This is a genomic window from Haloleucobacter ellipsoideus, assembly GCF_052491725.1.
The window spans coordinates 1-55,711 of record NZ_JBQWAR010000010.1 but is presented as its reverse complement, the minus strand read 5'-3'; the positions used below and the strand labels follow the sequence as shown (position 1 = coordinate 55,711).

Sequence of the window (55,711 nt, the reverse complement as noted above, 5' to 3'; positions counted from 1 at the left end):
CATTCAGCTTGCTGAAAAGCTGATTACAGATGACAAGGTGAACTTCCTCTTCTCCCCCTTCGGTTCCGGTGCCACCAAGGCAACAAGTGCCGTTGCCGAAAAGTATGGCGTGCCGATGATCGCCTCTTCGGCTTCTTCGGTTGAAGTCTTTGACCAGGGTTACAAGAATCTCTTCGGCGTTTACACTGATAACAGCACCTTCAGCGAGCCTATCGCGGAACTGGTCAAGACCAGCCTGCCTGATGCAAAGCGTGTCGCCATTCTGGCGCGCAATGACCTTTACCCGCTTTCACTCGCCAACGAGTTTGAAAAGAGCGCCAAAAAGCGCGGGCTGGATGTCGTTTTCTTCGAGAAATACGCCATCGGCACGCTGGACCATGCCTCAGCCCTCACCCAGCTTCGCGCAGCCAGGCCGGACTGGGTGGTCGTGACCGGCTACATCAATGACCTCATCACCATCCGCAAGCAGGCGGCTGACCTGAAGGTGGGCGGGGATGTCTTCACCCTCATCAATGGCCCGGCCTATCAGGAATGGATCAGCGCCGTTGGCCCGCTGGCCGAGAATGTGACGACGGCAAGCTGGTTCCACCCGGTCGTGAAGTATGAAAGCGATGATGTTTTCGGCTCTTCCGGCAAGTTCGTGGAGCTGTTCAAGGAGAAATACGGCTCCGCGCCAGACTTCACGCAGGCTTCCGGCGCGGCTGTCGGCGTCGTGTTGCAGCAGGCCATTGAGCGCGCCGGCTCGACCGACCATGACAAGGTTCGCGCCGAACTCCAGAAGGGTGGATTCAAGACCTTCTTCGGCCCGATTTCCTTCGCCGAGAGTGGCATTGCCGACTCCTATGTGCCGCCTGTCCTGCAAATCCAGGATGGCAAGGTGGAGGTGGTTCTGCCTGCCGATATCGCCACCAGCGAATTCCGCACCGGCCTCAAGAACTGAGACCTGAACATCCATGCGGCCACGCCTTTCCGCGCGGCCGCATGAGGGAAAGCGTTCCATGTTGTGGTTGCAGGTTCTTGTGAACGGGCTGGCCGTTGGCGGGCTTTATGCCTGTATCGCGGTGGGTTTCTCGATTGTGTGGGGTGTGCTGAACATCATCAATATCCTGCACGGCTCGCTCATCGTGCTGGGCGGTTATCTGGCCTTCTTCGCGCACCAGTATTGGGGCATCAGCCCGTTTCTGTTCGCGCCGTTCGCCGGGGCGGTTCTGTTCGTTCTGGGCGTGGGGTTGCAGGCGCTCGTCATCAACCATGTGATGACGCGCCCCTTCCTCATCACCCTGCTTCTCACTTTCGGGCTGAACCTGTTCCTCGACAATTCCATGCTGGCCCTGTTCAGCGCGGATTATCGCAAGGTCCTTCTGGACCCACCGCTGGGGGTGTTCGAGCTTGGCTCCATCGTGGTGCCGGCAGACCGCATCTATGCCACGCTGATCGGCCTGACGCTTGTGGGCCTGCTTTCGCTTCTGCTGCGTTTCACCCAGCTTGGGCGCGCCATCATCGCCGTGCGCATGGACAGGGATGCCGCCGCCCTGCTGGGCATCAATGTGCGCTGGACCTATGCGCTGGCTTTCGGTCTCGGGGTCTTCATGGCGGGCAGCGCGGGTGCATTGCTCAGCGCCATTTTCCCCATTTCGCCCGTGGCCTCCGCCGGCTATCTCAGCAAGGCGTTCGTCATCTGCGTGCTCGGCGGGCTTGGCAGCATACCCGGAGCGGTGATTGGCGGCTTTGCCCTTGGCGTGATCGAGAGCTTCGGCGCGCTGTTTCTGGGGCCGGAACATGCGCTGACTCTGGCCTTCATCCTGCTGGTTCTGCTTCTGGCGGTGCGTCCTTCCGGCCTTCTGGGCAAGCGGGGGTTTGCCTGATGTGGCGCCTTGCCCTGCCTTTTGTCGTTCTTGCCCTCGCCCTTGCGGCGCTGAGCCAGACGGATGCCTATGTCATCCGCCTCGCCACCATTTTCGGCATGTATGCGACGCTTGCCCTGTCGTGGAACATTATCGGGGGCTTTGCGGGTTATCCCTCCTTCGCGACAGCCGCCTTCTTCGGCCTTGGGGCCTATGTCACCGCCGTGGCCCAGAACAATGGCGCGCCCCTCCTGCTCGCCGTGGTGCTGGCGGGCGGGGGCGCGGCCCTGTTCGCCGGCCTTCTGGGCTCGGCCATCCTGCATTTGCGGGGGCGTTATTTCGCCATCGCCAGCCTCGTCATCGCCGAAGTGCTGCGCGAGGTGACGAACTCATGGACGGATGTGACCGGCGGTGGCATGGGCATCAATCTGCCGCTGGTGGGTGGCAGCGTCATGGGGCAGGCGCAGTTCTATCTTGCCGCCATGCTGGGGCTGGCCGCCATCGCCATGAGCGCGACCTTGTGGCTGGACCGTTCGCGTCTCGGCATGGCCTTGCGCTGCATCGCCCAGAATGAGGATGCCGCGCAGATCATCGGCATCGACACCCGCCGGGCCAAGACGCTGGGCTTCATCCTGTCTAGCCTGTTCATCGGTTGCGCGGGCGGCATCTATGCCTCATGGGTCACCTATATCGACCCTACCGATGTCTATGATGGCGCGATGTCGGTGAAGCCGATCCTGATGGTGTTGCTGGGCGGGGTCGGCACGGTCTTCGGGCCCATATTCGGCGCCTTCACCTATCTGGCGCTGGAAGAGCTGCTGTGGCGCAACATACTGGAGTTCCACGCCGGCATACTCGGCCTGATGGTGGTGCTTCTGGTGCTGTTCCTGCCCGGTGGCCTGAGTGAGGCCCGCGGTTTCGGACTTGCACGCCTCATGGCATGGAGAAAGCGCGCATCATGACCCCGCTTCTCGAACTTTCGGGCGTCACCAAGCGGTTTCGCGGTCTGGTCGCGCTGTCCGATATCAGCCTCACCCTGAGGCCCGGTGAAATCGTGGGCCTCATCGGCCCCAATGGCGCGGGCAAGACCACGCTGGTGAATGTCATCACCGGCGTGCACAAGGCAGATGCGGGAGAGGTCCGGTTCGCGGGCCAAACCATTACCCGCGAGCGGCCGGACCGGATCGCCCGCCTTGGCATTGCCCGCACCTTTCAGGTCGTCCAGCCCTTTCCGGCCATGACGGTGCTTGAGAATGTGACAGCAGCGGCGCTGTTCGCGGGCGGAGCCGGCTCCATTGCACAGGCGCGCGATGCCGCGGCGGAGCATCTCGATTTCTGCGGGCTGACCAGTCAGGCCCACAAGCCTGCCGCTGCCCTCACCCTTGCCGGGCGCAAGCGGCTGGAGCTGGCCAAGAGCCTTGCGCTCCAGCCCAAGCTGCTGATGCTGGATGAGGTGAATGCAGGCCTCAATCCGGCCGAGATCGATGCGGCGCTGGAACTGATCGCCGCCATTGCCGCACGCGGCATCACGATTTTCCTGATCGAGCATCTGATGAAGGTTGTCACCCGCACCGCCCAGCGGCTCATCGTGCTGCACCATGGCGCGCTGATCGCGGATGGGCCCGTGGCACAGGTGATGGCGGACGAGATGGTCATCGAGGCCTATCTCGGCCGGCGATATGCCGAGCGCATGGCGGGAGCAGGCATATGAGCACCATTCTTCTGGATGTCGAAGCGCTTCAGGTGGCCTATGGCGACATTCAGGTTGTCTGGTCAGCCGATCTTCAGGTGCGTGAAGGCACGACGACCGCCCTTATCGGCTCGAATGGTGCGGGGAAGAGCACATTGCTGCGGGCGCTCTCCGGCCTGCTTCACCCCATTGGCGGGCATATCCGCATGAGCGGGCGCGATCTGACGGGGGCATCGCCCCAGAATTTCGTGGAGCAGGGCATCGCCCATGTGCCGGAAGGGCGTCGCCTGTTCACCGGTCTTTCCGTACACGACAATCTGATGCTCGGCGCATACCGGCGCAAGGATGGCAAACAGGCCATCCGGGCCGATATCGAGAAGATGTATGCGCTGTTTCCGCGTCTGGCGGAGCGGCGCAATCAGGATGCGACCACCATGTCCGGTGGCGAGCAGCAGATGTGCGCCATTGCCCGCGGGCTCATGGCCTCTCCCCGCCTGCTGCTGATCGATGAGCTTTCCCTCGGCCTTGCTCCGGCGGTGGTGGACCAGCTGGTCCTCACCCTCCAGCAGGTTCGCGCGGCGGGCACAAGCCTGCTGGTGGTTGAGCAGGATGTGGGGATCGCGCTGGAAATGGCCGATCATGTCTACATCATGGATCAGGGCCGCACCGTGCGTCATGGCCCTGCCGAAACCATCGCCGCCGACCCTTCAATTCTTTCCGCCTATATCGGAACATGATGCCATGACTGCCCATATCCCAGACTCCAATCGCCCGCAGATCGAATATTATTTCAGCTTTATTTCCCTGTGGTCCTATATCGGCAGCCTGGTGTTTCAGGAGATCGTGGCCCGGCATGATGCGCAGGTGATCTACAAGCCGGTGAACCTTCTGAAGGTCTTTGCGGCTGGTGGCGGCAAGCCGGTGCGGGAGCGGCCGCTGCAAAGGCAATCCTACAGGCTGGTGGAGATGGAGCGCTGGAGGGATATTCGCAATATCCCGCTGGTTTTCCATCCGAAATTCTATCCGGCCGATCCCGCGCTGGGGCATCGCATGCTGCTGGCCGCGCTGGATGATGGCGCGGATGTGGGCCGGTTCGTGCATGCCGGCCTCAAGGCCGTGTGGGCGGATGAGCTCGATATTGCCGACCCGGATACATTGGTGCGGCTGGCGCATGAGAGCGGCCTTGACGGACAGGCGCTTCTGGCCCGCGCGGATGATCCGGCCCTGCATGGGCGCGAGGCCGATCTGACGGCAGAAGCCATTGAGCGGCAGCTCTTTGGTGCGCCCTTCTATTTCTATCGCGGCGAACCGTTCTGGGGGCAGGACCGTCTGGAGATGCTGGACGATGTGCTGACCTCCGGACGCGAACCCATTCTTCCTCAAAAGCTCAGCTGAGCGGCGTCATGCAGACCCCCAGTTTGATCCCGGTGGTCTTCGAAGGTGGGGGTCTTCAGAAGGTCATGTGCTTCCGTGATAACTTCTGTTGAATCTTGAATCCCCGGGCGATCCACCGATGTCAGGCTGCCTCACCCCGGAAACAGCCAGACATTACGCCCTTTTATAGTCATTGATTGAGCATGGGCCGGAGCATGAGAGGCCATCTATAATTGCGAATATAATGAGAAATATTGTATATCGAGCAATATATCTCAAGTTGTATGGCCAACCACTCTCCCGCCTCCGCGCCCCTCATGCGCACCGTGATGTACAGTGTGGCGACGTGCTACTTTTGTCACATGTGCCGATTTCTCGCGCGGCGCTTCCCTGACGTCGTTTGTCGATCGTAGCGCGCTGGCCCGCATTGTGGCATCGCTTTGTAAAGGGCGGAGTGCGGAGCGGGGCGAGCATGGCGAACAGCGTGAAAGCAGGCGCATTGCGCCACCAGTCATTGCCCCGGCAGAGCCGGCGGCTGAAGGCCGGCGTTTCCGGTCTGGCCCTGGCCTGCGCGGCGCTCTGGATGCCGCAGCCGGCACTGGCGCTGGTCTTCAACAATGATGTGGCGCCCAACACGCAGGCTGCCGCAAATATCTATGACAGCGCCAATGTCCACGACAATGTCGTCAGTGTCCTGACCCAGACCGACACGGGCGGGGGATTGTGCACCGGCACCCTCATCAATTCGCGCACCATTCTCACCGCCTCCCATTGCATGTGGGATGCGCGCACGGAAACCCTGTCGAGCGTCAAGGATATTCGCCTTGGCTTTGCACCCGACAGCATGACGGGACATACGCCCAACGATCAGTCCGCCTCCGGCATGCTGGTCAATCCGGATTATATGGATGCACGGTTCGGCAATGATATCGCCCTGATTTCCCTCAGCCGTCCGGTTACCTCCATCACGCCGGTGCAGGTGGTGGGAGATGATGCGGCTGACCCGGCCAAGGGGGCGCTGGCCACGATTGTGGGCTATGGGCAATATGGCACCGGGCTGGATGCCGGCATGTATTCCGATCCGGATGACCCGGCGCTCGACGCGCCGAGCGATGGCCGCCGCCGTTACGGGCAGACCGTGGTGGGCGCCTATGAGCTCTGGCCGTTCGACCGCACCGGCGAGATGTCGATGATCACCGCCCAGTTCCGCAACCCGGCCGATCCGAATGCCCCGGACCTGTATGGCCTCTCGGCCGATGGGGTTCCGGTGCCTGCCGGGCAGGCCGGCAATGGCGGTGGTGACAGCGGCGGGCCGCTGTTTCTGGTGATGGAGGATGGCAGTCTCGTCCAGTATGGCATTCTCGGCCTTCTCCAGCCCGCGCCCGATGGCACGCTGCGCTATGGCGTTGTCAGCGGCTGGGAGTTCATCCAGAACTATTCGAAATGGCTGGCGCAGAACAATCCGCTGCGCACCACCAGCGCGCTGGCCGGCACCTTCAACTGGAGCAACCCTTCCGCCTGGCGCGATGACAAGGGCTTCAGCGAGGTGCCGGACAATGTGAACGGCGCCTTCACCGGACCGCGCGGCATGCTCGGGCGCTATTATGATGTCTCGCTCACCAGGGCTTCCACCATCCATGTGGACATGTCGCCGACGATCGACAGCCTCACTCTGGCCCATGGCCGGGCGCTGCTGGACATCGCTCCCGGGAGCCGCCTGACCACCGTTCTCGATACGCGCATACTGGCAGGTGGAATCATCACCCGTGGCGTGCTGGCGACCGGAACCCTCACCCTTCTGGGCGGCTATCTTGGCGGGTCGGGCGCGGTGGAGGCCAGTGAAGGCGTGGTGCACAGCGCAGGGCTCATCGCCCCCGGCACTGCCGGAGCGCTTGGCACCCTTTCCATCAGCGGCGATTATCAGGCCGGGAATGCCGCCGAGCTTTCCGTGCGGCTGGGGGGCCGGGCGGCGGACCAGCTTGCGGTTGATGGCGCGGCGCAGATCAATGGCACCTTGCGCTACGGGCTGTTTGCCCCGGCCCATTTCGGGACCTATGTGGTGGCCACGGCCCAGAATGGCCTTTCCGGCAGCTTCACCACCCTCGCAGGGCCGTCATCCGCCTTCGCCGCTGTCGAGGCGCTGTATGAGGCTGATAGCGTTGCACTTTCCGTGACGCGCGCGCGCAGCTTCGTCTCTGCCGGACGCACCGGAAACCAGATCGCGGTGGGCCTTGCACTGGACAGCATGCCCGAGGCCAGCGCGCTGGTTGCGGCCGCAGCCTGGCTTCCCGATATGGCAGCGGCCGGGCGCAGCTTCGAGCAGATGTCCGGGCAGGCCTATGCCTCGCTCGAAACGGTGATGCTGGAAGACAGCCGCTTCACGCGGGAGGCGGCCATGGGGCGCCTGCGCTCCGCTTCTGGCGGGGCTGGCGGTTCCGCCATCGTTGTGAAGCCGGTGGAGGAGCCGGGCGGCGCCAGGCTGCTGCCCGGCATGGGCACGGATGTCTGGATGCAGGGCTTCGGTGCTTTCGGCCATCAGGATGCCGCCGGTGGCCATGCGGGCGTGAAGCGTGACATTGGCGGCTTCTATGCCGGGGCGGATCGCGAACTGTTCTCGGACTGGCGCATCGGCATTCTGGGAGGATACAGCCGCACGACGGCATCATTGCGGGATCTGGGCGCCTCCTTTTCCAGCGACAATTACACCGTGGGCCTTTATGGCGGACGTGAGTGGGGCGCGCTCTCCCTGCGCGTGGGGCTGAGCCAGACATGGCATGATATTTCCGCCTCCCGCACGCCCGGCCTGCCGATGGTGGCCGGGGCGCTGGAATCCGGCTTCAATGCCGGAACCGGGCAGGTTTTCGGCGAGCTGGGCTACCGGATGGAGCTGGGCGGGCTGAAGCTGGAGCCCTTCGCCAATCTCGCCTATGTGTCCTTCAGTGGCGATGACCTTCAGGAGAAGGGAAATATCGCCGCGCTGCACCTGTCCAGCCTCAGCGGCAATGCCACATTCGGCACGCTCGGCATGCGTTTCAGCGCGCCGGTTTTCGTGCAGGGCGAGACACGCATTTCGGCCCGCGCCTCGGCGGGGTGGCAGCATGCCTGGGGCGGGGACCAGCCCGCCGTGCTCGCAGCCTTCGCCGGCAGCATGGCCTTTGCCAGCACTGGCCTGCCGCTGGTGCGGGATTCCGCCCTTCTGGAAGCGGGGCTTGATACGGATGTCAGCGAGAATGTGCGTCTGGGCGTGTTCTATTCAGGCCAGCTTGGCGGTGGAATTTCGGATAACGGGTTTCAGGCCGCCCTCAGCATCCGCTTCTAGGGCAGGCCTTTCCGGGGGCGCTCCGGCGTCCTGACCCGAACGCCCCGGCCGGGTATCCGGGCGGCGTTCCCTGCACCGGAAGGCTTGTCCGGGCGGGGCGGCGCCGGCCATGGCCATCAATCCTTTTCTCATCATCCAAGACAGGCAGGAGCTATATCCATGGTTGAACGACGCTATCGCATCGCTGTCATTCCCGGAGACGGGATTGGCAAGGAAGTGATGCCCGAAGGCATGCGCGTTCTGGAAAAGGCAGCGTCTCTTTACGGTTTCACCATCGCGGCGGAATGGCATGAATTTGCATGCTGCGACTGGTATGCGCGCCATGGCGAGATGATGCCGCAGGACTGGAAGGCGCGTATCGGCACCTCCGATGCCATCTTCTTCGGGGCGGTGGGCTGGCCGGATACGGTGCCGGACCATGTTTCGCTCTGGGGCTCGCTGCTCCAGTTCCGCCGGGAGTTCGACCAGTATGTGAATCTGCGCCCCGTGCGGCTGATGCCGGGCGTGCCCTCGCCACTGGCTGGCCGCAAGCCGGGCGATATCGATTTCTGGGTGGTGCGCGAGAATACGGAGGGTGAATATACCTCCATCGGCGGGCGCATGTATCCCGGCACCCCCCGCGAGATCGTGGTGCAGGAAACCGTGATGTCGCGCCATGGCGTGGACAGGGTTCTCAAATATGCCTTCGAGCTGGCGATGAAGCGCCCGGCCCGCCACCTCACCTCGGCCACCAAGTCCAATGGTGTGGCGATCACCATGCCATACTGGGACGAGCGGGTGGAGGAGATGCGCGCGTCCTATCCCGAAATCCGCACCGACAAGTATCATATCGATATTCTGACCGCGCAGTTCGTGCTCAATCCGGACCGGTTTGACGTGGTGGTCGCATCCAACCTGTTCGGCGACATTCTCTCGGATCTCGGGCCGGCCTGCACCGGCACCATCGGCATTGCCCCTTCCGGCAATATCAACCCGGACCGCACCTTCCCCTCGCTGTTCGAGCCGGTGCACGGTTCCGCCCCGGATATTGCCGGCAAGGGCATCGCCAATCCCGTCGGGCAGATCTGGTCGGCGGCGATGATGCTCGACCATCTGGGAGAGGAAAAGGCCGCGGCCGCCATCATGCGGGCCATTGAGCGCACATTGGCCGACCCCTCCACCCGCACGGCGGATGTGGGCGGCACCGCCAATACCGCGCGCTGCGGGCAGGCGGTGGCGGACGCGCTGGAGTGAGCAGGGCCTGAAGCGGGGGCGGCGCGGCATACCGCGTTTGCCCTCCGGCCCGGCCCGCGCCATGGGGCACGTCCGGATACAGACCCGCCGCCGGAGATGCTCCGGCGGCGGGTCGGATGATGGTTGGTGCCGGGCATCCGCGCCGGCAGTGCCGCGTGCCTCAGGGCTGGGCGGCGATGATGATGATTTCCACCTTGTAGTCGGGTGTCGCCAGCCGCACCTCACCCGTGGCGCGGGTGGGCGCCTGGCCCGGCCCGATCCATTCTTCCCATACCCGGTTCATGGCGGCGAAATCGGCCATGTCGGCCAGCCAGACCGTGGCCTGCAGAAGGCGGGTGCGGTCCGTGCCGGCCTCTGCCAGAAGAGCGTCGATGGCGGCCAGAACAGCGCGCGTCTGTGTTTCCACATCCTCGCCCGGTGCGCCGATCTGCCCGGCGAGATAGACGGTGCCGTTATGGATGACGGCCTGGCTCATGCGCGGACCGGGATTGATGCGTGTGATGCTCATTGACGGGGTTCCTCTGGCAAAGAATGGGGTTCAGGACGTGTAACGTGAAATATCCAGTCCCGCAGGGTCGAGGGGTGGCGTATCGCCACTGACGAGACTGGCGATGAGACGCCCCGAACCGCAGGCCATGGTCCAGCCCAGTGTACCATGGCCGGTATTGAGGAAGAGATTGGAGTGCGATGTTCCACCGATAACTGGCGTGCTGTCGGGGGTCATCGGCCGCAGGCCGCACCAGAAGCTGGCCTGGCCCAGATCTCCCGAACGGGGGAAGAGGGAGTTGACCGAATGCTCCAGCGTGGCCCGCCGGCGGGGCGGCAGGTCCAGATTGAAGCCGGAAATCTCCGCCATCCCGCCCACGCGGATGCGTGAACCCAGACGGGTGATGGCCACCTTGTAGCTTTCGTCCAGCAGGGTGGAGACAGGCGCACGCGCTTCATCGGTGATCGGGATGGTGATGGAATATCCCTTCACGGGGTAAACCGGCAGGTGCAGGCCGAGGGGGCGCAGCAGATGGGGGGAGTAGCTGCCCAGCGCCACCACATAGGCATCAGCCTTCACATCCCCCTGATCCGTTTCCACATGGCTCACCTTGCAGCCATCGGCCACGATGCGCCTGATACTGCGCCCGGTGAGGAAAGTGACGCCCCTGGCGCGGGCCAGATCCGCCAGCGCATTGGTGAACTTGAAGCAATCCCCGGTTTCATCATTGGGCAGGCGCAGGCCGCCCACAAAGCTGGCGGAACTGTTGGCAAGGCCGGGTTCGGCGGTGATGCAGCCGGTGCGGTCCAGCACCTCGAAAGGCACGCCATCGGCCTTCAGAACCTCAATGTCCCCGGCAATGCCATCCATCTGCTTCTGTTCGCGGAAAAGCTGGAGCGTGCCGCGGCTGCGCCCGTCATAGGCAATGCCGGTGCGGTTGCGCAGGGCGATCAGCTCATCGCGGCTGAATTCGGCGAGGCGGACCATGCGGCCCTTGTTGAGCCGATAGGCCGATGGCGTGCAGTTGGCGAGCATGGCGACCAGCCACCGCACCATGGCCGGATCCAGCCGTGGGCGCACGATCAGCGGGGCATGTTCGGAGAACAGCCAGCGCAGCGCCTTCATCGGAATACCGGGCGCGGCCCATGGCGAGGCATAGCCGGGCGAGATCTGGCCCGCATTGGCGAAGCTGGTTTCCAGCGCGGGACCGGGCTGGCGCTCGATGACGACAACCTCATGTCCGGCTTCCATCAGATACCAGGCAGATGTGACGCCAATCACGCCACTGCCGAGAACAGCGATTTTCATGCCGACAGACTCCTGGATGCCATGCCGCCCTTGCACACATCATAATCCACCGCGGACCAATGGCCGAGCCGAATGGGACAGCCGCGACACGGCAGGCGCACCATGGGCCTATCCTATGTGAGAAATGGCGGAAAATTCGGATGATCTGTCGAACATCGTGCTGCTATGATGCGCAAATTCGAATGATCTTCGAAAGAAGTGCAGTATATGACCACGACACTGGATGCGATCGACACGGCCATTCTGCAAGAGCTTCGGCAGAATGCGCGCGCCTCCAATGCTGCCATTGCCGCGTCTGTCGGCCTGTCCCCCTCGGCCTGCCACCGGCGGATCAAGCTGCTTGAAACCGTTGGCGTCATCCGGGGCTATACGGTGCTCACCAGCAGCGTGGGGCGGGGGGATGATCCGGTCAATGTGCTGGTGCAGGTGACGCTGGAGCGACAGACAGAGGAATATCTCGCCCGTTTCGAGGCCGCCGTGCGCAAGCGCCCGGAGGTTCGCGAATGCTTTCTCATGACCGGCGCGGTCGATTACTGGCTGCGTGTGGAAGTGGAAAGCGCAGCCGCCTATGAGGCGCTCCACGGGGAGATTCTCTCCCGCCTGCCGGGGGTGACGCGCATTCATTCCAGCCTCGCCATGCGGGATGCGCTCAATCCCCGCCGGTCGAAGAACCGCCGCCAGTTCTCAGTCTCCGCGCCCTGAATGCGGCTGGCGGGTGCGCAGGCGCCCGCCCCATCGCGCCTGATGCGCCAGCAGGCCGGGCCGCCCCGCAAGGGCTGGCATCCGGACAGCGCACGATGTCGCACGCCTTGTGGGCAGCCGTTTCATGGCCGTTCACGGGTGTTTTCCATGCCCCTCCCGGCCATCCCCTATCGACCTAAGACGCACGCGGAACGTGAAGAATCTCCTTGACGGGCTTTATGTTTTCTTTTTCTATAGATTTAATGGATTTTAGGTCACCCAGGGGGACAGCGTGAATCTCGTTCCAATCCGCATCGAAGCGGTGCGCAGCGCACCGGAAGTGGACATTGCTGCCCGTGACACCGGCCTCTGGCAGACCCTGCGTCGTGAAGCGGAAGCCGCCGTTCTGGAGGAGCCGCTCCTCTCGGCCGCGCTTCAGGCCACCATTCTGGACCAGCATGATCTTGCAACGGCCTTTTCCTATCGCCTTGGCCAGCGCCTCGGCGGTGGTGACCTGAGTGCGCTGGCGGTGCGTGACCTGAGCCTGAGCGCCTTTGCGGCGGACCCCACACTGGCCGGGGCGCTGGTGCGTGACCTGGAGGCGATCCGGGACCGGGACCCCACCTGCAGGCGCTATCTGGACCCGTTCCTCTATTACAAGGGGTTGCAGGCGCTGGAGGCCTATCGTGTCGCCCACTGGCTGTGGGAGCAGGGGCGCGTCACCCTCGCCCTCAATCTCCAGAGTCGGATTTCCGAGGTGTTTCAGGCGGATATCCATCCCGCCGCGCGCATCGGGGCAGGTGTGTTCATCGATCATGCCACGGGTGTGGTGATTGGTGAGACATCCGTGGTGGCGGATGATGTCTCCATCCTCCAGAACGTCACGCTCGGCGGCAATGGCAAGGAGCGCGGGGACCGCCATCCCAAGATCGGCCGTGGGGTGCTTCTTTCCGTGGGTGCCAAGGTGCTTGGCAATGTCACCATTGGCGAGGGCACGCGTGTGGCCGCCGCCGCGGTGGTGCTGAATGACGTGCCACCCCATTCCACCGTTGCCGGCGTACCCGCCAAGATCATCCGTCAATCCGCCAACCAGCAGCCGGCCTTCACCATGGATCAGCTGTTCGGCGACGGAATCTGACCTCCAACCCTTTCATTTTCATCTGTTTTTCCAGCTTCACCGCCCGGCCTGTCGCCGGGCGGACAAGAGGAGTGTGTGCGCATGAGTGACCTGAGATTGAGCGTGAGCGCGGCTGCGGCCAGAAATCTTGCAACCGCGACCGTCACCGTTGTCCAGAATGCGGAGAATACGCCGCGCTGGCTGCATCGGCTGCTGCCATGGGTTGATGTTGCGGGCGGGGTCTATCGTGTCAACCGGCGCTCCGTCGTGGTGCCGCGTCCGGGCCTGCTGAACATCCAGGCGGACGGCACCATCGAGCCCTCCAGCCTGCGCCACATTCCCGTGCTCGCCGACCTTGACGACAAGACCCTTGCCGCCATCGCCGGCGCCTTCACCTCCCACCGTCATGCGCCCGGTGAGGTTGCCGCCGAGCAGGACAAGGATGCCCATCACTTCCATGTGGTGGCTGAGGGCACGGTGGAGCTGACCATTGGCGGCCCGTTCGGCGGCCCGCTGCGCCAGCGTCTGGCCACCACCGGCGACTATATCGGCGTCGAGGCGCTGGAGAACAAGAGCGTCCACTCCCCGGCCATCAAGGCGCTGTCCGAAGCCACCCTGCTCACCCTTGATGTCAACAGGCTGGCCCATATCGAAGGGCTCGCAGAAAAGCTGACCGCCAATGTCCAGGCCCTGGGCAAGGCCGACCAGCGCACCAATGCCTTCGGTGAGCGGATCATCAAGCTTCTGTCCGGCCATGCCGGAGAGCCGCTGCTGCCCACCACCTATGTGGATTATGCCGAGCATCCGCGCGAATATCATCTCTCCACCATCCAGACCGTGCTGCACACGCACACCCGCATCACCGATCTCTATTCCAACGAGATCGACCAGCTGCGCGAGCAGATCCGCCTCACCGTGCAGGCGGTGAAGGAGCGCGAGGAATGGGAGCTGCTCAACAATGCCGAGTTCGGCCTGCTGCATGAGGTGGCGCCGGGCTTCAGCATTCCCACCCGCTCCGGCGCGCCCACCCCGGATGATCTCGATGACCTGATCGCGCTGGTGTGGAAGCGCCCGGCCTTCTTTGTCGCCCATCCGCGCGCCATTGCCGCCTTTGGCCGCGAGGCCACCCGTCGCGGTGTGCCGCCGGTGGTGGTGCATCTGTATGGCTCGCCCTTCCTCACCTGGCGCGGCATTCCGCTGGTGCCGAGTGACAAGGTGCCGGTGGAGGTCGATCCGCAGACCGGTGTCGCCACCACCTCCATCCTGCTGCTGCGCGTGGGTGAGGCGGAGCAGGGTGCCGTCGGCCTTCAGAAGGTGGGTGTGACGGGTGAGGTGGAGCCGGGCCTGTCGGTGCGCTATTCGGGCACCAACGAGCACTCCATCGCCTCGCATCTGGTCACCCGCTATTTCTCCGCCGCGGTGCTGGTGGAAGATGCCATTGGACGCCTCGATAACGTGCTGATCGGCCGTTACCATGACTACGCCTGATCCGCGCGCCTCCAGCGCGTCCCTCCCGCCAGAGATCACGGGCCTGCCCGGTGATCCTTTCCAGACACAGCTCATTGGCCGTCTGGCCAATGAGATCTGGAATGAATTCAGCCGGGGCGCAAGCGCCCCGCTACCCGGCGCGTCCATTCCCCCGGGCGGCTGGTCCGGGGCGGGGGTTCCCGCACTGCCCGCGCTTTCGACCTTCTGGCCGGATGCGGACCCGGCGGCCCTTGCCGAAACCGCCATTCCTACCGAGCTGTTTGCGCCGGTCCCGTTCAATGCCGCGGCCTTCGTGCCGGCCGCGGCTGCCCCCGGGGCCAGCCATCTCGTCCTGCCTTCCGTGGACACCGGCACGGATTTTCTGCCGGGACGGGAGACGCGGCGGGTGGAAACCTCCCAGGATGTGCCGTCGAGTGTCACCCTCGGCCATGCCGATCCCCATCAGGTGAGCGGTACCCTGCCGCCTGTTCATCCGGTTCTCGATCCGCTGGAGCAGACAGGGCCGGTGCCCGCGAGCAGCGGCGGTGTGGACAGCGGGGGGCTCGATCTGGGGCGTCATCTGCGCACGGTGGGGGTGGACAGCCCCTCCTTCGGGCGGGTGGATGCTCCGGTATCCTCACCCCCGGCGGCCGGCGGAGCCGATGACTGGTCGCGCATCCGGGTGGTGGACCAGCCCTATGGTGCGGACCCTTATGCGGGGGCGGACTTCTACTTCCTCACCCCCGGCACGTCCCGCGCCTTGCCGGGGCGACCGGCCACCCCCGTGGCGCGCGGACGCAGCGTGCCGGCGACGGTGAAGGCTCCGGCCCATGACACGGTGCTGGCCGGGTTCGATGTGGAACGGGTGCGGCGTGATTTTCCCGCGCTCCACCAGCAGGTGCACGGTCATCCGCTGGTGTGGCTGGACAATGCCGCCACCACCCACAAGCCCCAGAGCGTGATTGACGCGACCAGCGACTATTATGCAAAGGACAATTCCAACATCCACCGCGCCGCCCATACGCTCGCGGAGCGCTCCACCGACCTGTTCGAGGGGGCGCGGGAGAAGCTGCGCCGCTTCATCGGTGCGGCTGAAACCCGCGAGATCGTGTTCGTGCGTGGCACCACGGAAGCGATCAATCTGGTGGCGCAGAGCTTCGGCCGGGCGCATATCGGTGCGGGTGACGAAATCATCGTCTCCCATATCGAGCATCATGCGAACATCGTGCCCTGGCAGCTTCTGGCCCAGCAGACGGGCGCGGTGCTGCGCGTGGCGCCGGTGAACGACCGGGGCGAGCTGATCCTCGAACAGTTCGCCGCATTGCTCAATGGCCGCACGAAGCTGGTCTCCATCACCCATGTGGCCAATGCGCTGGGCACGATCAATCCCATCGAGGAGATCATCGCCCTGGCCCATGGGCAGAGTGTGCCGGTGCTGGTGGATGCCGCGCAGTCCTCGCCCCACATTCCCCTGAATGTGCAGGCGCTGGATGCGGACTTCCTCGTTCTGTCCGGCCACAAGGTGTTCGGGCCCACGGGTATCGGCATCCTCTATGGCAAGGCGGCGCTGCTGGAGAACCTGCCGCCCTGGCAGGGGGGCGGCCACATGATCAAGGATGTCACCTTCTCGAAAACCATCTTCAACGGCATTCCGGAAAAGTTCGAGGCGGGTACGCCGGACATTGCCGGCGCCGTGGGGCTGGGCGCGGCGGTGGACTATCTGGAAAGCGTTGGCCTGCCGGCGATCGCGGCCTATGAGCATGAGCTTCTGGCCTATGCCACGGATGCGATCTCCACCGTTCGCGGCCTGCGGATCATCGGCACCGCGCGCAACAAGGCCAGCGTGCTGTCCTTCGTGCTCCGGGACAGGGATACGGAACAGGTGGCCCTGTTCCTCGACAAGCGCGGCATCGCCACCCGCTCCGGCCATCATTGCGCCCAGCCGGCCCTGCGCCGTTTCGGCGTGGAGACCACGGTGCGTGCCTCGCTCGCGCTCTACAACACCCGCGAGGATGTGGATGCGCTGGTCGAGGCGCTCCATGCCCTGCCGCGCAACTGAAGGTACGCCATGGCAACCCTCATCACCATTGAAACCCTGCGCGAGAGGATCGCGCAGGGTCCACTCACGCTTCTGGACGTGCGCACACCGGCCGAATTTGCCGAGGTGCATATTCCCGAGGCCCGGAGTGCACCGCTCGACAGCCTGAACCCGGATGCGCTGGAGCGGGCCGGGCAGGTGCGCCGCACGGAGCCGCTCTATCTCATCTGCCGCACCCAGAACCGCTCGAAGCTTGCCGCCACGGCTTTTGAAAAGAGCGGTTATACGGATGTCATCGTGGTGGAGGGTGGCACGTCCGGCTGGGACAGCGCCGGTTATCCCGTGGTGCGCGGCACGGTGAAGGTGATCGCGCTGGAACGGCAGGTGCGCATTGCCGCCGGCTCACTGGTTCTGCTGGGCGTGCTGCTGGCCTGGCTGGTGAACCCGCTGTTCATCCTGCTTTCCGCCTTTGTGGGGGCCGGGCTGGTGTTTGCCGGCATTACGGATACCTGCGGGCTGGGCCTGCTTCTGGCCCGCGCGCCCTGGAACCGGCGCACATGAGGGCGCGTGTCCTGTCTTCTGCGCCGGCATGTCTGTCGCGGTGTGGATGAAGGCCGTGCCCGTGCCGCCCGGCTCTCCGGGCGGTGCCCTGGGACAGGTGCGGGCGGCTGACAGGGCTGCCGTGAGCGTGTGAAGCACCCCTGCGTCTTTCGCCCGGCCCTCCGGCTGGCGGAAGCGGAGGGTTCTGTCGTTCTGAATGCGCAAGTATTCGCCGGAAAATGAGGCGATATTCGACTTCATATTAAGTTGACATAATTTATAGATTAAATTCACTATCAACCATCCGAAGCAGCGCCGTCCTGGCCTGCTGATCCGTTTCTTTCCCGCAGGATGGTGCCCATGACCTTTTCATTTCGACGTCTGGCGGTGATCGCCGCCCTTGCTGTACCCGCGGCCCTTGGAGCTTTCCTGCCGGCAGAAGCCCGGGCGGACAAGCTGGAGGAGATCCGCAAGGCAGGGGTCATCAATATCGCGGTGTTCGATTCCAACCCGCCCTTCAGCACCGTGGACCCGAAAACCAAGAAGCTTGTGGGCTATGATATTGATTTTGCAAATATCATTGCCGAAAAGCTGGGGGTGAAGCCGCGTCTCATCGCGACCAATCCGGCCAATCGCATTCCCCTGCTGCAATCGGGCAAGGCGGATCTCATCGTCGCCGACATCACCATCACGCCGGAGCGGGCCAAGGTGGTCGATTTCTCCACGCCCTATTTCGTCACGGGCCAGAAATTCGTGGCCCCGGAAGGTGCGCCCGATGAGCTGGATGCCTATGCCACAGCCCGGATCGGGGCGGTGAAGGGCACGACGGGTGAGCAGACCATCAAGGCGCGCTACCCCAAGGCGAAGGTGCTCTCCTACGATGACATCCCCTCCGCCTTCACCGCGCTGCGGCAGGGCAATGTGCAGGCCATCACGCAGGACAGCACCATTCTGGCCGGCCTGCTGGCCGGTGCGCCGGATGGCTCGAAATACAAGATCCTGCCGGAGCTGCTGAGCCGCGAGGATATCGGCGTGGGCGTGCCGCGCAATGCGCCCGAGCTGCTGGAGGCGGTGAACACCATTCTGGTGGAGCTGGAAGCCGATGGCACCGCCGAGAAGATTTATGACCAGTGGTTCGGCAAGGGTTCCAAAACCCCGGAAGAGCGGAACTTCACGATCGTGAAGCCGTGATGCGCACTGCCCCTTCCCTGCGGGGAGGGGGCTTTTGCCGTTTCGCTAATCAGGGGATTTCACATGAGCGAACCTAAAGGCATCCTGCCGGTGCCGGCCATCGAGTTTCGCGGGGTTTACAAGCGCTGGGGCGAGACAGAGGTCATTCGCGGCATCAGCTTCGCCATCGAGAAGGGGCAGGTGGTGGTGGTGTGCGGCCCGTCCGGCTCCGGAAAATCCACGCTGGCGCGTCTCATCAACCGGCTGGATACGCTCTCCGATGGCGAAATCCTCATCAATGGTGCACCCACCAGCGGCTTCACCGGGCGCAGATTGCAGAAGCTGCGCGAGGGGATCGGCTTCGTCTTCCAGCACTTCAACCTGTATGGCCATCTCACCGCGCGCGAGAACATCACGCTTGCGCCGCGCAAGCTGCTCGGCCTCTCCTCGGCCGAAGCCAATGCCCGGGCCGATGCCCTGCTGGAGCGGGTGGGGCTGGGCGGCAAGGCCGATCTCAAGCCCGCCCAGCTTTCCGGCGGCCAGCAGCAGCGCGTGGCCATTGCCCGTGCCCTGGCGATGCAGCCGGAAATCATCCTGTTTGATGAACCCACCTCTGCGCTGGACCCGGAAATGATCGGCGAAGTTCTGGCGGTGATGCAGGAGATTGCCCGCAGCGGCACCACCATGGTGGTGGTGACCCATGAAATGGGCTTTGCCCGGGAAATTGCCGACAGGGTGCTGTTTCTCGATGGCGGGCGCGTGCTGGCGGATACTGCGCCAGAGGATTTCTTCGACAACCAGAAACATCCGCGAATCCAGCGCTTTCTCGCGCAACTGCTCTCACCGGCCCAGAGCCGGGAAGTGGAGGAAGCCGATGCCTGAAGCCAGCGTTTTTGATTGGGCGGCCATTTTCAGCGGTGCACCGCTGCAATGGCTCATCACCGGCATTGTCACCACCATTGCGGTGAGCATTGCCGCCGGCATAGGGGCAAGCCTTCTGGCGGTTGTGCTGGTGGGGCTGCGGGTTTCGCATGTCCGTCCCGCACAGGCGCTGGCGGTGAGCGTCATTGCCGTGTTCCGCAACTCGCCGCTGCTGGTGCAGCTCTTCTTCTGGTATTTTGCCGCCTACAGTTTTCTGCCGCAAGGCTTCCGCAACTGGGTGGTGGAGACCGATCTGGGCAGCGAGTGGCTTGCGGGGCTGGATCTCATCTCCCCGGAATTCATCTGCGCCGCCTGGGGCCTGTCGATTTTCGGCGCGGTCTTTCTGGCCGAGGAGTTGCGCGCCGGACTGGCCGCCATTCCGCGTGGCCAGCGCGAGGCCGCCGAGGCGCAGGGCTTTTCCGCTCCGCAGGTTCTGGCGCATGTGCTGCTGCCGCAGGCTGTCGCCAATGCCTGGCAGCCGGTGGTGGGGCAGTATCTCAACATCATGAAGCTCTCCTCTCTGGCGACTGCCATCGGCCTTTCGGAGATCACCTATGAGGTGCGGCAGATCGAGAGCTACAACGCCCATGCCTTCGAGGCCTTTGCCGTGGGCACGGCGCTGTATCTCATTCTGGGGCTGGTCATCGGCTTCGTGCTGACCCGTCTTGGCCCTTCCCCGATCGGGGCGGAACAGCGCCCCATCACCGCGCGGGACGATGCCGATGAGGCCATTGATCCGCGTCTTGCCCTCATTGCGCGGGAGGCTGGCCGTGGCTGATCCTGTCGAGTTCCTTGGTCTGAACATCTCGGTGATTGTCGACAACCTGCCCTATCTGCTCTGGGGCCGGACAGGCGACGGGGAGATTGGCGGATTGCTGCTCACCCTCATCATGGCGGTGCTGGCGGGCGTTCTCTCGCTGGCCCTGGGCATTGGCGGGGCGGTGCTGGCCTGGCTCTTTCCCGGCCCCATCCGCCGCATCCTGTTTCTGTGGTCGGATTTCATCCGCGGCATTCCGCTGATCTTCGTGATCTTTTGGCTCTATTTCATCGTGCCCATCTTTCTGGGCGGAAACATGCCGGATTCGATTTCCGTGGTGCTGGCGCTGGCATGGTTCACCTCGGCGGCGGTGCTCTACACCACCTTTGCCGGGCTGGCCGCCCTGCCGAAGGGGCAGAGCGAGGCGGGGATCGCTTTCGGCTTCTCACCGTTGCGGGTGCTGCTTCTGGTGCTGCTGCCGCAGGCCCTGCCCAATCTGGTGCCATCCTTTGTGGGGGTGTTCGTCTCCCTCATCAAGGACACATCCCTCGCCTTCATCGTGAATGTGCCGGAGTTCACCACTCTGGCCAATCAGGTGAACAACCGCACCCAGATCTATCCGGCGGAAATCTTCCTCTTCACCGGCGCGGTCTATTTCGTGCTGTGCACGGCCTTTTCCGTGGTGGCGGACTGGATCGGGCGGCGCAACAGCCGTGCCGTCCCAGCAGCCGCCTGAGGCTTTTCCGCCATCGCGCCCGCCTCATCACGGGATGAGGCGGGCGCGATGATGGGTCCTGTCACGCGCGCCAGCGTGCGCCGACATGGTTGGCGGGCAGATGGGCCGAGCCTTCGGGGAAGAGCTTCTCCCGCAATGTGCCCTCGCGATAGGCGGTCTTGAAGGCCCCGCGGGACTGCAATTCGGGGATCAGAAGATCGACGATGGCCTCAAGGGATTCCGGCATGACCGTGCGCACGAGATTGAAGCCGTCAATATCGGTTTCACTGGCCCAGGCCAGCATCTCATCCGCCACCTCGACCGGAGAGCCGATGAAGATCGGCCCGCGCGCGCCGGCGGGGGTGAAGTCGAACAGCTCGCGCACACGGGGCAGGGCGCGGGCATGGAGGGTCAGGTTTTCCAGCGTGGAGCGAATGGCGTTGCTGCGCTGGAACTCCAGCACATCATCCGGCCCCAGTCCGGACAGATCCACCCCTGTCCAGCCGGAGACGAGGGCCAGCTGGCCGGCATGGTCGATATAGCGCCGATACTCCTCCTTCAGCTCCCGCGCCTCGGCGGAGCTGGGAGCGACAATCACCGTTGCGCCCTGCAGGACAATGATGTCCCGCGGGCCACGTCCGGCTTCCACGGCCGCTTCCCGCGCGCCCCGCACGGCGCGGGCGGTGATCGCCGTGGTCTGTCCGTTCAGGAAGGTGGCTTCCGCATGCCGCCCGGCAAAAGCCTTCCCCTGTGCGGAGGCGCCCGCCTGGAACAGGACGGGTGTGCGCTGGGCTGAGGGTTCGGCGAGGGCCGCGCCATCCACCTGATAATAGGGGCCATCATGCCGGATACGCCGGATCCTTGCGGGATCGGCAAATATTCCGGCGGCCTTGTCGCGTCGGGCGGCATCATCGGCCCAGCTGCCTTCCCACAGCTTGTAGACGGCGGTCATGAAATCCTCGGCGGCCTCATAGCGCGCGTCATGTGCCCGCGCGAGCGGCTGGCCCATGCCCCGTGCGCCACTGTCGAGATAGCCGGTGACGATATTCCAGCCGAGGCGCCCATTGGTGAGGTGGTCGAGCGTGGTGTAGCGGCGGGCAAACTGGAAGGGATGCTCATAGGTGAGATTGGTGGTGACCCCGAAGCCGATATGCCGGGTGACATGCGCCATGGCCGAAACCGGAATGACCGGATCGGCATTCGGCGCCTGCGCTCCGGCGACAAGAGCCGCATCCCCGGAACCGCCATAGACATCATACAGGCCAAAGACATCGGCGATGAAAATGGCGTCGATCAGCCCGCGTTCGGCGGTTCTGGCCATGTCGGTCCAGTAGTCCAGCGTGTTGTAGCGATGCTGGTTGTCCCGCGGGTGTCGCCACAGCCCGGCCCAGTTGTGGGAGGGGGCGGCCATCTGGAAGGTGTTCAGTCTCAACTCGCGCGGGAAGGACATTTGCGCTCCTGAAAAAACCTTGGGTTGCAATGGGTTCACATAAACACCTGACAAATGCGTGATATGTGAAATTCTTCATCGAATATATGGGATATTTAATTGACTAAATCAATTGACTTAAGATAACTGGTTCTCATTCCCATTCGGATGCCTCTGCCCCGGCATTCTGTTCGGCTTTCGTCTGCCCCTGTCCGGAGAGCATTCGGCGGTGATGGAGCGTGACAGCGGGGCTTTCATTTCAGGAGACTGTCATGTCCTTCCCGTTCCTTGGTCGCCGGACCTTCCTTGCCGCATCCCTGCTGGGGCTGGGCGCCGGCCTTCTCGGCCTTGCCCCCCATGGCGCGCCGCGTGCGCTGGCCGCCGAAGAAGGCCCCATCCGCATTGGCCTGCTGGCGCCGCTCACCGGCACCGGCGGTCCCTATGGCAAGGAGGAGGAGGTCGCCGCCCGTGCGGCGGTGGATCACATCAATGCCGCCGGTGGCGTTCTCGGGCGCAAGCTGGAGCTGTTCGTGGCCGATGATGAGAGCACCCCCACCGCCGGGGTGGCTGCCGCCCGCAAGCTGATCGACGTGAACAAGGTGAGCGCCATTGCCGGGGTATGGAGCAGCGCCGTGGCGCTGGCCGTGCGTCCGCTGGCGATCGAGAAGGGCGTGGCGCTGCTGCCCAATGGCTCGGCCGATGAGCTGACCGCAGGGGATACGAAGGGCCTTGTCTGGCGTTTCCAGACCAATGGCAAGGAGTGGGGGCGCGCCTTCGCCAATGCGGCGCTGAAGGATGGCGCGAAGACAGCCTCCATCCTGGTGCTGCAAACGCCCTTCACCCTGAGCACGGTGAAGCCCTTCGAGGAAGCCTTCAAGGCTGGCGGCGGCAAGATTCTGGATGTCGTCTATTTCAACCCGAACCAGCCTTCCTATCGCGCGGAAGTGGAGAAGATCTTCTCGAAGGAGCCGGATGCGGTTTTCGTGCCCAGCTATATTCCCGAATTCAGCGCCATCGCCAAGGAAGTCTATCGTTCGGGCTTTGACAGCAAGCTCTACACCTTCAGCCATGCCGCCGACAGCGATGGCAAGTTCGTGAAGAATGTGGGCAAGCAGGTTGCCGAGGGCATCAACCATGTGCAGGCCGTGCCGGTGGCCAATAATGGCACCTATCAGCTCTATCTGAAGCTGACGGACCAGAAGCCGGGCACACTTGTCGCCTTTGGCGCCAATGTCTTCGATGAGATCAATGTGCTCGCTCTGGCCATCGAGAAGGCGGGCAGCGACAAGGCCGTGGACTTCACCAAGGAGTTCCCCTCCATCGTCAACACCGATGCCCCGGCCGTGACCGATCCGGTCGAGGGGCTGAAGCTGATCCGTGAAGGCAAGCCCTTCCGGTATGCGGGTGCGACCTCCGACTTCCGCTTCGCCCCGAACGGGGACCAGACCGATCTCGATTATGGCCATTTCCGCGTGCTGGACGGCACCAGCAAGCTGGTTGGCTCCACGAAATGATCCCCGGTTCGGAAACGATGCTGGAGGCGCGGGACATCCGCCTCAGCTTTGGTGATTTCGTTGCCCTTGACGGCGTGAGCCTGTCATTCCGCCGGGGTGGCGTCACCGGTATTGTCGGCCCCAACGGGGCCGGCAAGTCCACCTTGTTCAACGTGCTGGGCGGGCAGGTGAGGCCGCAAGGCGGGGCGGTCATCTATGCCGGGCAGGATGTGAGCCATCTGCCCGCGCACCGCCGCGCCCGTCGCGGCCTCACCCGCACCTTCCAGATCTCGCGCGAGCTCGGGGCGCTGACGGTTCTGGAAAACCTGATGCTGGCCTTTCCGCGCCAGCCGGGGGAGGCGGTTCTGCCGATCTTCTTCCGCAAGACGGCGGTGCGGCAGGCGGAAGAGGAGGCGATCGAGCATGCCCGCGCTTTGCTGGAGCGGGTCAATCTGTGGCGGCTGGCGGATGCCCCGGCCAAGACCCTTTCTGGCGGGCAGAAGAAGCTGCTGGAACTGTGCCGCGCTTTGATGCTGGAGCCCGGATTCGTGCTGCTGGATGAGCCCGCCGCCGGCGTGAACCCGGTTCTGGTGGGCGAGATCGCCGATTTCATCCGCACCCTTCAGGGCGAGGGGATGAGCTTCGGCATTGTGGAACACAATATGGATATGATCGCGGCCCTGTGCGACCCCATTCATGTGCTGGCGGAAGGCCGGGTGCTGACAAGCGGGACATTTGCCGAGATTTCCGCAAATGCGCAGGTCACCGATGCCTATCTGGGAGGCGTCGCGTGAGTGGTCTGGTGCTTGAGGATATCGTCTCCGGATATCAGGGCCGCCCCGTGCTGCACGGGGTCAGCCTTTCGGTGCCGGCCCATGGCAGCCTCACGGTGGTGGGGCCGAACGGGTCTGGCAAATCCACGCTGATGAAGACGGTGGTGGGCCTCGTCCGCCCGCAGGAGGGACGTGTGCTGCTGGAGGGCGCGGATGTCACGCGCCTCGATGCCCCGGCCCGCGCGCGCATGGGTCTTGGCCATGTGCCGCAGGAGGCAAATGTCTTCCGGGCGCTGAGTGTCGAGGAAAACCTGAAGGTGGCCTTCGAGTTCATTCCCGCCCGCTCGGGGGCTGGCTATGCCAGCCGGCTGGAGGCGGTGCTGGAGCTGTTCCCCGAGATCCGGCCGAAGCTGAAGGTTGCGGCCGGCCATCTTTCCGGCGGACAGCGGCAGATGGTGGCCATGGCCGCCGCCCTGATGCCGGAACCCTCCGTGCTGGCGCTGGATGAACCCTCCGCCGGTCTTTCTCCCAAGAATGCGGAACTGCTCTTCGTCGCCATCCGGCGGATCGTCGAGGCCGGGGTGACATTGCTGATGATCGAACAGAATACCCGGCTGGGACTCACTGTCGCCGCCCGCGGGCTGGTTCTCGTTTCAGGGCAGGTGAGGGCGGAAGGGCCCGCGCCCGAGCTTCTGGCCGATGGCCTGATGCAAAGCCTGTATCTGGGAGGACATTGATGGGACAGCTTGTCTTCAATGGCCTTGTCACGGGCCTGCTCATCGCCCTGCCGGCCCTGTCCCTGGCGCTGGTGTTCAGTGTGCTGCGCTTTGCCAATTATGCCATCGGCGCGATGCTGACGGTGGGCGCCTATCTGGTCTATGGCTTCAATGTCGGCCTCGGCCTGCCATTGCCCCTCGCCGTGCTGGCCGGCTCCGCCATTGGCGCGGTGCTGGCGCTGCTGGTCAACCGGCTGGTGTATGAACCCCTGCAGGGACGCAGCGGCGTGACCTTTCTGGTGGCCTCCATCGGTGTGGGCATCGCGCTTGAGAATGCCGTGCGTTTCTTTGCCGGCTCCACCACCCGCGGTTTCGATGTGGAGGTGGCGCGCCCGCTGCGTCTGCTGGGGCTGCGGATCAATCATGAGCAGATCCTGACCATTGCCATCGTGGTGGTCGCGCTCCTGTTCATCTGGGTGCTGTTCCGCTTCACCAGGCTGGGCCGGGCCATGCGGGCGGTGGCGGACAATCCCGACCTTGCCGCCGTGCGCGGCATTCCGCGCGCACATGTGGTGAACGCGGTGTGGGTCATCTCCTCGGTTCTGGCCACCCTTGCCGGCGTGCTGGTGGGGCTGGATGGCAATGTGGAGCCGCAAATGGGGTGGAACTATATCCTGCCTGTCTTCACCGCAGCCATTCTGGGCGGAATCGGAAACCCGATGGCGGCTGTGGCCGGGGCGGTGGTGCTGGGCATTACCGAGGAGCTGGCGACCCTTGTTCTGGCACCGCACTACCGCACCATCGTGGCGTTTGGCGTGATGGCGCTGCTGCTGCTCGTGCGCCCCACGGGGCTGTTCAGCGCACCGGGAGTGGCCCGATGATCTCCTATCTTGTCGCCACCCTTGTTCTGGTGGCCATCGCCACGATCGCGGCCCTGGCGCTGAACCTGCAATGGGGGCTGGGCGGGCTGGTGAATTTCGGCCTGTTCGGTTTCTACATGCTGGGCGCCTATGTCTGCGGCCTGCTGGTGGTGCAGGGGGTGCCGCCTCTGGCCGCCATGGCGGTGGCCATGCTGGCGACAGCTGTTGTCAGCGCTGCTGTCAGCCTCATCTCGGTGCGGCTGAGCGAGGATTATCTGGCCATTGTCACGCTGGGCTTTGCCGAATGCGTGCGGCTGTTCATCTCCTATGAGGAATGGCTCACCCGCGGCACGCTGGGTGTGCCCGGCATTGACCGGCCCTTTGCCGGCTGGATACCGGCGGAATGGTCCGATGCGGTCTTTCTGGCCTTTTCCTTCGCCTGCCTGCTGTTGTCCTTCCTGTTCCTGCGGAAGGTGACGCGCGCGCCCTTCGGGCGACTGGTGCGGGCAACGCGCGATGACGCCACCGTGGCCGAGGCGCTGGGCAAGAGCGTGCTGGCGGTGCGGGCGAAGGTGTTCGCCATTGGCGGGGCGCTTCTGGGTGTCGCCGGCAGCCTGCATGCCTTCTATTACAGCTATATCGACCCCACCCAGTTCACCACGGCGCTCAATGCCTATGCCTTCATGGCGGTGATCATCGCCGGGCGGGGCAGCCATATCGGTGTGCTCATCGCCGGCTTCTCGGTCATCCTTCTGCTGGAGGGCAGCCGCTTCCTGGTGGATGTCATCCCCTTCCTCGACGGGGCGCAGCTTGCCGCCCTGCGTCTGTTCATCGTGGGGGTGGGGCTGATCGCCTTCCTCATCTACAAACCGGACGGGCTGGTGCGTGAGTATCGGCTGCGTTCCGAAGCATCCTGACAGGAGAACCCCATGTCTCGCATCACCCGCAAGGGCCGCGCCGACCTGCCCGAAAACCTGCACCCGCTGTGGGACCGGATTGAAACCTATGGCGATTTCGCTGATCAGGCCGGTGTGATGGCCCATAGGCTGCCGATCTTCGAGCATAGCTGGCGCCAGCTCACTCAGCTCTCGGATGAGGCAGTTCTGCCAAAGCGCTATCTCGAACTGGCGATCGTCACGGTTTCGCTGCTGAACCAGTGCGAATATTGCGTCGCCCACCACACGCCGAAGCTCGCCGTGGAGGGCATTTCCGCCGAGGGCGCCCAGCGCCTGCTGGAGTACAAGGACCATCCCGAGCTGGATGAGGTGGACCGGCTGGTGGTGGAATATGCCATCACCGTCACCAATAACTGGAGCCGGACGCGTGACGAGATCTTTGCCCGGCTGAAGGCGCATTTCACCCAGGCGCAGATTGTGGAACTGACATGGCGCATCGCCCTGTGCGGCGCTTTCAACCGCTTCAATGATGTTCTGCAGGTGGAATATGCCGAGCCGGAGCAGCCCGGCGCCTAGGGCGGGTGGTATGCCTGCCGGGATGAAAGCGGAAGAATGCGCGGCGGATGCCTATCCGCCGCGCATTCTGTTTCAGGGCTCAGATGCCGCCGCTCCGGTCAGGTCCGATGCAGGCGTATCGCGGGTGGTGGCGCATGTCTCGCGCACAATGGCGCGCAGCCACCGGTGCGCGGGATCGGCATCGAAACGCGGATGCCAGGCCTGCGAGATGGCGAGAGGCGCGGTCTGGACCGGAAGGTCGAAACCGGCCATGCCGGCGCGGGCTGGCAGAGTGAGCCGGGCGGGGACCGCGGCCACATGGTCCGATGTGCGGGCAATGGCCAGCGCGTCCGCGAAATTGGCGACGGCGACAGTCACCATGCGGGTCAGGCCGAGTGCTGCCAGAGCCGTGTCGATGGGGCCGGAAAACCGTCCGCGCCGTGAAACCGAAATATGCGGAAAGGCGGCAAAGCGTTCCGGCGTCACCGCTCCAGCCAGTGGATGGCCGGCCCGCACCACACCGATGAAACGGTCCTGAAACAGTGTCTGCTGGCGGATCTCGGGGCCCATGGCGTCGATGACGCCGATATCGATATCGATGCGACCCTCGCGCAGGGCCTCGACATCCTCCTTGTCCTGATGGGCGAAACGCAGCCGCACATGGGGGGCCTCGCGCGCAACCCGCGCCGCCAGCATGGCCCCGAAGCTGACAACGAAACTGTCGCTGGTGCGGATGGAGAAGCTGCGTTCCAGCCGTGACAGGTCAAACTGGTCCTCGCCGCGGACCAGCGCCTCGGCCTCGGCCACAAGATTGCGCAGCCGCTCGCGCAGGGCCTGGGCGCGTGGGGTCGGCACCAGCCCGCGCCCGGCGCGCACCAGCACCGGGTCTCCCAGCAGGTGCCGGATGCGGGCAAGCTGCCGGCTCATGGCCGGTGAGGACAGGTTGAGCCGTTGCGCCGCCCCCGCGACACTGCCTTCCGACAAAAGCGCGTCGAGCGTCACCAGCAGGTTCATGTCCGGTGGGAGGGCATGGCGTGGGGAAACATGGCGTGCGGATCTGTCTTTTGCGGGCATGGGGCGGTTCATTCAGGTGCATGCGATGCAATCATATAATAGCGATATTGCACTGTATGCAATCTGGTCGCCCCTGTATCGAAAAGTCCAATCCCAATGATCCCGAACGGGACAGTTTTGATCGGACTTTTCATGGATTCCTCTCCTGCTTCACGTTCCGGAACAAGGGCGCCGGCGGATGTGCCGGCCCGGATTCCGGCCCGGGCGCCACATCACGCGCCCATCCATTCCGGCATGGTGCTGGCCGGCCTGTCGCTCGCCATCCTGCTGTCGCAGCTCGGCACCAACAATATCAATGTCGCACTGCCGACACTGGTGCAGGATCTCGGTGTCGCGTTCGGCGCGGTGCAGTGGGTCGTGGTCAGCTATCTGCTTGTTGTCACGGCGCTCATCGTGGGTGTCGGCCGCTTTGGTGACCAGCTTGGCAAGAAAAGGCTCTATCTGTGGGGCCTTGCCATTTTCATGGCCGCCTCGGTGCTCTGCGCCCTTTCCTCCAGCCTGCCGATGCTGATCGCCGGCCGGGCCGGGCAGGGGCTTGGCGGGGCTATCGTGATGGCGCTTTCCTTCGCCTTTGTTGGCGAGGTGTTTCCGAAGGAGCGCACGGGCTTTGCCATGGGTGTGCTCTCCACCATGGTTTCCTTTGGCATCGCTCTGGGTCCGTCGCTCGGGGCGCTGGCGCTGGCGGCCTTTGGCTGGCAGGCCATATTCTGGGTGAACCTGCCCTTCGGCCTGCTGGCTTTCCTGCTGATCAGCCGATATCTGCCCGATGCCGTGGATACCCCGCGGCACATGATGGCGGCCACGCGTTTCGACTGGCCAGGCACCATCCTGCTGGCGCTGACCCTTGCCGCCTATGCGCTGGCCATGACCCTTTCCGGCCGGCAGGGTTTCATGGCGCCGCTGGTGCTTCAGCTCGGCCTCGCCGCCCTTGTCGCCCTGGTGCTGTTTCTTGCGGTCCAGGTGAAGGCCCGCGCGCCATTGCTGAAACTCTCCATGTTTGGCAATGCGCTGCTCTCCACCAGCATGGTCATGAGCGTTCTGGTCTATGCCATCATGATGGCGACGCTGGTGCTGAGCCCCTTCTATCTGTCAGGGGCGCTGGGGCTGGATACGCGCATGATTGGCCTTGTGATGACTGTCGGCCCGCTCTCCGCCGCCATGATGGGCGTGCCGGCGGGCCTGCTGGCCGACCGTATCGGCGCGCGGCGGGTGATGGTCATCGGTCTTGCCCTTGTCTGTCTCGGCACATTCATGCTGTCCTGGGTCGCGGGCGGGGGCGGGGTTGAGTACTATCTTCTCTCCATGCTGTTCATCAGCATCGGCCTTGCCCTGTTCCAGACACCGAACAATACCGCTGTCATCTCCGATGCGCGCCCGGAGCAGCGCGGCCTTGTCTCCGGCCTTCTGGCGCTGGCCCGCAATCTGGGCCTGATCACCGGCGCATCGCTCATGGGCGCGCTTTTCGCCCATGCGGTGGGGGATGCGACGACCGCCACGCCGCAAATGGTGGCGCAGGGCATGGGCTTCACCTTCCGCATCTGCGGAATCCTGTCGGTGGTCGCCCTGCTGCTCGCCCTCGCCATGGAGCGGGCGGGACGCCGCAAGGCTTGAGGGCCGGCTCACTCCCGCCCGGTGCGGAGGAGGGCGGCGGGCTTTTCAGGCCGGAACCTTCCCCCTCTCCGTGCCGCAGCCACAAGCACCAGCGGCACGAGGAGGGCCAGAAGGCCGGCAATCGTGACCGCAGTTGAAAACCCGTCGGCAAAGGCACGGGCCAGCAGCATCCCGAAATCGCCGTTCGCCATGGAAAGGCCCGGCGGCTTTTCATGCAGCCGCACGGCCATGCCGGCCAGCTTCCCGGCCTCCACCATGTTTGCGCCTGCAAGGGCTGCTGTGGCGGAGGCAATGGCGCGGGCGCTCATCACCGTGCCCAGAAGCGCGATGGCGATGGTCATGCCGGATTGCCGCAGCGCGTTCATTGTCGCCGAAGCCGAGCCGGTGCGTTCTCGCGGCGCCGATTCCATCGCCGCGGCACTTGTGGAGGGGATGGACAGGCCGAGCCCGATGCCAAGCAGGGCGAACAGGGGAGAGATGGCCAGATAGGATGTGGTGGGTGAAAACACCGACATGGCCAGCATGGAGATGGCAATCAGCAGATAGCCGGCCAGCATCATGCGCCATGTTCCATACCGGCCCGAAAGCCAGCCGAACAGGGAGGAGACAACCGCCATGGCCATGAAGACCGGCCCCATGCGCCAGCCCGCCTGCGTGGCCGACCAGCCCTGCGCCTGCTGCAGAAACAGCGAGAACAGGAACAGGCTGGAATAGCCGGAAAAACCCAGTGCGAAGGAGGCGAAATTGGCGGATGCGAATGCGCTGTCGCGGAACAGGTCTGCCGGCAGCACCGGGCGCGCCGTCCGCATCTCCACCCCGATGAATGCCAGGAGCGCGAGGGCTGCCGTGCCCAGCGCAAGGAGCACCCCTCCTGCGGTCCACCCGGACTGTCCCGCCGCGATCAGCCCATAGGTCAGCGCGCCAAGGAAAATGATGCTGAGGATCTGCCCTGCCGGATCAAAGGCCGCCTGTTCGGGATCGGAACTTTCCGTGATGCCGAACAGGCCGAGACCGGTGGTGAGCAGGCCGATGGGCACATTGATGAGGAAAATGCTCTGCCAGCCGATATTGTCCACCAGCAGGCCTCCCAGCACCGGGCCCAGAATGAGAGATACGGCGCTGAAGGATGACCAGCCGCCAATCACATGCGCCCGCCTTGCCGGGTCCGGATAGGCCTGGGTGAGAATGGACAGCGAGCCGGGAATGACGAGCGCGCCTGCCGCGCCCTGAAGCGAGGCCCCCATGATGAGCATGGCGAGCGAGGTGGCGCAGGCGCAGATCGCTGATCCGCTGGTGAACAGAACGATCCCCAGCAGCCAGGCCCGCTTGCGGCCATAACGGTCCCCCAGCGGGCCGGCCGACAGCATGAAGGCGGAGAGAAACAGGGCATAGGACCCCACGATCCATTGCAGGCCGGCCATATCTGTCTGCAAGGCGGCCTGTATCGCGGGCAGGGCGACCGAGACAATGCTGATGGCGAGGGTTGCCATGAAGGTGCCGAGATAGACGGCGGCAACGGCACACTGTTTCCGGGGTAGGGGCATGGCAGGACGCTTATTCATTGCTCTGCATCAGGAATATATATCGACCGACGGTCGGTCAATATAATTGGCATATGCAAGTCATTCCAGATATGGCATCTGTCAGCGGGTGATCGGAATCTGGATGCGGAAGATGGTGTCAGCAGGCAAGCGCACGGGACAGGGCCGGCGGGCAGCTCAGGCCCCAAAGCGCCGGGTTCTGCCGGCGGAGGTGCGGACTGACGATCTCATGTCCGCCGCCGCGGCGCTTTTCATCGCCCATGGCATCGATGCCACCACGGTTGATGACATTGCCGCCCGGGCCGGTGTCGGCAAGGGCACCTTCTACCACTATTTCGGCACCAAGACGGATGTGATCCTCGCATTGCGCGAGCGCTTCATCCGGGATTTCATCGTGCAGGTGGGGGCAGCCATCGATGCCTGCCCCGAAGATGCGCATCCGGCCCGCCTCGCCGCCTGGCTGAAGGCATCAGTGGAAACCTATGTCGGGAATCATGAGCTGCATGATGTGGTGTTTCATGATTTCGCCCATGGCCAGAGACAAAGCCAGGAGAAGGATGCTGTCATCGCCCAGATCCGGGCGGTGCTGGATGCGGGGATGCAGGCCGGGGCATGGCAGGTGCCGGATATGCGCGCGGTGGCACTGATCCTGTTTGATGGCATGCATGGCGTTGTCGATGATGCCATTGCCGCCGGCCGGCCGGGGACGGAGGAAATCGTTGCGGTGCTGACCGACCTGTTCTCACGTCTGCTGCGGATTGACATGCCGGAAACATGAATGGCCGTCCTCGCCTCTGGGGACAGGGGCGGAACGACCACTCTTCATCTTCTGTCCCGCATTCTGCGGCATGCTCTCGCCTGTGCCTTGCCGGCGCAGATCAGTGCGGGGTTGAAAGCAGGGCGCTCTCCTAGCGCAGGCGCTTCCAGGTCTGTGTCTTGCAAAGGGGAGAGACCACGCAGCCTGTGAGCTTCAGGGCATTGTCGCCTGCAAGGGTGATCGAGCCTGAATAGGTCTTGCCGTCTTCAGCATTGTAGATGCTGCCGCCGGTCCATTTTTCAGGCCCGCCCGTGAAACCGCTCAGGATGGTCAGGCCCTTGATCTTCCGGTTGCGCAGGGCGGCGTTGGAATTGTTCACGTCCTTCAGATCGGGATTGGAACTGAGCTTGTTCGAGGTGACGATGCGCCCGCAAAGACTGGCGCCGCACTTCGAGATTTCCACCTGCCCGCCATTCACCGGTGTCTGCCACAGGCCGGTCGGGTCCGCCGCAAGGGCGGGGGCGGAGAGCAGGGCGGCTCCCGCAAGACCCGCAAGAAGGGTTTTTACCAAGAACTTGCTGCACATGGGTGTTTCCTCCAAATATTATATTATGGTTCAGGCATTTGGCGCAGCAGGCGGCCAAGGAAAAATGTTCTGGTCCCTTGCGTGGGTTCACCCGGTTTTCTTGGCGCTGCTGTTCTGGCGCTCTTCGTCGATCAGCTCTTTCTTGGAAAGCTTGCCGACGACACTGCGGGGAAGCTCGGTGCGGATCTCGATGGCTTTCGGCATCTCGATCTTCGAGATCTGCTCGGACAGGAAGCCCAGAAGATCTTCCGGGGTTGCGGACATGCCTGCGCGCAGTGTCACGAAAGCCTTGGGCGCCTGTCCGCGATAGGGGTCGGAAATGGCGATGGCCACGGCCTCCGCCACGGCCGGATGAAGATAAAGCGCTTCCTCGATGACGCGGGGATAGACATTATAGCCGCCGCACAGGATCACATCCTTGATGCGGTCGACGAGGAACAGGTAACCATCCTCATCCAGATAGCCGACATCACCCGTGCGCAGGGCGCCATCCAGAAACACGTCCGCGGTTTCTTCAGGGCGATGGTAATAGCCCTTCATGACCTGCGGGCCGCGCACATAGACCTCGCCCTTTTCACCCACGCCGAGGCGCCGTTGCGGGTCTTCAAGGTCATGGATCTCGATCACCGTCTCGGGCAGCGCGCTGCCGACCGAGCCATCCTTCACCAGCCCGAGGGGCGGATTGGCGGCAACCACGGGAGAGGATTCGCTGAGGCCGTAACCTTCCACCAGCTTGCAGGTGGTGAGCGCCTCGAAGCGTTCGCGCACATCCTTCGGCAATGGTGCCCCGCCGGAGATGCACAGCGTCAGGGAGGACAAATCCCGCTGCGCCACACCTTCACTGCCGTTGATCGCAGTGAAGATGGTCGGCACACCCGGAAACATGTCCGGCTTTTCCTGCTCGATCATATCGAGAAGATCCGCCAGGACGAATCGTGGAACCAGGATGATTTCCGCGCCAAGACAGATGGGGAGAATCATCACTGTCTGCATGGCGAAGACATGGAAGAGTGGAAGAACGCCAAGAACCTTGTTGACCCCGAGGCGTTCGCAATCCGCATGCAGGATCAACTGTTTCGCATTGGATGAAACATTGGCATGGGTGAGCATCGCCCCCTTCGGAACGCCGGTTGTTCCGCCGGTATATTGCAGAACGGCGATATCCTCATGCGGATCGATGGAGACAGGCGCGGGCTTCGAGCCATGGGCCAGAAGCTGGCCGTAGGTCATGTGCAGGCCATCGCCGGTGTTGTATTGCGCCTTCTCGCTGCGCTTGAACAGGCTGAACAGCAGGCCCTTGGTCCAGGGCAGGATGCCTGTCATGGGGCACACGACGATCCGCTTCAGGCCTGCCTCATGCGCCACTGTCGCCACGCGGGAGTGAATCAGCTTGAGGTCCGGCACCACCATGATTGTCGTGCAGGAATCGCGGATCTGGTGCCTGAGTTCACGCTCCACATAAAGCGGGCTGAAATTCACCACCGTTCCGCCCGCCTTCATCACGGCGAAGAAGAAGATCACCGAATAGGGCGTGTTGGGCAGGCACAGGCCCACTTTCGACCCCGGGCCAACCCCTTCGGCCTGCAGGCCGGCCGCGACCTTGTTCACCAGCTCGGAAAGCTCGGCATAGGTCCATTTGCGGCCCATGAAATTGAGTGCAGGCCGGGTTGCGAATTCGGCTGCGCTGGCATCGAGCAGATCGGGGACCGGAACAGGTGTGATGGGTCCGCTTTCGGTGCGATGGAGCATGGATGTCCTCCCGCATGCGAGGCGCAAGCCGGCCATGTGGTGAATGGAGGGCTTGCCGTCTCGGCTTTTTCAATGTGATGCGAAGCAGGTGAGTGTTCACGCCTCTGCTTCGCGAGCTTGTCCGTTGCCGGGTCGGCCTATTTGGTGATCAGTTCCGGCTGCACGAGGCCCGAACTGTCGAACCGGTAGCGCAGGCCGGCGGAAACGATGTGCACATAGCCATTGTTCACCTCGCCGATGAGGTTGCCGCGGCTCATGTTTCCGGGTGCCAGCTGGTACTGGTCGATGGGGCTCTTCTCGCCGAGAATGAAGCTGTAGCCGAGGTCGGCGGAGAATTGCGGCGAGAACCAGTAGGTGGCGCCGGCCGAGAACCATGTGCGGTTGGTGTCGGGCATGCGCGGGGAGCGGGTCTTGTCCGGCACGGGAGTCAGCTCGTAGGCGACACCGGCGCGCAGGGCCAGATTGGCATCCCAGAGATATTCAACACCGGCGGAGAAGAACCAGCCGTCCTTCCATTCCAGATCGAGCAGGCTTGCAGGCTTGCCCTCGGACATGATCTCAAGCTGCTTCAGCACCGACCAGTTGGTCCATTCCAGCGAGCCGAGAACGGTCCATTTTTCATCGAGCTGCGAGCGGAACGAGGCCGAGATCTGGTCCGGCAGGGTGATGTCGGCCCGGGCACTGCGCTGGGCAAACTGGTTGTTCATGAACAGCAGGTTGAGGTCGCCATCGAGGCTCTGCTTCACCGCGGAGCGATAGCCAACACCCACAGTGGTTCCGGGCGCGAGGGTGAACACTGCGCCAAGACCGAAGCCGACGCCAAGCGAATCACCAATCACCTGCGCGGAGCCGATCGTCGGCCCGGCCGCGGAGACGCCGAGAATCTGCGCATTGTCGAGATGGGCGTGGAAATAGTTGATGTTCACGCTGCCGCCGAGCACCAGCCAGTCATTCACCTTATAGGCGAGCGAGACCTGACCGTTGACATCGAAAATGCTGGACTTGCAGCCATAATAGGCGCCAGCCCAGTTGCAATTCGCTTTGGTGACAAGGCCATAGGGGGAATTGAGCGAGAGGCCCATGACCATGTTGTCCCAGCCATAGGCGGCATAGCCGGAGGGCAGCAGACCGCTTTTGGTGATGTTGCCGACGCCGAGATTTCCAAGGTTGCTGCCGAACGCATTGGTGGCGCGGTAAACGTCGATGCTGGCGTGCGGCATGACAAGAGAGAAGTTCTGCTCGACGCTCAGGCCGGGTGTGAAGTTCACCGCGGCCGGGTTCCAGTACATCGAGGCAAGGCCCGCGCCGCCGGAGGTCGCGTAACCGGCGTAGGAGGTGCCCTGGTAGTAAGAGCTTTGTTCGCGAAGGTTAAATCCGCCCGCCTGAGCCGTATGCCCCGCAAAAAGCACGGTGAGTGATGCTGCAATCCCGCCGACACGGCGAGCGAAAATGCTTGAACTGGGCATACCGCCCCCCTTTTAATTGAACTGACGTTTCCCCGGGGCTTCGGCTTGAATGCCTGCCCATTACGTTTTTATGATTACCTATACGGCAATATAGAGCCCATTAGGTCATGCTCGTCAACAGGCATTCAATCCTGGATGGCATACTATCTCATCAATGTGAGAGAGTCGCAGGAATCATGCTGGGTAACGTTTTCAAGGGAAGAACTGAATCTGTCGAGTGAACTTTCGAACGTAACGCAGCGTCAGATTACGGATCGCGTTTTCCGCCGAAAGTATTGCGTATACGTCTCCAATGTGACTTAATGAGAAATAGGTTGACGTATAGGTGATGGCGTGGCATCAAATGAAAAAAACAATAGTGACGGGTTGACCGACACCTTTTTCAGCGTCGCGGAACTGGCTCGTGCGCTCGCTACCACGCCGCGCACGATCCGCTTCTATGAGGACAAGGGGCTTCTGGCCCCATGCCGCGCCGGGGTCATGAGGGTCTACACAAAGCGCGACAGGGCGCGAATGGTGTTGATCCTGCGGGGCAAGCGGCTCGGCTTCTCGCTGCAGGAGATCAAGGAATATCTTGATCTCTACGAACTGGATCCGACCCAGGCGGACCAGTTGCGGCTCTTGAAGAGGAGGGTGGGGGAACGGCTTGAAATGTTGGAAAAGCAACGTCAGGCCATCGACGAAATGATGGTTGAGCTCAAGGATATTGAGGAACAGTCTCTTTCGGCTCTTCATTCGGCGCTGCAAGGCAGCGGACCGGTCTGACGCATCAGGGCAATTGCGCTTTTCTTAAATACAATATCAATCGCTGGCAGGAACGCTCACATGCAGAACGTTGTTATTGCGGGTTACGCCCGTTCGCCTTTCACGCTCGCCAAGAAGGGTGAGCTGGTCCGTGTGCGCCCGGACGATCTGGCCGCACAGGTGGTGGCGGAGCTGGTCGCCCGTACCGGAGTGAAGGCGGAAGATATCGAGGATCTCATCCTCGGCTGCGCTTTTCCTGAAGCCGAGCAGGGCTTCAACGTCGCCCGTCTGGTGGGCATGATCGCCGGTCTGCCCCAGTCGGTGGCGGGCGTGACGGTGAACCGCTTCTGCGGCTCCTCCATGCAGTCGGTGCATATTGCCGCCGGCCAGATCCAGCTTGGCGCGGGCGAGGTCTTTCTGTGCGCCGGGGTGGAGAACATGACCCGTGTGCCGATGACCGGCTTCAACCCCATGCCGAATGCCGCGCTCTACGAGAAGATGCCGCAGGCCTATATGGGCATGGGCGATACCGCTGAAAATGTCGCCAAGAAGTGGCAGATCACCCGCGATGAGCAGGATGCCTTCGCCCTGAAGAGCCAGGAAAAGGCCACTCGCGCCGATGCCGAGGGCCGCTTCAAGGCCGAGATCGTGCCGATCCGCTCCAATGGCAAGAGTGTCGAGCAGGATGGCTGTATCCGCCGCGATGCGACGCTTGAGGCCCTTGCCGGCCTGAAGCCCGCCTTCGACCAGAATGGCACCGTCACCGCCGGTACCTCCTCTCCTCTCACCGATGGCGCCTCTGCCGTGCTGGTCTGCACCGAGGCCTATGCCGAGAAGAACGGCCTTGAGCCCCTCGCCCGCGTGAAGAGCGTGGCGGTGGCCGGCTGTGCGCCGGAGATCATGGGCATCGGCCCTGTCGGGGCCACCCGCAAGGCTCTGGCTCGCGCCGGCATCACCATCAATGATGTGGATGTGGTGGAGCTGAACGAGGCTTTCGCCTCCCAGGCCATTGCCTGCCAGCGCGAGCTGGGCATTCGCGAAGAGACTCTCAATATCGATGGCGGCGCCATTGCGCTTGGCCATCCGCTTGGCGCGACGGGTGCGCGCATTGTCGGCAAGGCGGCGTCCCTGCTGAAGCGCGAAGGCGGCAAATATGCCCTCGCCACCCAGTGCATCGGCGGCGGACAGGGTATCGCCACCGTCCTCGAGCGCATCTGAGGGAGGCGCTTATGGGCTTCGAGATCAAAAAGGTCGCCGTTATCGGCGCCGGCGTCATGGGTGCGGGCATTGCCGCGCACGTGGCCAATGCGGGTATCGAGGTGCTGCTGCTGGACATCGTTCCCGCGGGCGCTGAAAACCGCAATGTCATTGCCGAGACGGCAGTGGCCAAGCTGCTGAAGGCGGATCCTGCCGCCTTCATGTCCAAGCGCGCGGCAAAGCTGGTGAAGGCCGGCAATATCGAGGACAATATTGCCGATCTGGCCAGCTGTGACTGGATCATCGAGGCGGTCATCGAGCGGATCGACATCAAGCAGCAGCTTTATGCGAAGATCGAGGCGGTGCGCCGTCCCGGCTCCGCCGTGTCGTCCAACACCTCGACCATTCCGCTGGCTGATCTCACCGCCGGCCTGCCGGAAAGCTTCCGTCGCGATTTCCTCATCACCCACTTTTTCAATCCGCCGCGCTATATGCGCCTGCTGGAGATCGTGGCGGGGGTGGATTCCAACCCTGAAACCGTGGCGGCTGTGTCGCGCTTTGCCGATGTGAAGCTCGGCAAGACCATCGTGAACTGCAAGGACACGCCCGGCTTCATCGCCAACCGGCTTGGCACCTACTGGCTGCAGCTTGCGGTCGGCGAGGCGTTCAATTTGGGCCTGCGGGTGGAAGACGCCGATGCCGTGATGGGCCGGCCCTTCGGCTTCCCCAAGACCGGCGTGTTCGGCCTGATCGACCTTGTGGGGCTCGACCTGATGCCGCATGTGCAGGGCTCCCTGAAGGGCGCGCTGCATGCTTCCGACCCGTTCCATGCCACGCTGCGCGATGATCCACTCATCACCAGGATGATCGAGAGTGGTCATACGGGCCGCAAGGGCAAGGGCGGCTTCTACCGGCTCAACCGCGCTGACGGGCAGAAGCTGAAGGAAGCCATCGATCTGGCCACGGGTGAGTATCGTCCGCGTGCAAGGGCGTCTGTGGCCGAGTTGCGCGATGGCGGCGGCAGGGATCTTCATGCCCTGATGTCGGCTCCCGGTGCCGGCGGGCGCTATGCCCGTGCCGTGATGGCGCGGACCCTGAGCTATGCCGCCCGCCTCATTCCCGAGGCTGCCGACGATATCGTGGCTGTCGATGACGCCATGAAGCTCGGCTATAACTGGAAATATGGCCCGTTCGAGCTGATCGACCGGATCGGCGCCGCCAATCTCATCGCGCTGCTCAAGGCGGATGGGGAAGAAGTGCCTGCATTGCTCGCCCAGGCGGCGGACAAGAGCTTCTACCGGGTGGAAAACGGCACGCGGCAGTATCTCGGCCTCGATGGTGCCTATCACGACATCGTCCGTGCCGAGGGCGTTCTGCTTCTTGCCGATATCAAGCTGAAGTCGCAGCCTCTCCTGAAGAATGGCTCGGCCTCCTTGTGGGATATCGGCGATGGCGTGGTGTGCCTGGAGTTCACCTCCAAGGGCAACTCCCTCGACGAGAGCATCATCAACCTGCTCACCCGGTCGCTGAAGCTCACCAAGGAGAAGTACAAGGCCCTCGTCATCTATAATGAGGGAACGAACTTCTCTGTCGGCGCCAATCTCGGCCTTGCACTGTTCGCCTGCAATATCGCGGCGTTCGGTGAGGTGGAGAAGCTGGTGGCGGCAGGCCAGAAGGCCTATCAGGACATGAAGCACGCCCCCTTCCCGGTGGTGGCGGCGCCTTCCGGCCTCGCGCTTGGCGGCGGCTGCGAGATCCTGCTTCATGTCAGCGCCGTGCAGGCCCATGCGGAAAGCTATGTCGGCCTTGTGGAATGCGGCGTTGGCCTGCTTCCGGCCTGGGGTGGCTGCACCGCCATGCTGGAGCGTTGGGCGAGCGATCCGAAATTCCCCAAGGGGCCGATGCCTGCGCCCTCCAAGGTGTTCGAGACGGTTTCCACCGCCACTGTCGCCAAGTCGGCGGCCGAGGCCAAGGAGCTGAAGTTCCTGCGTGAAAGCGACGGCATCACCATGAACCGTGATCGCCTCCTCGCCGACGCCAAGGCCCGCGCCCTGTCCCTCGTGGATGGCTACCAGCCGCCCAAGCCCGTGGAACTCAGCCTGCCCGGTCCGTCCGGCAAGGCCGCCATGGACATGGCCGTGGAAGGCTTCTTCCAGCGTGGCCTTGCCACGAAGCATGACCGTGTGGTCTCCGGCGTTCTCGCCGAAGTGCTGACAGGCGGTGATGCCGACCATATCGCGCCGGTGGGTGCCGACAGGCTGCTGGAGCTGGAGCGGGAGGGCTTCATGAAGCTCATCCGCACCTCCGCCACGCTGGACCGTATCGAGCACATTCTCGAAACCGGCCGGCCGCTCAGGAACTGAACGACATAACCCGCCTCGCATTGCGCGAGGCAGCCCCTCTCCCGCAGCATCTGGCCGGGAGAGGGGTGACAATAAAGATTTGGGAGCCACGCCATGCAGGTCTATAGTCCGCCGCTGCGCGACATGCGCTTCGTTCTCCACGAGTTGCACGGCAGCGAGGAGCTGACCCGGCTCAAGGGGTTCGAGGAGGTCACGCCCGATCTCATCGACGCCGTGCTCGATGAAGCCGCAAAATTTGTCACCGAGGTCGTGGCGCCGCTCAACCAGAGCGCCGATCTTGAGGGCTGCACCCTGGAAGACGGGGTGGTGCGCACCCCGAAGGGGTTCAAGGAAGCCTATCGCACCTTTATCGAAGGCGGCTGGAACGGTATCGCCTGCGATCCGAAATATGGGGGCCAGGGCCTGCCGGCTTCGGTCAACAAGCTGGTCGAGGAGATGCTGTGCTCTGGCAATCTCGCCTTCGGCCTGTGTCCCGGCCTGACCTTCGGTGCCTATGCGGCGCTCAAGGACTTCGCCTCCGACGAGCTGAAGGACCGCTATCTGCCCAAGATGGTGGAGGGCGTGTGGTCCGGCTCCATGTGCCTGACCGAGCCCCAGTGCGGCACCGATCTCGGCCTCGTGCGCACCCGCGCCGTGCCGCAGGAGGATGGCAGCTACAAGATCACCGGCAACAAGATCTTCATCTCCGCCGGCGAGCAGGACCTGACCGAGAACATCATCCATCTGGTGCTGGCGCGCATGCCTGACGCCCCCAAGGGTATCAAGGGCATCTCCCTGTTCCTGGTGCCGAAATTCCTGCCGAATGAGGATGGTTCGGTTGGCCCCCGCAACGGGGTGCTGTGCACCGGCATCGAGCACAAGATGGGCATCCACGCCTCCTCCACCTGCCAGCTCGCCTTTGATGACGCGACCGGCTGGCTTGTTGGCGAGCCCCACAAGGGCATGCGCGCCATGTTCGCCATGATGAACTCGGAGCGCCTCGCCGTGGGCACCCAGGGTCTCGGCATTGGCGAGGCGGCCTATCAGGGCGCCGTGGCTTATGCGAAGGAGCGCCTGCAGGGCCGCGCCCTTTCCGGTGCGAAATATCCGGACAAGCCGGCCGATCCCATCATCGTGCATCCGGATGTACGCCGTTCGCTCATGACCATGCGGGCCTATAATGAGGGCTGCCGGGCGCTTGGCGGCTGGGTGGCGCGTGCTCTCGATGTGATGGAGCATGCCGAGGATGCGCAAGAGCGCAAGCAGGCCGGGGATTTCATCGCCCTGATGACCCCCATCGTGAAGGCGCTGTTCACCGATCTGGGCTTCTCCAATGCCTCCCTGGGCATGCAGGTCTATGGCGGCCACGGCTATATTCGTGACCATGGCATGGAGCAGTATCTGCGGGATGCGCGCATCGCCATGATCTATGAGGGCACCAATGGCGTGCAGGCTCTGGATCTGGTGGGGCGCAAGCTGCCGGCACATATGGGCCGCTATCTGCGCAGCTTCTTCCATCCCGTTCTGGCCTATATGGACGAGAAGCTGGACGACGATAATCTCGCCCCGCTCATCACGCCCCTGAGCAAGGCTTTCGGCGCGCTCCAGCTCGCCACGGCCCATATCGCCGAGAAGGGCATGAAGGATCCGGAGGAGGCCGGCGCTGCCGCCACCGATTATCTGCGGCTCTTCGGTCTTGTGGCTCTTGGCTATATCTGGGTGCGCATGGCCGAGGTGGCGTTCGAGAAGAAGGAAAGCGCCGATGGCGATGCGGCCTTCTACGAGGCCAAGATCGTCACGGCCCGCTTCTATATCGAGAAGCTGCTGCCCGAGGTCGCGGCCCTGTGGGGCTCCATCAAGGCGGGCAAGGGCGCGCTGATGGCGCTTGACGAGGAAGCCTTCTGATCTGGCACATGGTGTATTGATCGGCCTCTCCTCCCGAGGCCGCACCTCAACCCGCCCCGCATGGGGCGGTTCTTTTTCATCCAAAGGGGGTTCCTATGGCTGATCTGTCTTCTCTCATCGAAGCCATGCACGAGCGCGCAGATGCCCTCGCCACGCTCGGCTACAAGGTGCGCTTCGATCTGTCCGATACCGGCGAATCCATCTTTCTCGACGCCACCTCCGGTGATGATGTCACCCTGAGCGAGGGCGCGGGCGAGGCCGATGCGGTGCTCAAGCTCTCCACCTCCACCCTCGACAAGCTGATTGCCGGCCGCCTCGGCCCGATGATGGCTTTCTCGACCGGGCGGCTGAAGGTGGAAGGCTCGCGCGGCGTTGCCCTCAAGCTGGCGAGCCTGCTCGGCGGGGAGTGACCCGCCGCCCTCGCCATCTCATCCCCGCATCCGCTTTCGGGGCGCGCGCGACGGCCGGGCCGGGCCGGCCGGGCACCATATCCATGCCCCTTTCCGGGCATTGGAACATTCCTTGGGTGACAGGAGAGTGCGCATGGATGCCATTGGCAAGGTGGCTGTTCTCGGCATCGGGGTGCTGGGTTCGCAGATCGCGTTTCAGGTGGCATTCAAAGGGCTTCAGGTCACCGCCTACGATATTGATGCCAAAGCGCTGGAAGGGGCGGACAAGCGCCTGAACGACCTGACCGGCACCTATGAAAAGCTCGTTCCCGGAGCGAGCGCCGCGAAGGTGGGGCAGGCGCGGGCGCGCATCACCCTCACCTCCGATCTTGCCGCCGCCGTTGCTGATGCCGATCTCGTCATCGAGGCGGTGCCGGAAGTGCTGGCCATCAAGCAGGAGATCTATGGCAGGATCTCGAGGCTTGCCCCGGCCAGAACCATTTTCGCCACCAATTCCTCAACCTTGCTGCCAAGCGAGATGAAGGATTTCACCGGCCGACCCGACCGCTTCCTCGCCCTGCATTTCGCCAACCAGATCTGGTGCTTCAATACGGCCGAGGTGATGGGCACGCCGGAGACCGATCCGGCCGTTTTCGAGCATGTCATCTGCTTCGCCCGGGCGATCGGCATGGTGCCGATTCCCCTGCGGAAGGAAAAGGCCGGCTATATCCTCAATTCGCTTCTTGGACCGCTCTTGACCGCCGCCGCCAATCTGGCGGCCGGGGACTATGCCGATCCCCATGATGTCGACAAGGTGTGGCGGATCGCGACGGGTGCACCACTGGGGCCATTCCAGATTTTCGATATTATCGGCCTCAGCACGCCCTACAATATCATGTCGCATGGTGATGAGAAGTCACAGGAAATCGCGGCATGGATGAAGAAAAACTATATCGACAAGGGCAAGCTGGGCGTGGCCACGGGCGAGGGATTCTACTCCTACAAGTCATGAGCCGGATTCATGCGGCCCATCCATGTGCCCTCCGGTCTGGCCTTCAGGCCTGTTTGGCCCGCTGAACCCTGTATATGGGCGCGGCCAGCGCAGGGGAGGGGCTTGAAGCCCTGTACGCGCCATGCCGCGCGGGCGGGGCGGATGATTGCATATCCTTCTGAAAACAGACGCTTGAGGCGCATTGCCGCCGAAGCGGGCGTGGTGGCCGCGCCATGCCCCGCCAGAACGAACCGGAATGCCTCCCGACACAGCTTGCGCATGACGTATAGGTTATGCTTTATACGTATAGGTAAAAATTACGGATGGGATCACCGATGTCGTATCCGATGGGAAGAAACGCCATGCCGGAAATACCGGCCCTGACATCTGCAGAACGGGGCATGTCTGATTGCGCCCACACGGATGCATCCAGATGACGGCGCTAGAGAGCCGCCTGCCTCAGGCCCTTCGCGGTACGCTGGCCCTGCCGGTCATCGCATCGCCCATGTTCATCGTTTCCGGGCCGGATCTGGTGATCGCCGAATGCCTTTCCGGCATCGTCGGTTCATTTCCCGCCCTCAATGCCCGCGCGCCCGATACGCTTGATGGCTGGATCACCCGCATCAAGACGGCCCTTGCCGAGGCCCGCGCCGCCGATCCGAACCGGCGGATCGCCCCCTTCGCGGTGAACCAGATCGTCCATGCCTCCAACACCCGGCTGGAGCAGGACATGGAGGTGTGCGTCGCCCATGAGGTGCCGCTCATCATCACCTCCCTGCGGGCGCCGGGCGAGGTGGTGCGCGCTGCCCACTCCTATGGCGGGGTGGTGTTTCATGATGTCACCACCGTGCGCCACGCCGAAAAGGCGCTGGAAGCGGGGGTGGATGGCCTCATCCTTGTGTGCTCGGGTGCGGGCGGCCATGCCGGCACGCTGAGCCCCTTCGCCCTGTTGGGCGAGGTGCGCCGCTTCTATGACGGGCCGCTGGTGCTGGCCGGCGCCATCACCACGGGTGATGCCATTCTGGCCGCGCAGGCCATGGGGGCTGATCTTGCCTATATGGGCACGCGCTTCATCGCGACGGAGCAGGCCAATGCGGTGCCCTCCTACAAGGAGATGATCGCCTCCTCCACGGCGGCAGATATCCTCTATTCCCCTTTCTTCACCGGCGTGCCGGGCAATTATCTCAAGCCCAGTATCGCTGCCGCCGGTCTTGATCCCGACAACCTGCCGTATGCCGACAAGAGCGCCATGGATTTCGGCTCGGCCCAGGTGAAAGCGTGGCGCGATGTGTGGGGTGCCGGTCAGGGCGTTGGCACCATCACCGATGTGCCACCTGTGGCCGAGGTGGTCGCTCGCCTCGGCCACGAATATCAGCAGGCTCTCGCCCGCCTTTCAGGGACAGCGGCGCGGTTTATCGCCTGAGGCGCCGCCCTGCCGCCGAGGCAGGCCATCCATATACGGAAAGCAGGACATTCCCATGGCCAAGAGCCTTCTCATCACGGAGCCGCACCCCGGCGTGCGGCGTCTCACCATCAACCGGCCGGATCGGCGCAATGCGCTCGATCAGGCCACCTATTCCGCCCTTGCCGCGGCGCTTGAGGCCGCGGCACATGACAAGAGCGTGCGCGCCGTGGTGCTGACAGGTGCCGGCGGCTGCTTCACCGCCGGCAATGATCTTGCCGATTTCCAGAACATGCCCGATGACGAGCCCATTGCCGGGCTCGCCTTTCTGGATGCCATTGTCGCCTTTCCAAAGCCCCTGGTGGCGGCTGTCGAGGGCTTTGCGGTGGGCATCGGCGTGACCATGCTGTTGCATTGCGATCTGGCCTATGCCGGCGCGACAACCCGCTTCCGCCTGCCCTTTGTCAATCTTGGCCTGTGTGCGGAGGGTGGGTCGAGCTATCTGCTGCCGCTTGTCGCCGGAACCAAGAAGGCGGCCGAGCTGCTGTTGCTGGGCGAGAGCTTCAGTGCCGATGCGGCAAGGGATGCGGGCATTGTGAACGGGGTGACGGAAGAGGGCGAGGCGCTTGCCCAGGCCGAGGAAAAGGCCGTGGCACTGGCCGCCCTGCCGGCACAGGCTGTCGCTGTCACCAAGCGCCTGCTGCGCCATGGCACGGCGGATGCAGTGGGGCGGGCGCTTGTCATGGAAGCCGAGCAGTTCCGCGCGCTGCGCCTCACCCCGGAGGCCCAGGCGGCCTTCGCGGCTTTCTTCAGGAAATGAGGGGGCTTGCGCCATCCGCGCATGGCGGGCAAAAAAAGCCCGCCACCCTCACATCATGCCTCTCATTTGGCGGGGTGCCTGAGGCAGCCCTCATCAGCCGCATAACCCTGCCGCGACAGGATGGAGTACAGCCGTGATCCCATGGTTTCGGATGATCCGCATTGTCGTGGCGGCGCTTCGCGCCCCGCGCCTGCCCATGCCGCATGGGCGCTCGGTCGTGACCATGCGGGTCTGGCCGAATGATCTCGATCTCAATCTGCACATGAACAATGGCCGCTACCTGACCCTGATGGATCTGGGGCGGACAGACCTTCTGCTGCGCGCCGGGCTGGGCCGCACGCTGATGCGCGAGCGCTGGATGCCCGTGATCACCGGATCGGTTGTGCGCTACCGGCGCTCGCTGGCGCCTTTCCAGAAGTTCGATCTTGAAACCTCGATCATCGGCTGGACCGGCAATTCGATTTTCATGGAGCACCGCTTCATCATCGCCTCCGGCCGGGGCAGGGGCGAGGTTGCGGCCACGGCCACGGTGCGCGGCACATTGCTGGACAGCAGCAGCGGCGTGCACAAGGTGGAGATCGTGAAGATCTTCGCCGCGCTTGGCCTTGTGCTGGATGAACCGCCCCCGGAAGGCGTGTTCATCAGCGCGTGCGATGAGGCAAATCTGGTCAGTCTCGGGCTGGACCGCACATCCGAGCCGAAGCCTGAGGTTCAGCCCCTGCCCATATAAAGCCGCAAGGGTTGGGGAGCGATGTAAGCATTTCCGCGCTGATCTGGCAGTGAGGCGGAATATTCGGGCATATAGGCCTCGAATATATTCCGCTCTTCTTCTGAAGAGCGGAATTTTGAGCATTCACCGCCAGACCGGACGAGAGACAAGGGCCCGCGCCCTCCCGATCATGAAAGGCGCGGGATCTTGTGGAGGCTCAGGCGTCCGGGGTCATGTTGTAGTTGCGGATCATGCTATTGTAATCTTTCTGCAGCTTTGAAAACTGGGCCTCAATGGCCTGATCGCGCGGGTTTGTGGCAAGCAGTCTCCGGAAGTCCTTCAGATCCACAAGGATCGTGTTGAAGTTGCCGGACATGGCAAACCATTTGGGCGTGTTGCCGCGTCTTGTCTTCGTGTCAGGGTGAGCCTTGGCAAAAGCATCGGCCTGATCGAAAGCAGCCTGATAGTCGCGCTCGATCTTCTCTATCCCGGCGGCATCCAGCGGGCCCTTTTCGGCAAGATTGTCGATGTCATCCATGGCGCGCCGGGCCGCCAGCGAAACATTCAGGGTCTGCCAGCTGAAATTCTGTGCTCCAAAGGCCTGCTCGATAGCGACGAGCCGCTTTTCCCGCAGCATGTGATTGCGTTCTGAAACGATATCCCTGAGCTTGTCTTCAGCATCGAAGAGCCGGGTGAAGAGCGGCATGAGCTGCTCATCCAGCTCTTTGCCCTTCTTCATATTGTCATCAATATTGTCCTTGCGGCTGTAATAGAGATCCACCTCGTTCATCACCGGAATGAGCTGCTCCAGCGTGTCGGCAAAAATCCTGCCCTGCTCATCAAGGCCCGCATCTGCCGGCGCCATGGTGATTGCACCCCTGAGGCCGGAAATACAGTCGCGCGATATGGAGTTGTTCCGCTCATACACCTTGACCTTGAAGCTGGCGGCAATTCTTGTCGCGCCGGGTGTGCTGGCCAGATGCGGATATTCGCTGGCATAATTCTGCGCATGGTTGCGCAAGGGGCTGGCCACATCATTGAGGCAGGTGATGACAGGCTGAAGCTTTTCTTCCAGCTGGATGTCCTCTGGCTTCAATGAAATCTGCCCATCGCCGAGCACGGATGCGCCGGATACACCGACCTTCATCTCCTGCGGCAGCCATTCATTGAACCGGCCTGTCGCATAACCGCCGACAATAATGGCGATTGCACCCAATATGATAATGCTTCCAGCTTTGTTCATTCTCGTGCCCTGCAGATGAGTGTCATGCCCACCCGGGCACGCGGTTATTGGTAAGTGATGTAAGAAATGCGTATCTGGCGGACTTTTTATCCAAGACCTGTATTCAGATAAAATCCGCGAAACAGGCTCAGGTCTTCAATTCCTGAACATGTTTTTCAAGAAAATCTCTGATCGCAGCTGGATCAGCATCAAGCATGCCGGTTTCTATCAGAAACGGGCTGCCAAACTTTTCGCTCAATCCCCGCGCGGTTTCTCTGGGCCGACCGGAAGGCTGGTTTTCCACGAAGGACCGGATATCCTTGAGATGCAACATATATATGGATGCAGAGGCAAGCTTGTACCCTTGCACATCTGCCCAGTTGGCATTGAAACGCCCGGAAAAGCCATCAACAATAATGCCTTGCGCAGACAGTATCACTCTTGGCCTTGGGTGGCGCAGGCTGGTGAGCGCAAACTTCAAAAGACAGAGCGTCAGCGCAACGCCTGCGATGCCGATCGTGTAAAAGAGTTCGGGAATGCGCAATGGCCCAAATACAGAATCCGGATCCGGGCCATTGATCAGCATGACCACAAGAGCGACCAGAAGCACTGCGATACCGATGCTCCCCAAAATGAGCTTGTTCTTTTTCTGGTAGAGCTTCAGTTCGGCTGCCATATATGCTCCCAATCTATCATGGGGAATGACTATATCTTACTCTTCAAATCCGCTTTCCTCGGCGGTAATCGGCTTGCAGGCGCCACTGTCCTTCTCGCCAACCATGCGCTTGTCACGGATGATGGCACCCTTTCCAAGGTCGATTTCCCATGCAACCGAGCCTTCATTCAGGCTCGCCTTTCCATCGGAAAAGGTGCCCTGAGCTGTTCTCTGGCTTCCCGTCGCGGGCACATACACTCCGAATGTGCCGGCAGATGCATCAAGAGCGAAATTGAAGATCTGCGGCTTTCCTGACGGGCTGGTAAACTCGCAGCTCAGATAAGTGGGCGCGGCATAGGCGCTGGAGCCGGCAACAAGCAGGGCTGCAGCGGCGACAAGGGTTGATGTCATGGTTTTCATCTGTGAGCCTCGCATGTGGGGGGATCCGAAATTTTTGATGCTGTGTATTCAGGGCCATATTTGAGGGTTTCAAATATGGCTACCGTATTGATTCCGGCGCATTTCGCTTTCTAAAACGGAATGACTTAAGGTCTTTCCAGATTATCTTCATTGATTTGACCTTGAGGCATGTATAGGCGAAATATTCACCGACCGCTCTGCCCTGTCATCCAGTCTTTTTCCAGCCTCGTCAGAAATGCATCATGCAACTGGACCATTGCATGGGTCGTTCATCTCTCCAACCGGACTTGTTCTCTCATCCACCAGTTTCCAGTCGTGCCCCGCCAGTAGATCTTGGGAAACAAGGGGAGGGTGTCTTCGGGGCTTTCATGGGCAGGCGCTTTTTTCCCGCAGGGCATTCCAGGCCGTGCCGGACGGGGCGCGCGGGAAGGTGCCTTCAGAGGGTCAGTTCATAGGTCACCCAGCTGGCTGCCGTGGCGACATCATCATAGAGGCGGCGCGCGGTGGCATTGTCCTGCGCAGTCACCCAGCTCAGCATGGCCCAGCCCCGTGCGCGGGCTGCTTCATTCAGGGCATGGATAAGCTGGCGCCCGATACCGCGGCCGCGCAGGGAGGGGTCGACGAAAAGATCGTCCAGAAACCCGGCATCCCGCCCAAGCAGCGGCCTTGGCTGCGGCCAGAAATGTGCAAAGCCGACAACGCGATCACCCGACACAGCCACATACCCTTCGAGCGGATGCTCCGGATCATGCAGCCAGGCCCATGTCTGGTCGAGAATGGTCTCGGTCATCGGCACCTTGTAGAAGGCGGCATAGGCCCTGTAGAGTTCTCTCCATGCTTGTGCATCCAGTTGCGTCACGGCGCGGATTTCAGCTGCTCCCGATGTGGCCTCATGCAGGCTCTGGCACTCTGGATTGGATGGCCCGGTCATTGGAAGATGTCCTTGTGGCTGTGTCGGTTCAAATTTTGGCCAGAGCGTCTACCCTTAATTGGATGGAGTGAGTCCCGCCAATTGAGGGGAGATGAGCAGACCAATCCTCCGCTGCATGCAGGGCCGTGCGGGTTCTGTTGCGCTTCCCGCTTCCGGGCGGGGGCGGTTTCTGTTGTGGGAGGAAACATTTTTGCCTTGACGGGGCGCCGGTTTGGGGAGCTCAAATTCCACACTGGAATCTGCTCCAGCACGCAGGGAGGGACAATGTACAGCAGCAGGACGTTTCATGACGCCTCAGTACAGGAAACGGCCCTGCCGGGATGGCAGCAAAGATACACCCAGCTTTCTTCCGGTCGTTTCGAGGGCACGGTGGCTCTCTTGCAACTGGGGGACATGATGGTGATGCGCGAGCGGATCAATGTCTCCATCGAGCAAAGATATCTGCCGCCGGAAAACAGCCTGACCCTGTTCAGCCATGCGCCAACATCCGGCGGCTTTCATGTGCACGGGGCCTATTATCCCAGTCCCACCATCGGTTTTGATTGCAGCCGCAGCGAGGCTCTGATCGTCACCCGTCCGCATGCCGACATGATGCTGCTGGTGGTGGACAAGGACGTGCATGCGCAGGATGTCGAGGACACCATTGGCATCTTTCGCACACAGGGCATGAAGCGCGCGCAGGATCTGTTCGCCTGGCTTGGCTCTCTGCTGGAGATGTGCGGCAGTATCGGCTCCTCCCTTCCGGAAGATGTTCTGCTTCTTTTGCCAGACCTGATCAAGGATCGGCTCACTCTTCTTCTGGATGAGGCGCAGGGTGAGCCGGACAGTCGTGACGGGCAGGAGCGCCATATCTATGTCCAGTGCATGGACTGGCTGGAGGCGCATCCCAATATGCCGGCGACCATAACCCGGCTCTCACATGCGCTGGGCATGCCGCATCAGCGTCTGCGGCGCGCCTGCCTGCATGTCACCGGGCACGGGCTGGATTCCATACTGATGCTGCATCGTCTGAATGGTGCCCACCGCGCCCTGCTTGCTGCGCGGGAGAGCCGGTGCAAGGTTTCCGATGTTGCGCTGGACTGGGGATTTCTCCATTGGGGGCGCTTCTCGGTGCGTTATCATGAGCTGTTCGGCGAGGTTCCCTCGCAGACCCTGCGGGCCGGGTAATGGATGCGCGTGAGGCGCACGGCGCTGCTATGAGATTCCTGGCGCGCTGAAGGTTTTTTCCGGCTGCATCTATTGAGCCCGCTGCGGGTCTGACAGCCTGAAACAGGTGATCGCGGAAGCGGAATTGCGCCCTTCCGCCCGGCACACATTCCTGATGATTTTTTCGAAATACAGACAGGGAAGCCGCGGCCCCCTGGGGTGCGCTCGTCCGTGCGTCGGGTTTGTTGGAAGCGCTTATAAATCATTATTTATCAACGCGCTATACATAATTGCATAAAAAATATGCATTCTAAAAATGCCTATCGAGTAGGCATATGCCTCAAACCGGCTGGATAGATTTAGGTTTTTCCCGCGCCTAGCCTCCTGAAAAGACAAGCGTGCGGAGACAATCACATGCGTTTTTTCACCTCGGGCCTCACAGCGCTGGCTCTTGTGCTTTCAGTGGGTGGTGCTCACGCGGAAGAGAATTTCGTTCCAGAAAAACTCACGGTTGAAGAACGCATTCCCCCCGGTCCCAATCTATTCGTGGTGGACCAGAACTGGGCGGGCGCCAGCAACATCTCGGTCTTCGGTGTGAAGGATCTGGACATGCGCGGCATTGTCAGCGTGGGCCTCATCACCCAATACACCCTCTCGCCGGACCGCAAGACCATCTATACCGCGTCCTCCTATGCAAAGCGCATCACCTATGGGCCGCAGGAAGCGGTATTGCAGGAGTTTGATGTCGAAACGCTGACAGAAAAGCGCGAGATCATCATTTCCGACAAGATGGCGATGGTGGCGCCACAGAATAACGCTCTCGTGCTCTCGGCGGATGGCCAGTATATCTTCATCCAGAATGCCACCCCCGCCACCTCTGTCTCGGTGGTGGACCTGAAGGCCGGCAAGCAGATTGCCGAAGTGCCAACCCCGGGCTGCTGGTCCATTCATCCGGCACTGAAGGGCGTGCGCTTCACCACCATGTGCGGCGACGGCACCTTCCAGTCCTTCACCATCCAGCCCGACGGCACGTTCTCAAAGCCTGAAAAGAGCGCGAAGATCTTCGATGCCGACAAGGACGCCCTGTTCACCATCAGCCAGCGTCGCGGTGAGGATCTGCTGTTCATCTCCTTCAGCGGAAAGCTGTATTCCATCTCGGATGCATCCGGACCGGCCAGGCTGGTCGAGTCATTCTCCATCACCGAAGGACAGGTGGAAGAAGGGGAGACATGGGCCCCCGGCGGCTTCCAGGTCATCGCCTATAATGCCCCCAATGATGTGCTGTTCGTCACCATGCATCCGGATGCGAAGAATGGCAGCCACAAGAATCCGGCGCATGAAATCTGGCCGGTGCATGTCGCCAGCAAGAAGGTGCTCTATCGTTCTCCTGTCGAGGGTGTGAAGTCCATCGCGGTCACGCAGGACAAGGCCCCCATCCTGTTCGGCGCAGATGATGATGAGGCAGTGCTCACCCGCTATGCCGTGGACCCGGAAGCCAAATTCGCCGCCAAGCTGACCGGCAAGGTGGAGGATATCGGCGAAATGCCCCTGCAACTGTTTGTGGGGCCCTGATGGAAAGCACCCTTCTTTCAGCCTCACAAGGCATGGTGGCGGCCACTGCCACCACCTTCACGGCTCTCATCTTCCTGCGCGCGGTCTGGCATAAGCTGAGCGATTACAGCGGCTTCACCGGATTCATGGCGGATTATCGCCTGTTGCCGGAAAAGGCGGTGGAGCCGGCGGCCATCGGGCTCATCGCTGCGGAAATGGCCACCATCGCCCTGCTGGCATGGCCCGCCACAAGGCCGGCTGGCGCGGGATTGGCGGTTGCCCTGCTGGCGCTTTATGCGGGCGGCATGGCCATCAACATTGCCCGTGGGCGCACACAGGTGGAGTGCGGATGCGGAGGGCCTGCCCAGCCGCTGTCCCTCACGCTTCTGGCCCGCAATGCGGCTCTGGCCCTTATTGCGCTGGCCGCGGCGCTGCCCGGCGGCACCCTCGGCCTTGCGGAGGCCGGCATTTCCATCATCAGCGGGTTCACGGCCTGGCTGCTTTATGCGGGCATCGAGCAATTGCTGGCCAATGCCGGGCAGATGCGCCTGGCAGGCACACCGCGCATCGCGCCTTCCAGAAAGAATTGAGCTGAAGACATGACTGCACTCATCTTTGCCGTCGCCATTCTCTGGCTGCTTGTTCTCATCCTTATCGGCGTCGTCTTTGCCCTGGCGCGGCAGGTTGGCATCCTGTTCGAGCGTGTCACGCCGGTGGGCGCCATGGTGAATGACACCGGGCCCAAGGTGGGCGAGGCCAGCTCCACATTCTCCCTGCCCAGCCTGAATGGCGGCGAGGTGGTGATCGGCCCGCGTGGCCAGCGCAGCACGCTGGTCTTCTTCCTCTCCACCACATGCCCCATCTGCAAGAAGATCCTGCCGGCATTGCAGGACATGCGCGACAGCGAGGGCCGTTGGCTGGATATCGTGCTGGCCAGTGATGGCGAGGAGAAGCTGCACCGCGCCTTCATCCGCAAGGCCGGGCTGGACGCTTTTCCCTATGTGCTCTCGGCCGAGCTGGGTATGAGCTATCGCATCTCCCGCCTGCCGTTCGCAGTGCTCATCGATGGCGCGGGCATCGTGCGCGCAAAGGGGCTCATCAACAGCCGCGAGCAGCTCGAAAGCCTGTTCAACGCCACCGAGATGGGGGTGCCCTCCATCCAGAGCTTCCTCAGCGCCCCGGCCCATTCCTGACACTCCTCATCGGAGGCATTTCAATGACCAGTTTCATCGACCGCATGCTCAAGCTGATCGACACGGCAACTGAAAAGACCAGTCGCAGCGCCGCAACCCAGTATGGCCGCCGTTCGTTTCTCTCCAAGGCCGGTGTGGCTCTGGTGGGCGGCGCCCTGATGCCGGTGCTTCCTTTCGACCGCACGGGTGGTTCCGCCTTTGCCGCGGAAACGGACGGGGATGATGTCACATCCTGCGATTACTGGCGCTATTGCGCGCTCGACGGCAATCTGTGCAACACCTCGGGCGGCAGCACCACCTCCTGTCCGCCGGGCACGTCCGCATCCAAGGTGGCCTGGGTTGGCACCTGCCAGAACCCGAAGGACGGGAAGGAGTATCTGGTTTCCTACAATGACTGCTGCGGCAAGGCGACCGTGCCCACATCCACCTTCTGCTTCCGTTCGGAAGGGGAGCGGCCGGCATACCGCATGGGCCTGCACAATGACATCAACTGGTGCATGGCCAATGCCAACAAGGGCTATCACTGTACGGTGGCGGTGCTTGTGGGGCTTGCCGAATGAGGGGGCCGCTTCGTCTGCTGCCGGTTCTGGGCCTTCTGGCGCCTGTCAGCCTCTCTCCTGTCCTTGCCGATGATCTCGGCAAGGAGTTTTTCGCCACTGTCTGCGCCGCCTGCCATGGCGAGGGGGGCGTGGGAACCGATGGTCTGGCCCCGCCCCTGGTGGATGCCGAACTGTGGGATGCTCTGGGGGACAAGTCTCCCGCTTATATTGCCGGAGTGATGGCGAACGGGCTCAGCGGCAAAATCACTGTCAACGGGCAGGATTATATCGGCCTTGTCATGCCGCCGCAGACGGAATCCGGCACGCCGGAAGAGCTGGTGGCGGCGGCCAACTATGTTCTGCAGGAGCTGAACGGCAAGCCGCAGAAGGTCAGCATCGCTGATCTGGATGCCGCCAGCACCCCGCCCCTGACGCACAAGCAGCTGCGGGCCCTGCGCGCGGGAGAGTGAAATGGCGGCGCGTCTGACCCATCTTGCATGTCTGGCCCTCATGCTGCTGGCAATCTGCGGGCTGATATTGCCGGCGGGCGCCGGAGAGGGGCCGGGCCGGGCTCCTTCCGCCCACGCCAATTATCTGCTGCGCTGCTCGGGTTGCCATCTGCCGGATGGCGAGGGCCTTCCGGCCAGTGGTATTCCGGCCTTTCCCGGTTATGTGGATGCACTGGCCGGAGACGATGAGGGTCGCACCTATATGGTGCATGTGCCGGGGGTCGTCAGTTCCAGCCTCACCGATGGCGAGATTGCCAGTGTCCTGAACTATGTGGTGGAGAAATGGGGTTCGCCCGCATCCATCCCGGCCTTCACGGCTGATGAGGTGACGCAGCGCCGCGCGCGGGAGGTGGAGGATGTGGTGCGCTATCGCCGGGCGATTGTGGAGCGGCTGAAGGCTTCAGGTCTCAAGGTTGCGGAATATCCGTGGCCGTAATTCTGGAATGCGGGGTGGAACAGGGGGGGGGTCATGGATGCGGCTTGCCAGGGCTGAATGGGCGGTGGTGGAGAGGGCCTTGTTGCACCGGCATTGCAGCGCAGGGCCTGATGCAGGGGTGGGAAAGGTCTGGATGCGGCAGTCGCGCGGGGGCATCCAGCATCGTGGCCCGCGCCACTGGCCGCTGAAGAGGGGGGCATCAGCACTGCCTCGCGCACTCCTGCGTCAAGCCGCCATCAGGAGCGTGCGCGCCCGCTGGTGCAGATCAGCCGGCACCGACCTTGGCCGCCATTTCAGTGAACGGAAGAATCTGGTCTTCCTTCAGACCGAACTGGCCTGCCGCAACGGCAACCTTTGTCAGATCCTCAGCGGCCACGGGGATGCGCTCGGAGAGAGCCATCAGGTCGCGGCCAAACTGCTTCACCCCATCTGCACCGGCGGCA

At 62.9% G+C, this 55,711-nt stretch carries 53 protein-coding genes (1 of these 53 cut by a window edge); 41 read left to right on the top strand and 12 right to left on the bottom strand.

Annotation, left to right across the window (positions count from 1 at the left end; translation table 11 throughout):
• The 8 genes from ACT6QG_RS01030 to ACT6QG_RS00995 form a co-directional block, all read left to right on the top strand.
• Window positions 1-940, top strand: the 3' portion of a protein-coding gene (locus ACT6QG_RS01030) for an amino acid ABC transporter substrate-binding protein (protein WP_444975743.1). Its footprint begins 260 nt before the window's first position; the window shows 940 of its 1,200 coding nt (coding positions 261-1,200); the start codon falls outside the window, past its left edge; its stop codon occupies window positions 938-940.
• A gap of 58 nt (window positions 941-998) precedes the next feature.
• On the top strand, window positions 999-1,865 hold the full coding sequence (locus tag ACT6QG_RS01025) for a branched-chain amino acid ABC transporter permease (RefSeq protein WP_444975742.1): 867 nt from the start codon (window positions 999-1,001) through the stop codon (window positions 1,863-1,865).
• Window positions 1,865-2,806: a branched-chain amino acid ABC transporter permease gene (locus tag ACT6QG_RS01020; RefSeq protein ID WP_444975741.1), complete on the top strand. Its 942-nt coding sequence runs from the start codon at window positions 1,865-1,867 to the stop codon at window positions 2,804-2,806. Before ACT6QG_RS01025 ends, ACT6QG_RS01020 begins: the two co-directional genes overlap by 1 nt.
• Window positions 2,803-3,555, top strand: a complete 753-nt coding sequence (locus ACT6QG_RS01015) for an ABC transporter ATP-binding protein (RefSeq protein ID WP_444975740.1) — start codon at window positions 2,803-2,805, stop codon at window positions 3,553-3,555. The genes ACT6QG_RS01020 and ACT6QG_RS01015 overlap by 4 nt, the downstream gene beginning before the upstream one ends.
• Window positions 3,552-4,271, top strand: coding sequence for an ABC transporter ATP-binding protein (locus ACT6QG_RS01010; RefSeq protein ID WP_444975739.1), 720 nt, complete (start codon window positions 3,552-3,554; stop codon window positions 4,269-4,271). The genes ACT6QG_RS01015 and ACT6QG_RS01010 overlap by 4 nt, the downstream gene beginning before the upstream one ends.
• Window positions 4,272-4,275: 4 nt before the next feature.
• Window positions 4,276-4,929: a 2-hydroxychromene-2-carboxylate isomerase gene (locus ACT6QG_RS01005; protein WP_444975738.1), complete on the top strand. Its 654-nt coding sequence runs from the start codon at window positions 4,276-4,278 to the stop codon at window positions 4,927-4,929.
• Window positions 4,930-5,380: 451 nt separating this feature from the next.
• A complete protein-coding gene (locus ACT6QG_RS01000) occupies window positions 5,381-8,227 on the top strand; it encodes an autotransporter domain-containing protein (protein ID WP_444975737.1) in 2,847 nt (948 codons plus the stop codon).
• Window positions 8,228-8,386: 159 nt separating this feature from the next.
• A complete protein-coding gene (locus ACT6QG_RS00995) occupies window positions 8,387-9,460 on the top strand; it encodes a tartrate dehydrogenase (RefSeq protein WP_444975736.1) in 1,074 nt (357 codons plus the stop codon).
• A gap of 160 nt (window positions 9,461-9,620) precedes the next feature.
• Here the strand turns inward: ACT6QG_RS00995 and ACT6QG_RS00990 are convergent, their stop codons facing one another.
• Complete coding sequence (locus ACT6QG_RS00990) at window positions 9,621-9,968, bottom strand: RidA family protein (protein ID WP_444975735.1); 348 nt, start codon at window positions 9,966-9,968, stop codon at window positions 9,621-9,623.
• 30 nt (window positions 9,969-9,998) lie between these two features.
• Window positions 9,999-11,255, bottom strand: a complete 1,257-nt coding sequence (locus ACT6QG_RS00985; RefSeq protein ID WP_444975734.1) for a D-amino acid dehydrogenase — start codon at window positions 11,253-11,255, stop codon at window positions 9,999-10,001.
• Window positions 11,256-11,462: 207 nt separating this feature from the next.
• Between ACT6QG_RS00985 and ACT6QG_RS00980 the strand changes: the two genes are divergently transcribed.
• From ACT6QG_RS00980 to ACT6QG_RS00940, 9 genes are all read left to right on the top strand, one after another.
• Window positions 11,463-11,957, top strand: coding sequence for an Lrp/AsnC family transcriptional regulator (locus ACT6QG_RS00980; protein ID WP_444975733.1), 495 nt, complete (start codon window positions 11,463-11,465; stop codon window positions 11,955-11,957).
• A gap of 301 nt (window positions 11,958-12,258) precedes the next feature.
• Window positions 12,259-13,074 carry a serine O-acetyltransferase gene (gene cysE / locus ACT6QG_RS00975; RefSeq protein WP_444975772.1) on the top strand — a complete coding sequence of 272 codons (816 nt, stop codon included), beginning with the start codon at window positions 12,259-12,261 and terminating at the stop codon, window positions 13,072-13,074.
• An 81-nt stretch (window positions 13,075-13,155) separates the two neighbouring features.
• Window positions 13,156-14,541 carry a family 2B encapsulin nanocompartment shell protein gene (locus tag ACT6QG_RS00970; protein WP_444975732.1) on the top strand — a complete coding sequence of 462 codons (1,386 nt, stop codon included), beginning with the start codon at window positions 13,156-13,158 and terminating at the stop codon, window positions 14,539-14,541.
• The gene (locus tag ACT6QG_RS00965) at window positions 14,528-16,579 is read left to right on the top strand and encodes a SufS family cysteine desulfurase (RefSeq protein ID WP_444975731.1); all 2,052 of its coding nucleotides are present in this window, start codon (window positions 14,528-14,530) and stop codon (window positions 16,577-16,579) included. The genes ACT6QG_RS00970 and ACT6QG_RS00965 overlap by 14 nt, the downstream gene beginning before the upstream one ends.
• Window positions 16,580-16,588: 9 nt before the next feature.
• Window positions 16,589-17,119, top strand: coding sequence for a rhodanese-like domain-containing protein (locus ACT6QG_RS00960; protein WP_444975730.1), 531 nt, complete (start codon window positions 16,589-16,591; stop codon window positions 17,117-17,119).
• 339 nt (window positions 17,120-17,458) lie between these two features.
• Window positions 17,459-18,289, top strand: coding sequence for an ABC transporter substrate-binding protein (locus ACT6QG_RS00955; RefSeq protein WP_444975729.1), 831 nt, complete (start codon window positions 17,459-17,461; stop codon window positions 18,287-18,289).
• A gap of 63 nt (window positions 18,290-18,352) precedes the next feature.
• Window positions 18,353-19,150: an amino acid ABC transporter ATP-binding protein gene (locus ACT6QG_RS00950; protein WP_444975728.1), complete on the top strand. Its 798-nt coding sequence runs from the start codon at window positions 18,353-18,355 to the stop codon at window positions 19,148-19,150.
• On the top strand, window positions 19,143-19,967 hold the full coding sequence (locus tag ACT6QG_RS00945) for an amino acid ABC transporter permease (protein WP_444975727.1): 825 nt from the start codon (window positions 19,143-19,145) through the stop codon (window positions 19,965-19,967). Before ACT6QG_RS00950 ends, ACT6QG_RS00945 begins: the two co-directional genes overlap by 8 nt.
• Window positions 19,960-20,682 carry an amino acid ABC transporter permease gene (locus ACT6QG_RS00940; RefSeq protein WP_444975726.1) on the top strand — a complete coding sequence of 241 codons (723 nt, stop codon included), beginning with the start codon at window positions 19,960-19,962 and terminating at the stop codon, window positions 20,680-20,682. Before ACT6QG_RS00945 ends, ACT6QG_RS00940 begins: the two co-directional genes overlap by 8 nt.
• Before the next feature lie 61 nt (window positions 20,683-20,743).
• On the opposite strand, the gene ACT6QG_RS00935 is transcribed toward ACT6QG_RS00940, so the two are convergent.
• A complete protein-coding gene (locus ACT6QG_RS00935; protein WP_444975725.1) occupies window positions 20,744-22,111 on the bottom strand; it encodes an LLM class flavin-dependent oxidoreductase in 1,368 nt (455 codons plus the stop codon).
• A 251-nt stretch (window positions 22,112-22,362) separates the two neighbouring features.
• On the opposite strand from ACT6QG_RS00935, the gene ACT6QG_RS00930 reads away from it, so the two are divergent.
• The 6 genes from ACT6QG_RS00930 to ACT6QG_RS00905 are packed head-to-tail and all read left to right on the top strand — an operon-like array spanning window position 22,363 to window position 27,404.
• Complete coding sequence (locus ACT6QG_RS00930; protein ID WP_444975724.1) at window positions 22,363-23,604, top strand: ABC transporter substrate-binding protein; 1,242 nt, start codon at window positions 22,363-22,365, stop codon at window positions 23,602-23,604.
• Entirely contained in the window at window positions 23,601-24,377 is a 777-nt protein-coding gene (locus tag ACT6QG_RS00925) for an ABC transporter ATP-binding protein (protein ID WP_444975723.1), read from the top strand. Before ACT6QG_RS00930 ends, ACT6QG_RS00925 begins: the two co-directional genes overlap by 4 nt.
• Window positions 24,374-25,093, top strand: a complete 720-nt coding sequence (locus ACT6QG_RS00920) for an ABC transporter ATP-binding protein (RefSeq protein ID WP_444975722.1) — start codon at window positions 24,374-24,376, stop codon at window positions 25,091-25,093. The genes ACT6QG_RS00925 and ACT6QG_RS00920 overlap by 4 nt, the downstream gene beginning before the upstream one ends.
• Window positions 25,093-25,953: a branched-chain amino acid ABC transporter permease gene (locus tag ACT6QG_RS00915; protein ID WP_444975721.1), complete on the top strand. Its 861-nt coding sequence runs from the start codon at window positions 25,093-25,095 to the stop codon at window positions 25,951-25,953. The genes ACT6QG_RS00920 and ACT6QG_RS00915 overlap by 1 nt, the downstream gene beginning before the upstream one ends.
• Window positions 25,950-26,849, top strand: coding sequence for a branched-chain amino acid ABC transporter permease (locus ACT6QG_RS00910; RefSeq protein WP_444975720.1), 900 nt, complete (start codon window positions 25,950-25,952; stop codon window positions 26,847-26,849). The genes ACT6QG_RS00915 and ACT6QG_RS00910 overlap by 4 nt, the downstream gene beginning before the upstream one ends.
• A 12-nt stretch (window positions 26,850-26,861) precedes the next feature.
• A complete protein-coding gene (locus ACT6QG_RS00905) occupies window positions 26,862-27,404 on the top strand; it encodes a carboxymuconolactone decarboxylase family protein (RefSeq protein ID WP_444975719.1) in 543 nt (180 codons plus the stop codon).
• Between the two features lie 72 nt (window positions 27,405-27,476).
• Here the strand turns inward: ACT6QG_RS00905 and ACT6QG_RS00900 are convergent, their stop codons facing one another.
• Complete coding sequence (locus tag ACT6QG_RS00900) at window positions 27,477-28,457, bottom strand: LysR family transcriptional regulator (RefSeq protein ID WP_444975718.1); 981 nt, start codon at window positions 28,455-28,457, stop codon at window positions 27,477-27,479.
• Between the two features lie 132 nt (window positions 28,458-28,589).
• Here ACT6QG_RS00900 and ACT6QG_RS00895 point away from each other — a divergent pair, with 132 nt between their 5' ends.
• Window positions 28,590-30,068 (top strand): MFS transporter, encoded by a 1,479-nt coding sequence (locus tag ACT6QG_RS00895; protein WP_444975717.1) that lies wholly within the window; start codon window positions 28,590-28,592, stop codon window positions 30,066-30,068.
• 8 nt (window positions 30,069-30,076) lie between these two features.
• Here the strand turns inward: ACT6QG_RS00895 and ACT6QG_RS00890 are convergent, their stop codons facing one another.
• Window positions 30,077-31,630: an MFS transporter gene (locus ACT6QG_RS00890; RefSeq protein ID WP_444975716.1), complete on the bottom strand. Its 1,554-nt coding sequence runs from the start codon at window positions 31,628-31,630 to the stop codon at window positions 30,077-30,079.
• 112 nt (window positions 31,631-31,742) lie between these two features.
• Between ACT6QG_RS00890 and ACT6QG_RS00885 the strand changes: the two genes are divergently transcribed.
• On the top strand, window positions 31,743-32,387 hold the full coding sequence (locus ACT6QG_RS00885) for a TetR/AcrR family transcriptional regulator (RefSeq protein WP_444975715.1): 645 nt from the start codon (window positions 31,743-31,745) through the stop codon (window positions 32,385-32,387).
• A 130-nt stretch (window positions 32,388-32,517) separates the two neighbouring features.
• Here the strand turns inward: ACT6QG_RS00885 and ACT6QG_RS00880 are convergent, their stop codons facing one another.
• The 3 genes from ACT6QG_RS00880 to ACT6QG_RS00870 form a co-directional block, all read right to left on the bottom strand.
• On the bottom strand, window positions 32,518-32,952 hold the full coding sequence (locus ACT6QG_RS00880; protein ID WP_444975714.1) for a DUF2147 domain-containing protein: 435 nt from the start codon (window positions 32,950-32,952) through the stop codon (window positions 32,518-32,520).
• Between the two features lie 87 nt (window positions 32,953-33,039).
• Entirely contained in the window at window positions 33,040-34,701 is a 1,662-nt protein-coding gene (locus tag ACT6QG_RS00875; protein ID WP_444975713.1) for a long-chain-fatty-acid--CoA ligase, read from the bottom strand.
• Between the two features lie 137 nt (window positions 34,702-34,838).
• Entirely contained in the window at window positions 34,839-36,167 is a 1,329-nt protein-coding gene (locus ACT6QG_RS00870) for an OmpP1/FadL family transporter (protein WP_444975712.1), read from the bottom strand.
• A 333-nt stretch (window positions 36,168-36,500) separates the two neighbouring features.
• Between ACT6QG_RS00870 and ACT6QG_RS00865 the strand changes: the two genes are divergently transcribed.
• The 9 genes from ACT6QG_RS00865 to ACT6QG_RS00825 all read left to right on the top strand — a co-directional run bounded on the left by ACT6QG_RS00865 (window position 36,501) and on the right by ACT6QG_RS00825 (window position 46,687).
• Window positions 36,501-36,932: a MerR family transcriptional regulator gene (locus ACT6QG_RS00865; protein ID WP_444975711.1), complete on the top strand. Its 432-nt coding sequence runs from the start codon at window positions 36,501-36,503 to the stop codon at window positions 36,930-36,932.
• A gap of 60 nt (window positions 36,933-36,992) precedes the next feature.
• A complete protein-coding gene (locus ACT6QG_RS00860) occupies window positions 36,993-38,129 on the top strand; it encodes a thiolase family protein (protein ID WP_444975710.1) in 1,137 nt (378 codons plus the stop codon).
• A gap of 11 nt (window positions 38,130-38,140) precedes the next feature.
• Window positions 38,141-40,471: a 3-hydroxyacyl-CoA dehydrogenase/enoyl-CoA hydratase family protein gene (locus ACT6QG_RS00855; RefSeq protein WP_444975709.1), complete on the top strand. Its 2,331-nt coding sequence runs from the start codon at window positions 38,141-38,143 to the stop codon at window positions 40,469-40,471.
• 93 nt (window positions 40,472-40,564) lie between these two features.
• Entirely contained in the window at window positions 40,565-42,355 is a 1,791-nt protein-coding gene (locus ACT6QG_RS00850) for an acyl-CoA dehydrogenase C-terminal domain-containing protein (RefSeq protein WP_444975708.1), read from the top strand.
• Window positions 42,356-42,450: 95 nt separating this feature from the next.
• Window positions 42,451-42,765: an SCP2 sterol-binding domain-containing protein gene (locus ACT6QG_RS00845; protein WP_444975707.1), complete on the top strand. Its 315-nt coding sequence runs from the start codon at window positions 42,451-42,453 to the stop codon at window positions 42,763-42,765.
• A 133-nt stretch (window positions 42,766-42,898) separates the two neighbouring features.
• Window positions 42,899-43,756: a 3-hydroxyacyl-CoA dehydrogenase gene (locus tag ACT6QG_RS00840; RefSeq protein ID WP_444975706.1), complete on the top strand. Its 858-nt coding sequence runs from the start codon at window positions 42,899-42,901 to the stop codon at window positions 43,754-43,756.
• Window positions 43,757-44,168: 412 nt separating this feature from the next.
• Window positions 44,169-45,158: an NAD(P)H-dependent flavin oxidoreductase gene (locus tag ACT6QG_RS00835; RefSeq protein WP_444975705.1), complete on the top strand. Its 990-nt coding sequence runs from the start codon at window positions 44,169-44,171 to the stop codon at window positions 45,156-45,158.
• 55 nt (window positions 45,159-45,213) lie between these two features.
• Window positions 45,214-45,957, top strand: coding sequence for an enoyl-CoA hydratase-related protein (locus tag ACT6QG_RS00830; protein WP_444975704.1), 744 nt, complete (start codon window positions 45,214-45,216; stop codon window positions 45,955-45,957).
• 133 nt (window positions 45,958-46,090) lie between these two features.
• On the top strand, window positions 46,091-46,687 hold the full coding sequence (locus ACT6QG_RS00825; RefSeq protein ID WP_444975703.1) for an acyl-CoA thioesterase: 597 nt from the start codon (window positions 46,091-46,093) through the stop codon (window positions 46,685-46,687).
• A gap of 196 nt (window positions 46,688-46,883) precedes the next feature.
• Here ACT6QG_RS00825 and ACT6QG_RS00820 read toward each other — a convergent pair whose 3' ends face one another.
• The 4 genes from ACT6QG_RS00820 to ACT6QG_RS00805 form a co-directional block, all read right to left on the bottom strand.
• Window positions 46,884-47,909 (bottom strand): DUF3829 domain-containing protein, encoded by a 1,026-nt coding sequence (locus ACT6QG_RS00820; protein WP_444975702.1) that lies wholly within the window; start codon window positions 47,907-47,909, stop codon window positions 46,884-46,886.
• 127 nt (window positions 47,910-48,036) lie between these two features.
• A complete protein-coding gene (locus ACT6QG_RS00815) occupies window positions 48,037-48,564 on the bottom strand; it encodes a hypothetical protein (protein WP_444975701.1) in 528 nt (175 codons plus the stop codon).
• A 36-nt stretch (window positions 48,565-48,600) separates the two neighbouring features.
• Window positions 48,601-48,954, bottom strand: a complete 354-nt coding sequence (locus ACT6QG_RS00810) for a hypothetical protein (RefSeq protein ID WP_444975700.1) — start codon at window positions 48,952-48,954, stop codon at window positions 48,601-48,603.
• 445 nt (window positions 48,955-49,399) lie between these two features.
• Window positions 49,400-49,894: a GNAT family N-acetyltransferase gene (locus ACT6QG_RS00805; protein WP_444975699.1), complete on the bottom strand. Its 495-nt coding sequence runs from the start codon at window positions 49,892-49,894 to the stop codon at window positions 49,400-49,402.
• Window positions 49,895-50,158: 264 nt separating this feature from the next.
• Between ACT6QG_RS00805 and ACT6QG_RS00800 the strand changes: the two genes are divergently transcribed.
• The 7 genes from ACT6QG_RS00800 (at window position 50,159) to ACT6QG_RS00770 (ending at window position 55,268) form a co-directional block, all read left to right on the top strand.
• Window positions 50,159-51,061: a helix-turn-helix domain-containing protein gene (locus ACT6QG_RS00800; RefSeq protein WP_444975698.1), complete on the top strand. Its 903-nt coding sequence runs from the start codon at window positions 50,159-50,161 to the stop codon at window positions 51,059-51,061.
• Window positions 51,062-51,454: 393 nt separating this feature from the next.
• A complete protein-coding gene (locus ACT6QG_RS00795; protein WP_444975697.1) occupies window positions 51,455-52,612 on the top strand; it encodes an amine dehydrogenase large subunit in 1,158 nt (385 codons plus the stop codon).
• On the top strand, window positions 52,612-53,181 hold the full coding sequence (locus tag ACT6QG_RS00790) for a MauE/DoxX family redox-associated membrane protein (RefSeq protein ID WP_444975696.1): 570 nt from the start codon (window positions 52,612-52,614) through the stop codon (window positions 53,179-53,181). The genes ACT6QG_RS00795 and ACT6QG_RS00790 overlap by 1 nt, the downstream gene beginning before the upstream one ends.
• A gap of 9 nt (window positions 53,182-53,190) precedes the next feature.
• The gene (locus ACT6QG_RS00785; RefSeq protein ID WP_444975695.1) at window positions 53,191-53,784 is read left to right on the top strand and encodes a redoxin domain-containing protein; all 594 of its coding nucleotides are present in this window, start codon (window positions 53,191-53,193) and stop codon (window positions 53,782-53,784) included.
• A 23-nt stretch (window positions 53,785-53,807) separates the two neighbouring features.
• On the top strand, window positions 53,808-54,344 hold the full coding sequence (locus tag ACT6QG_RS00780; protein WP_444975694.1) for a methylamine dehydrogenase light chain: 537 nt from the start codon (window positions 53,808-53,810) through the stop codon (window positions 54,342-54,344).
• Complete coding sequence (locus ACT6QG_RS00775) at window positions 54,341-54,793, top strand: c-type cytochrome (RefSeq protein ID WP_444975693.1); 453 nt, start codon at window positions 54,341-54,343, stop codon at window positions 54,791-54,793. The genes ACT6QG_RS00780 and ACT6QG_RS00775 overlap by 4 nt, the downstream gene beginning before the upstream one ends.
• 1 nt (window position 54,794) lies before the next feature.
• Entirely contained in the window at window positions 54,795-55,268 is a 474-nt protein-coding gene (locus tag ACT6QG_RS00770; RefSeq protein ID WP_444975692.1) for a c-type cytochrome, read from the top strand.
• Window positions 55,269-55,711 lie beyond the last annotated feature (443 nt).

Excerpts from the sequence above, each read along its gene's own strand:
- ACT6QG_RS00815 (WP_444975701.1), bottom strand. The coding sequence starts at position 48,564 with ATGGCAGCCGAACTGAAGCTCTACCAGAAAAAGAACAAGCTCATTTTG.
- ACT6QG_RS00915 (WP_444975721.1), top strand. The coding sequence starts at position 25,093 with ATGGGACAGCTTGTCTTCAATGGCCTTGTCACGGGCCTGCTCATCGCC.
- ACT6QG_RS00905 (WP_444975719.1), top strand. The coding sequence starts at position 26,862 with ATGTCTCGCATCACCCGCAAGGGCCGCGCCGACCTGCCCGAAAACCTG.
- ACT6QG_RS00965 (WP_444975731.1), top strand. The coding sequence starts at position 14,528 with ATGACTACGCCTGATCCGCGCGCCTCCAGCGCGTCCCTCCCGCCAGAG.
- ACT6QG_RS00775 (WP_444975693.1), top strand. The coding sequence starts at position 54,341 with ATGAGGGGGCCGCTTCGTCTGCTGCCGGTTCTGGGCCTTCTGGCGCCT.
- ACT6QG_RS00810 (WP_444975700.1), bottom strand. The coding sequence starts at position 48,954 with ATGACATCAACCCTTGTCGCCGCTGCAGCCCTGCTTGTTGCCGGCTCC.
- ACT6QG_RS00835 (WP_444975705.1), top strand. The coding sequence starts at position 44,169 with ATGACGGCGCTAGAGAGCCGCCTGCCTCAGGCCCTTCGCGGTACGCTG.
- ACT6QG_RS00805 (WP_444975699.1), bottom strand. The coding sequence starts at position 49,894 with ATGACCGGGCCATCCAATCCAGAGTGCCAGAGCCTGCATGAGGCCACA.
- ACT6QG_RS00930 (WP_444975724.1), top strand. The coding sequence starts at position 22,363 with ATGTCCTTCCCGTTCCTTGGTCGCCGGACCTTCCTTGCCGCATCCCTG.
- ACT6QG_RS00945 (WP_444975727.1), top strand. The coding sequence starts at position 19,143 with ATGCCTGAAGCCAGCGTTTTTGATTGGGCGGCCATTTTCAGCGGTGCA.
- ACT6QG_RS00785 (WP_444975695.1), top strand. The coding sequence starts at position 53,191 with ATGACTGCACTCATCTTTGCCGTCGCCATTCTCTGGCTGCTTGTTCTC.
- ACT6QG_RS00925 (WP_444975723.1), top strand. The coding sequence starts at position 23,601 with ATGATCCCCGGTTCGGAAACGATGCTGGAGGCGCGGGACATCCGCCTC.
- ACT6QG_RS00845 (WP_444975707.1), top strand. The coding sequence starts at position 42,451 with ATGGCTGATCTGTCTTCTCTCATCGAAGCCATGCACGAGCGCGCAGAT.
- ACT6QG_RS00955 (WP_444975729.1), top strand. The coding sequence starts at position 17,459 with ATGACCTTTTCATTTCGACGTCTGGCGGTGATCGCCGCCCTTGCTGTA.
- ACT6QG_RS01025 (WP_444975742.1), top strand. The coding sequence starts at position 999 with ATGTTGTGGTTGCAGGTTCTTGTGAACGGGCTGGCCGTTGGCGGGCTT.
- ACT6QG_RS00890 (WP_444975716.1), bottom strand. The coding sequence starts at position 31,630 with ATGAATAAGCGTCCTGCCATGCCCCTACCCCGGAAACAGTGTGCCGTT.
- ACT6QG_RS00840 (WP_444975706.1), top strand. The coding sequence starts at position 42,899 with ATGGATGCCATTGGCAAGGTGGCTGTTCTCGGCATCGGGGTGCTGGGT.
- ACT6QG_RS00830 (WP_444975704.1), top strand. The coding sequence starts at position 45,214 with ATGGCCAAGAGCCTTCTCATCACGGAGCCGCACCCCGGCGTGCGGCGT.
- ACT6QG_RS00850 (WP_444975708.1), top strand. The coding sequence starts at position 40,565 with ATGCAGGTCTATAGTCCGCCGCTGCGCGACATGCGCTTCGTTCTCCAC.
- ACT6QG_RS00935 (WP_444975725.1), bottom strand. The coding sequence starts at position 22,111 with ATGTCCTTCCCGCGCGAGTTGAGACTGAACACCTTCCAGATGGCCGCC.
- ACT6QG_RS00790 (WP_444975696.1), top strand. The coding sequence starts at position 52,612 with ATGGAAAGCACCCTTCTTTCAGCCTCACAAGGCATGGTGGCGGCCACT.
- ACT6QG_RS00800 (WP_444975698.1), top strand. The coding sequence starts at position 50,159 with ATGTACAGCAGCAGGACGTTTCATGACGCCTCAGTACAGGAAACGGCC.
- ACT6QG_RS00885 (WP_444975715.1), top strand. The coding sequence starts at position 31,743 with ATGGTGTCAGCAGGCAAGCGCACGGGACAGGGCCGGCGGGCAGCTCAG.
- ACT6QG_RS00880 (WP_444975714.1), bottom strand. The coding sequence starts at position 32,952 with ATGTGCAGCAAGTTCTTGGTAAAAACCCTTCTTGCGGGTCTTGCGGGA.
- ACT6QG_RS00860 (WP_444975710.1), top strand. The coding sequence starts at position 36,993 with ATGCAGAACGTTGTTATTGCGGGTTACGCCCGTTCGCCTTTCACGCTC.
- ACT6QG_RS01020 (WP_444975741.1), top strand. The coding sequence starts at position 1,865 with ATGTGGCGCCTTGCCCTGCCTTTTGTCGTTCTTGCCCTCGCCCTTGCG.
- ACT6QG_RS00900 (WP_444975718.1), bottom strand. The coding sequence starts at position 28,457 with ATGCCCGCAAAAGACAGATCCGCACGCCATGTTTCCCCACGCCATGCC.
- ACT6QG_RS01015 (WP_444975740.1), top strand. The coding sequence starts at position 2,803 with ATGACCCCGCTTCTCGAACTTTCGGGCGTCACCAAGCGGTTTCGCGGT.
- ACT6QG_RS01010 (WP_444975739.1), top strand. The coding sequence starts at position 3,552 with ATGAGCACCATTCTTCTGGATGTCGAAGCGCTTCAGGTGGCCTATGGC.
- ACT6QG_RS00980 (WP_444975733.1), top strand. The coding sequence starts at position 11,463 with ATGACCACGACACTGGATGCGATCGACACGGCCATTCTGCAAGAGCTT.
- ACT6QG_RS00990 (WP_444975735.1), bottom strand. The coding sequence starts at position 9,968 with ATGAGCATCACACGCATCAATCCCGGTCCGCGCATGAGCCAGGCCGTC.
- ACT6QG_RS00780 (WP_444975694.1), top strand. The coding sequence starts at position 53,808 with ATGACCAGTTTCATCGACCGCATGCTCAAGCTGATCGACACGGCAACT.
- ACT6QG_RS00910 (WP_444975720.1), top strand. The coding sequence starts at position 25,950 with ATGATCTCCTATCTTGTCGCCACCCTTGTTCTGGTGGCCATCGCCACG.
- ACT6QG_RS00960 (WP_444975730.1), top strand. The coding sequence starts at position 16,589 with ATGGCAACCCTCATCACCATTGAAACCCTGCGCGAGAGGATCGCGCAG.
- ACT6QG_RS00795 (WP_444975697.1), top strand. The coding sequence starts at position 51,455 with ATGCGTTTTTTCACCTCGGGCCTCACAGCGCTGGCTCTTGTGCTTTCA.
- ACT6QG_RS00970 (WP_444975732.1), top strand. The coding sequence starts at position 13,156 with ATGAGTGACCTGAGATTGAGCGTGAGCGCGGCTGCGGCCAGAAATCTT.
- ACT6QG_RS00875 (WP_444975713.1), bottom strand. The coding sequence starts at position 34,701 with ATGCTCCATCGCACCGAAAGCGGACCCATCACACCTGTTCCGGTCCCC.
- ACT6QG_RS00950 (WP_444975728.1), top strand. The coding sequence starts at position 18,353 with ATGAGCGAACCTAAAGGCATCCTGCCGGTGCCGGCCATCGAGTTTCGC.
- ACT6QG_RS00995 (WP_444975736.1), top strand. The coding sequence starts at position 8,387 with ATGGTTGAACGACGCTATCGCATCGCTGTCATTCCCGGAGACGGGATT.
- ACT6QG_RS00770 (WP_444975692.1), top strand. The coding sequence starts at position 54,795 with ATGGCGGCGCGTCTGACCCATCTTGCATGTCTGGCCCTCATGCTGCTG.
- ACT6QG_RS00820 (WP_444975702.1), bottom strand. The coding sequence starts at position 47,909 with ATGAACAAAGCTGGAAGCATTATCATATTGGGTGCAATCGCCATTATT.
- ACT6QG_RS01005 (WP_444975738.1), top strand. The coding sequence starts at position 4,276 with ATGACTGCCCATATCCCAGACTCCAATCGCCCGCAGATCGAATATTAT.
- ACT6QG_RS00985 (WP_444975734.1), bottom strand. The coding sequence starts at position 11,255 with ATGAAAATCGCTGTTCTCGGCAGTGGCGTGATTGGCGTCACATCTGCC.
- ACT6QG_RS00870 (WP_444975712.1), bottom strand. The coding sequence starts at position 36,167 with ATGCCCAGTTCAAGCATTTTCGCTCGCCGTGTCGGCGGGATTGCAGCA.
- ACT6QG_RS00855 (WP_444975709.1), top strand. The coding sequence starts at position 38,141 with ATGGGCTTCGAGATCAAAAAGGTCGCCGTTATCGGCGCCGGCGTCATG.
- ACT6QG_RS00895 (WP_444975717.1), top strand. The coding sequence starts at position 28,590 with ATGGATTCCTCTCCTGCTTCACGTTCCGGAACAAGGGCGCCGGCGGAT.
- ACT6QG_RS01000 (WP_444975737.1), top strand. The coding sequence starts at position 5,381 with ATGGCGAACAGCGTGAAAGCAGGCGCATTGCGCCACCAGTCATTGCCC.